The sequence below is a fragment of the Pseudoxanthomonas putridarboris genome (genome assembly GCF_038321125.1).
Lineage (GTDB): Bacteria > Pseudomonadota > Gammaproteobacteria > Xanthomonadales > Xanthomonadaceae > Pseudoxanthomonas_A > Pseudoxanthomonas_A putridarboris.
Map to the genome: position 1 here is coordinate 112,395 of NZ_JBBWWT010000003.1, position 56,684 is coordinate 169,078.

Below are 56,684 nucleotides of genomic sequence, written 5' to 3' on the forward strand. Positions count from 1 at the left end.
CTTCGGCCACGCGGATGATCGACAGCGACAGCGATTCCACGCTGCGCATGCGGCCGTGGCCTTCGCAGCGCGGGCAGACGATCTGGCTGGATTCGCCCAGCGACGGACGCAGGCGCTGGCGGCTCATTTCCAGCAGGCCGAAGCGCGAGATGCGGCCGATCTGCACGCGCGCGCGGTCGTACTTCAGCGCGTTCTGCAGCTTGTTCTCGACTTCGCGCTGGTGCTTGTTGCTGGACATGTCGATGAAGTCGATCACCACCAGGCCGCCCAGGTCGCGCAGGCGCAGCTGGCGGGCGACTTCCTCGGCCGCTTCCAGGTTGGTGTGGAACGCGGTTTCCTCGATGTCGCCGCCCTTGGTGGCGCGCGCCGAGTTGACGTCGATGGCGGTCAGCGCCTCGGTCTGGTCGACCACGATGGAGCCGCCGGAGGGCAGGCGGACGTTGCGTTCGTAGGCGCCCTCGATCTGCGATTCGATCTGGAAGCGGTTGAACAGCGGGATGTCGTCCTTGTACGCCTTCAGCTTGCGCAGGTTGTGCGGCATCACCTGCTGCATGAACTCGCGGGCGGTCTCGTACAGTTCGTCGGTGTCGACCAGGATCTCGCCCACGTCGCTGCGCAGGTAGTCGCGCAGGGCGCGCACGATCAGGCGGCTTTCCTGGTAGATCAGGAACGGCGCCGGCTTGGTCAGCGCGGCCTCGGCGATGGCCTTCCACACGCTGAGCAGGTAATCCAGGTCCCACTGCAGCTCTTCGGCATCGCGGCCGACGCCGGCGGTGCGGATGATCACGCCCATGTCGTCGGGGATGGCCAGCGCGTCCATCGCCTTCTTCAGCTCGGCGCGGTCGTCGCCCTCGATGCGGCGCGACACGCCGCCGGCGGTGGGCGAGTTGGGCATCAGCACCATGTAGCGGCCGGCCAGCGAGATGAACGTGGTCAGGGCGGCGCCCTTGTTGCCGCGTTCGTCCTTGTCCACCTGGACGACGACTTCCTGGCCTTCCTTCAGCAGTTCGCGGATGCCGGCCTTGTTGTGGTCGACGCCGGCCTGGAAGTAGTCGCGGGAGATTTCCTTCAGCGGCAGGAAGCCGTGGCGGTCGGCGCCGTAATCGACGAAGGCGGCTTCCAGGGAGGGCTCGAGCCGGGTGATGCGGCCCTTGTAGATGTTGGACTTCTTCTGTTCCTTCGACGGTTGTTCGATATCGATGTCGTACAGGGTCTGACCGTCGACGATGGCCACGCGCAGTTCTTCGGCCTGCGTGGCGTTGATCAACATGCGTTTCATTGTGCGTTCCTCGCGCGCTGCTACCGCGCGGAACGCCATGGCGTTTCGCCTCTGGAACGGTGCTCCGCCCCTTGCGCAGGCGCAGCGGGGCAGGTCGGGTTTCCAGCGCTACGACACCACGGCAGGCCGCGGGAGCGCTTTTTACTAATGTGTGTTGCGGGCCGGCGGCGACTCCCCGGAAGGGGCGCGCCGCGCGGGACATGTTCAGCCACAGGTGCCGTCACGCACCTGGCGGTATCCGGGCCTGCCGATGAGCCGCTAACATGGCCGCCCCTGGGGCGGTGGCCGCGCACTTGCCGGAATCGCGGGGAGCCGGGCTTCTGGCCCATGCAACACTCCCTGCGAAATCAAACCCTTATCTCGCCCGCCGAGTGTAACAGAATGAATGGTATGAACCCCAGCCCCCCGTCCGACAAGCCGGCGCCGGCCGCCAAGAGCGCCGTCCGTACCGTCAAGGTGCCGGAGGACCGGGGCGGCCAGCGGCTGGACAACTTCCTGCTGGGCCAGTTGAAGGGCGCCCCACGCAGCTTGGTCTACAAGCTGGTGCGCAGCGGCCAAGTGCGGGTGAACGGCGGCCGGGCCAAGGCCGAGCGCAAGCTGGAGAGCGGGGACGAGGTGCGTATCCCGCCGGTCAGTCTCGCCGAGGCGGGAGACAAGGTGGCGCCGCCGGCCGGGTTCCTGAAGCGGATGGAAGCGGCCATCGTGTTCGAGGACACCCGCCTGCTGGTCATCAACAAGCCGTCCGGCGTGGCCAGCCACGGCGGCAGCGGGATCAGCCACGGCGCCATCGAGACCATGCGAGCGTTGCGCCCCAACCAGACGCTGGAACTGGTCCACCGGCTGGACCGTGACACCTCCGGCCTGCTGGTCATGGCCAAGAAGCGCTCGGCGCTGTCCGAATTGCAGGCCCTGCTGCGCGAGGACAGTGAGAATGGCGCGCGCGGCATCGAGAAGCGCTACCTGACCCTGCTGGTCGGCCGCATGCCCGACGGCGTGATGAGCGTGGACGCGCCGCTGCACGTGGGCCTGCGCCAGGGCGGCGAGCGCCACGTGCAGGTCAACGCCAACGGCAAGGCATCGCTGAGCCATTTCCGCGTGCTGGAACGCCGCGGCGGGCATTCCTATTGCGAAGTGCGCATCGAGACCGGCCGCACCCACCAGATCCGCGTGCATGCTCAGCACATCGGCCACCCGGTGGCGGGCGACGACAAGTATGGCGACGAAGCCGCCAACAAGCGCCTGCGCGAGCAGGTCGGCCTGAAGCGGTTGTTCCTGCACGCGGCGTCGTTGCAATTCTCGCTGGACGGCGGCAAGACGCCTTACCTGCTCAATGCGCCGCTGGCCGAGGAACTCGCGGACGTGCTGGACAGGCTGGGGTAACGGGTCCGCCGCGCCGGCAGCGCAGGATCAACGGTTGACTGTCGATGATGCTGCGCGATGGACATTTTGCAGGGTGGCGCGGGCAAGCATGTGCCGAGTCAGCGCGGCGCGCCCTGCGCGAAGCAGCGCACCGGCTTCTCCTGCACGGGCGGGAAGGTCACCGGCACGGTGATCGTATGGCTGACCGGTTGTCCGTTGCGGGTGGCGGCCCGGAATTTCCAGGTGCGCACCGCTTCCAGCGCGGCCTGGTCGAGGGCCGGGTGGCCGCTGCTCTGCGCCTGCGCCACGTTGGAGGGCACGCCATCCTGGTGGATGGTCACGCGCAGCACGACGGTGCCGCCGTCGCTGTCGCACTCGGCTTCGCGCGGATAGGCGGGCGGTGGCGTGTCGATCGCGGCCAGTTCGGTCGGCGGTACGGCTGGCGCGGCGGGCGGCTCGCTGCCGCCGCAGCCGGCCAGCAACGCGATGGCGAGGGGCAGGGCGAGGAAACGGATGTCGAGCGTGCGCATCAGGCTTCTCCCAGCAATGCGCTGGCCTTGGCCGCACAGATGAAGTCGTTCTCGCTCAGGCCGCCGACGTCGTGGGTGGAGTAGCGCACGACGGCGCGGTTGTAGTGCACGCCCAGGTCGGGGTGGTGGTCCTCGGCATGCGCCATGAACGCCAGCGCGTTCACGAAGGCCATGGTTTCGTAGTAGTTGGCGAAGGGGAACGTGCGCACGAGCGCATGGCCTTCCTCCACCAGTTCCCAGCCGGGCACCTGCGGCAGCAGTTCGGCGATGCGGGCGGGCGGCAGGCGGTGCTCGCTGCCGCGCAACGGCACGCAATGGGCCTGGGCGAGCGGGATCAGGTCGGACATGGCGGATTCTCCGGCGTGCGGGCTGGCTGAACGCCGGCCGACAACGGGCTGAGGGGGGTGAGCGCCTTGCGGGCAGGGGGCTAGAATACCCGCATGATCCAGATTTCCGACAGCGCGCAGGCGCATTTCCGCAAGCTCATCGAACGCGAAGCCCTGCCGGGCCTGGGCGTGCGCCTGAGCGCCGTCCATGCCGGCACCGCGCAGGCCGATGCGCGGCTGGAATTCGCCGAGCCGCGCGATCTGGCCGGCGACGAATGGGCCGTGGATTGCGACGGCTTCACCCTGTACGTCGATGCCGGCAGCGTGCACTGGCTGGACGGCGCCGACATCGATTACGTGATGAAGGGCGCCAGCGCCCAGCTGACCATCAAGGCGCCGCGCATCAAAGGCGAAGCGCCGGCCGAATCCGCTTCGCTGGTGGAGCGCGTGCGCTGGGTGGTGGACAACGAGGTCAACCCGCAGCTGGCCCAGCACAAGGGCCGGGTGGCGGTGGAAGAAGTCAGCGGCGAAGGCGTGGTCTGGCTGCGCTTCGGCGGCGGCTGCCACGGGTGCGGCATGGCCGATGTCACCCTGAAGCAGGGCATCGAGAAGACGCTGATGGCGCGCGTGCCTGGCGTCACCGCGGTGCGCGACGTCACCGACCACGACACCGGTGACGCGCCCTATATCCCCCGCGACAACGCGGCCTGAAGGCCCCGGGCGCCGGTGACGAAAGCCGCCGACCTCATCGCCGCGCTGCTGCCGCGCAAGGCGGCGCCCATGCTGGAACGCCATACCGGCCTGCCCTACGGCTGGGGCCTGTGGATGCGTGCGTTGCCGGCGCGGTTGGGCACGATCACGCGCGATAAGGCCGATGCGCTGGTCCTGCTGCTGGCGCAGCGGCCGATACGCCCGCCGGACCCGGTGGCGCCGGTGTTGAACCGCTACCAGGCCTGGCGCTCGCTGTTCTACCAGGGCTGGGAGCCGCCGCTGCGGGAGGAGCGCGGGCTGCGCTGGTTCGCGGGATTCACCAGCGCCTTCGTGCACGTGCTGTTCTTCCTGTTCCTGCTGTGGGTGGCGCTGGTGCAGTTGCCGCCTCCCGCGCCGGACGCGGGCGACAGCAGCCGTGTCCGGCTGGAAATGGTCGGCGATGGCACGCCCGAGGAAACCGGCGGCGGTCCGCCGGCGGCCGAGCCCTCGCCGGAGACTGCGCAGACCGCCCCGCGGCAGGACGCCGGTGGCGCGACGCCGGTGCCTTCCGCGCCACAACCCGCTATCGCCGCGCCCACGCTCACGGCCGAGGTGCCCGAGCTGGCGCCTCGCGACGTGCCGGAACCGACCATCGCCTCGCAACCGCTGCAGGTCACCGAAGTGCTGGAACCCACCCGCGCCTTCGTGCTGCCTTCGCCGACGCCGAGGATGCCGGACGTGGTGGCTCCCGAAATGCGAGAGGCCGGCGTGCCCACCCGCGAGGTTCCCATGCCGGTGCAGGCGCCGCCGGTGCGCCGCGAACTGCCGCAGCGTGCGGTGGACATACCGCAGATCGCCACGCGCGAGGCGCAGATCCGCGAGCGCGAAGTGCTTTCGCCGGCGCCGCAGGTGCGCGAGGTGCAGGTGCCGCGCCGTGAAATCGTACCGGACACGCTCAGCGCGCCCGAAGCCACGGTCCGCCAGGCCGAAGTACGCGCGCCGGCGCCGCGACCGGCTGCGCCTTCCCCCGCACCGGCGCCGACGAGCCCCGGTGCGACGGCCAGCACGCCATCGCGCTCGCCTTCTCCCGCCGCCGGCACGCCGGCCGCCGCGCGCGGAACCCAACCCGGCGCCACCGCCTCTGGTCCTGCCGCCGCGCCGGGCGGCTGGGCGACGCCGCAGCGCGGGGACGACTGGGGCGCTTCGAACCGCAACGTCGCGGGCGACAGCGGCGCCGATGGCGGCGACGCGCCGGGCCTGTACAACGCGGACGGCAGCCTGCGCGTGCCGGATGGCGCCGGCGATTCGATCGCCGATCGTGGCGCGCCCGGTGGCGAGAACGACGTCTGGACCCGCGAGCGGCTGGAGCAGGCGGGCACCTGGCTGCAGCGCCCGCCGTACGACTACGAGCCGACCAGCTTCGACAAGTATTGGGTGCCCAGCGAGTCGTTGCTGGCCGAATGGGTGCGGCGCAACGTGCGCGAGATGGAGATCTCGATCCCGGGCACCAATCTGAAGCTCAAGTGCAGGATTTCCGTGCTGCAACTGGGCGGCGGGTGCGGGTTGGGCAGCCTGTTCGCGGATCCGCCCGTGGCGCGTCCGCCCCCGGAAATCCCGGTCAAGCGCAATCCCATCCCAACGGACAGCTGATCTTGCCCCGGTAGGGTGCGCCCTGGCGCACCACTCGGGCGGACGATGGCATGGCGGTGTGGGTGGCAAGGGTGCGCCAGGGCGCACCCTACGCGGAGCGGTTTCGTCTGCCCGGGCGTACGAAAAGAAACGGAGCCTCGCGGCTCCGTTTCTTCATTCCTTGCGATCCGTGTCGCGGCGTATCAATGCACGCCGTGCAGGTCGCGCAACTGCAAGGGGCGCGAGCCGAAGTAGGCGGACAGGTCGGAGATGTCCTGGTCGCTCAGGCTGGCGGCCTGCGGGGTCATCAGCGCGTGCTGGCGATCGCCGGCACGGTAGGCCTGCAGCGCGTGCGCCAGGTAGTCGGCGTACTGGCCGCCCAGTTTCGGGTAGGCGTCGTCGATCGGCGCATTGCCTTCGGCGCCATGGCAGTCCACGCAGCTCTGGCCGGTGGCCTTGCCCTTGGCCTTGGCCAGTTCCTCGCCCTTGGCGATGTGGCCCTTGGGCAGGCCGGCGGACGAACTGGAACCGTGTTCACCGCTGGCGTGGCCGGGGCTCTCGGCCGCGGCCTCGGGGGTCTCCACCTTGGAACATGCCACCAGGGCGAGGGCAGCGAACAGGGCGATGGCTAGACGCTGGGCGTGCTTGGCGTTGGGCATGGTGGGATTACTTGACGGTGGAAAGGAAAGCGGCGATGTCGGCGATGTCCTGGTCGGAGAAGCTCTGCGACTGGGCCTGCATCGTGGGGTGCTTGCGGTTGCCGTTGCGGTATTCGGTCAGTGCGTTGGCCAGGTAATCGGCCGACTGCCCGCCGATGCGCGGCACGTGGAAGCTGGGGTAGGCGTTCTTGTAGCCGACGATGCCGTGGCAGCCCTGGCAGGTGTAGGTCAGCGTGCGGCCGGTGTCGGCGTTGCCCACCGGCGGCTTGGCCGGGGCCGCGACGGTTTCGGTCGGGGCGGGCGCGGCGGCCGGGGTTTCCTGTTGGGCGGTCAGGGCGGCCAGCGGTAGGGCGGCCAAGGCAAGGCAAGCGGCGAGCGGCAGCGGTCGCATCATGTCGTAATCCGGGACTCTCATAGTTGCGCGCGCCACGTACCACCGCGGCGCTTGGCTTCAGCAAGTATAGCGTGCCACTCACGAAGGCCGCCATCCGCCGGACGGCGATCCGCCCGGCGCGGCAGGGCGCAAGCTTGCGGCAGTGGCGCCTGGCGTTCTCTTCCTGCCTCTGGCGGGGGCGTTTCATGCCGCGTCCGCGTCGCGCGAGCGCATCTGCGCGAAGCGCAGGCGCCGTCATGCGCTGTGTCTTCGCCCGACGCCCGCCGCGAAGGGAATGCAACCGTCCGACACCGTGCCGCATCCAAGCCATCGGTCCCGCCTGTCCGACGCTCGTCACCATGACCTTCGGCGCATGGAAGTCGTTCAGGGGTGATATACCTTCATACAACACCTAAACAACACCACCACGGTCCCGCCCCCATGTCCCGACCTCTCCAACATCCCGGCCGTCCCTACCAGCGCATGGCGCTGGTGCCCGTCCTGTGCGGTTTCCTGGCCCTGGCCGCCTGCAAGGGCGGCGGCCCGGCGGCCGAGGCCCAGGCCAAGAACGGGGACGCCCCCAAGCAGTCCGATGCGGTGCCGGTCGAGGTCGCCAGGGCCAGCAAGCGGCCGATCGCCGCCAATTACGCCAATACGGCCACGCTGGAACCCCGCGCCGAATCGCAGGTGGTGGCCAAGACCTCCGGCGTGGCGCTGGCGGTGCTGGTCGAGGAGGGCCAGCAGGTGAAGGCCGGCCAGGCGCTGGTGAAGCTGGACGACGATCGCGCGCGCCTGGCCGTGCTCCAGGCCGAGGCGCAGATGAACAAGCTGGAGAACAACTACGTCCGCGCGCAGCAACTGGTGACGCAGCAGATGATCAGCGCCAACGACCTGGACGAGATCAAGTACAACCTGGCCAATGCGCGTGCGCAGTACAGGGCGGCCGCGCTGGAGCTGTCGTACACGACCGTGGTCGCGCCGATCTCCGGCCTGGTCGCTTCGCGCGACATCAAGCCGGGCAACTTCGTGCAGATCAATTCGCCCATCATCCGCATCGTCGACAGCAGCCGGCTCGAGGCGACGCTCAACGTGCCGGAACGCGAGATCGCCAAACTCAAGCCGGGCCAGGAGGTGGGGCTGAGCGCGGACGCGCTGCCGGGCAAGCGGTTCACCGGTACCGTGGACCGCGTGTCGCCGGTGGTCGATACCGGCACCGGCACCTTCCGCGTGGTCGCCACGTTCTCGGGCGAGGGCGAACTGCAGCCGGGCATGTTCGGGCGCCTGAGCATCAACTACGACCAGCGTGCCGACGCGCTGGTGGTGCCGCGCAGCGCGCTGCTGGAGGACGGCGGCGAGCCGGCGGTGTACGTGATCCGCGACGGCAAGGCGCTGCGCACCGGCCTGAAGCTGGGCTACGACGATTCCGGCTGGATCGAGGTGCGCGAAGGGTTGAAGGAAGGCGATGCGGTCGTCGTCGCCGGCAAGGCCGCCTTGCGCGAAGGCAGCGCCGTGCAGGTGCTGGGCGACGACAAGCCTGACGAATCGAAGGCGGCCGCGCCGGTCGCGCAGGCGGCCAAGTAATGAGCCCGCAGGACATGCAGGGCGCCGGCGGCGGATTCGATCTGATCGAGTTCGCCACCCGGCGCCGCGTCACCATCGCGATGATGACGCTCACCCTGGTGCTGTTCGGCCTCATCTCCCTGTCCGGCCTCAAGGTGGAGCTGCTGCCGGACCTGAGTTACCCCACGTTGACGGTGCGCACCGACTATGAAGGCGCCGCGCCGGCCGAAGTGGAGACGCTGATCTCGCAGCCGGCGGAAGAGGCGCTGGGCATCGTCAAGGGATTGCGCAAGTTGAAGTCGATCTCGCGAACCGGGCAGAGCGACGTGGTGCTCGAGTTCGTCTGGGGCACCGACATGGAACAGGCCGGCCTGGACGTGCGCGACAAGATGGAAACGCTGCAACTGCCGCTGGAGGCCAAGCCGCCGGTGCTGTTGCGCTTCAATCCCTCCACCCAGCCGATCATGCGCCTGGCGCTGTCGTCCAGGCAGGAAGGCGGCAGCCAGGTCGATGCGATCCGGCGGCTGATGGAACTGCGCCGCTACGCCGACGACGACCTCAAGCGCAAGCTCGAGCCCGTCAGCGGCGTGGCCGCGGTGAAGGTCGGCGGCGGCCTGGAGGACGAGATCCAGGTCGATATCGACCAGCGCAAGCTGGCCCAGTTGGGCCTGTCGCTGGACAACGTGATCCAGCGCCTGCAGCAGGAAAACGTCAACCTCTCGGGCGGCCGCCTGGAAGAGGGCTCGCAACGCTACCTGGTGCGCACCGTCAACCAGTTCGCCACGGTCGAGCAGATACGCGAGATGCTGCTGACCACGGCCAGCGGCAGCGGCGCCGCCTCTTCGACGGGCGACAACCGCCAGTTGATGACGGCGATCCTGGGCAGCCGCGACCCGAACGTGCTGGCGGCGCTGCGCGGCAATGGCAGCAGCGGCGGCACATCGCCGGTGCGCCTGAAGGACGTGGCCGAGGTGCGCCAGGGCTACAAGGAGCGCGAGGCGGTGATCCGCACCGCCGGCCGCGAGGCGGTCGAACTGGCCATCTACAAGGAAGGCGACGCCAATACGGTGTCCACCGCCGACGCGCTGGAGGCGCGGCTGGAGACGATCCGCGGGCAGATGCCGGCGGACATCGAGATGACCGTGGTCGAGGACCAGTCGGTATTCATCCGCCACGCCATCAGCGACGTCAAGGTGGATGCGGTGATCGGCGGCCTGCTGTCGGTCCTGATCATCTTCCTGTTCCTGCGCGACGGCTGGAGCACGTTCGTCATCTCGCTGTCGCTGCCGATCTCGATCATCACCACCTTCTTCTTCATGGGCCAGCTGGGCCTGAGCCTGAACGTGATGTCGCTGGGCGGCCTGGCGCTGGCGACGGGCCTGGTGGTCGACGACTCGATCGTGGTGCTCGAGTCCATCGCGAAGGCCCGCGAGCGCGGGCTCGGAATCCTGGAGGCGGCGATCAGCGGCACCCGCGAGGTGTTCATGGCGGTGGTGGCATCCACCCTGACCACGATCGCGGTGTTCCTGCCGCTGGTGTTCGTCGAGGGCATCGCGGGCCAGCTGTTCCGCGACCAGGCCCTGACCGTGTCCATCGCCATCGCGGTCTCGCTGGTGGTGTCCATGACGCTGATCCCCATGCTGAGCGCATTGAAGGGTCGGCCGCCGCTGGAGTTTCCGCAGGAAGAGCCGCGCCAGCCGTGGCGGCCGGAAAAGACCTGGCAGAAGCCCGCGGCATTCGCCGGTCGCGGCATCGCGGCGATGTTCCGCTACGGTTTCTTCGCCGCCGCCTGGACGATGGTGCGGATCTTCCGCGGCATCGTGGCGTTGATCGGCCCGGTGATGCGCAAGGCCAGCGACATGGCGATGGCGCCCTATGGCCGCGCGGAGGCCGGCTACCTGCGGATGCTGCCCGCCGCGCTGGCCAGGCCATGGCCGGTGCTGGGCGGCGCGGCACTGGCGTTCGCGCTGACCCTGGCGGTGCTGCCGTTCCTCGGCGTGGACCTGATTCCGCAGCTGGCGCAGGATCGCTTCGAAATGACCGCCAAGCTGCCGCCAGGCACGCCGCTGGCGCAGACCGACGCGCTGATCCGCGACGTCCAGCAGAAACATGCCAAGGAGGACGGCGTGCGCCTGCTGTACGGCGTGTCCGGCACCGGCACGCGCCTGGACGCCAGCCCGACCGAAAGCGGCGAGAACATCGGCAAGCTGTCGGTGGTGATGGACGACACTTCGCGCGAACCGGCATTGACCGAGAAGCTGCGCGAGACGATGAAGGCCTATCCGTCCGCGCAGGTCGACTTCGCCCGCCCCGAGCTGTTCTCGCTGTCGCCGCCGCTGGAAATCGAGATCGAGGGCAACAACCTCGAGGCGATCCGCGTCGCCGGTACCCGCCTCGCCGGCATGCTGCGCGACAATCCGCACTATGCCGACGTGAAGTCGACGGTGGAGCAGGGCTTTCCGGAGATCCAGGTGGTGTTCGACCAGGACCGTGCCGCGGCGCTGGGCCTGACCACGCGCCAGATCGCCGATGCGGTGGTCAACAAGGTGCGCGGCAATGTCGCCACCCGTTACAGCTTCCGCGACCGCAAGATCGACGTGCTGGTGCGCGTGCAGGAATCCGAGCGTTCCTCGGTCGACGACATCAGGCGCCTGATCGTCAACCCGAACGGCAGCGCGCCGGTCGAGCTGGCCTCGGTCGCGGACGTGGTCTCCACCACCGGGCCGAGCGAGATCCACCGCGCCGACCAGCGCCGCGTGGCGATCGTGTCGGCGAACCTGCGCGATATCGACCTGGGCACGGCGATCGCCGAAGTGCAGAAAATGGTGGCCGAGAATCCACTGGGCACCGATATCGGCATGCGCATCGGCGGCCAGGGCCAGGAACTGGGCGAGTCGATCCGTTCGCTGCTGTTCGCGTTCGGGCTGGCGATATTCCTGGTCTACCTGGTGATGGCCTCGCAGTTCGAATCGCTGCTGCATCCCTTCGTCATCCTGTTCACCATTCCGCTGGCGCTGGTCGGTGCGGTCGGCGCGCTGTTGCTGTCGCGTTCGCCGATTTCGGTGGTGGTGTTCATCGGCCTGATCCTGCTGGTGGGCCTGGTGGTGAAGAACGCGATCATCCTGATCGACAAGGTCAACCAGTTGCGCGAAGAGGGCGTGGCCAAGCGTCAGGCGCTGGTCGAGGGCGCGCGCTCGCGCCTGCGCCCGATCATGATGACCACGCTGTGCGCGGTGTTCGGCTTCCTGCCGCTGGCGCTGGCCTTCGGCGAAGGTGCCGAGGTGCGCTCGCCGATGGCGATCACCGTGATCGGCGGCCTGCTGGTGTCGACCCTGCTGACCCTGCTGGTGATCCCGATCGTCTATGATCTGCTCGACCGCAAGCCGGACGCGTTCTACGCCGAGCGCGGGCGACGTGCGCGCAGCGATGCGGTGCAGGTGGCCGAGGTGCTGGCGCACGAGCAGGACGCACTGGGCGGCGCGGGCGTGAAGGACTGACCGGATGAACATCACCGAACTGTCCATCCGCCGCCCGGTCACCACGATCATGCTGTTCGTGTCGATGGTGGCCATCGGCCTGATCGCGTCCTTCCGCCTGCCGCTGGAAGCCGAGCCGGAAGCCACCATCCCGTTCTTCTTCATCTCGTTGCCGTACGCGGGATCGACGCCGGAGGAGGTCGAGCGGAACATCCTGCGCCCGGTGGAGGAAGCCATCGCGACGATGTCCGGCATCAAGTCGATGAACGCGCGCGCCAACGCCGAAGGCGCTTCCATGCAGGTGGAATTCAGCGACTGGGGCAAGGACATAGCCGTGGCCGCCTCCGAGGCGCGCGAACGCATCGATGCGATCCGCGACCAGTTGCCGGACGACTTCCGCCGCTACTACGTGCAGCGCTGGAGCACCACCGACCGCGAAGCGATGAGCCTGCGCCTGACCAGCGACATGGATCTGACCACGCGCGCCGAACTGATCGAACGCAGCATCAAGCAGCGCCTGGAGCGGTTGCCCGGCGTGGCGCGCGTCGAGGTGGAGGGCGTGGCCAAGCAGGAAGTGCTGGTGGCCCTGGACAAGGATCGCCTGAGCGCGCACGGCGTGGCGCTCAACGAACTGGTGGAGAAGCTGCAGGCGGCGAACTTCTCGGTGTCCGCCGGGCAAATCACCGAGGCGGGAAGGCGCCTGCGCATCCAGCCCAAGGGCGAACTGCAGGAACTGCAGGCGCTGCGCGACCTGCGCCTGGACAGCCGCGGCACGCGCCTGTCCGACATCGCCCAGGTCAGCCTGCAACCGCAGCGCATGGGCTATGTGCGGCAGATGGAAGGCAAGCCCAGCGTGGCCGTGGATATCTACAAGGAACGCTCGGCCAATCTGGTCGACCTCTCCCGCGCCGTGCGCGCGGAAATCAAGGTGCTGGAAAACGACCCGTCCATGCGCGGAGTCGGCATCGAGATCACCGACGACCAGGGGCAGGCGGTGACCAGTTCGCTGCTGGCGCTGGCCGAGGCCGGCGCGATCGGCCTGGTGCTGTCGGTGATCGTGCTGTACGCGTTCCTGCGCCACTGGCCATCGACCCTGATGGTGACCCTGGCCATCCCGATTTGCTTCATCATGACCCTGGGCTTCATGTACTTCGCCGGCATCTCGCTCAACATCATCTCGATGATGGGCCTGCTGCTGGCGGTGGGCATGCTGGTGGACAACGCGGTGGTGGTGGTCGAGAGCATCTACCAGGAGCGCGAGAAATACCCGACCAGGCCCTCGCTGGCCTCGATCATCGGCACCCGCCACGTCGCCATCGCCCTGTCGGCGGGTACCCTGTGCCACTGCGTCGTGTTCCTGCCGATGATGTTCGGCGAGAAGAACATCATCACCATCTACCTGTCCCAGCTGGCGGTGACGATCTCGGTATCGCTGCTGGCCTCGTGGCTGGTCGCGGTCAGCCTGATCCCGATGCTGTCGGCACGCATGCGGACCCCGCCGGCGGTGAAATCGCCGCTGATAACCCGGCTGCAGGACCGTTACTCGCGCGTGCTCCGCTGGACCCTGGAGCATCGCGGCTGGAGCGTGGCCGGCATCCTGGCCATATCGCTGGTCAGCGTCTACCCGATGACGCATACCCAGGGCGGCGGCGACGACAGCGACCCCAGCCAGATCAACATCTTCTACCAATGGCGCGGCGCCTATTCGAAGGAGGAAATGGGCAAGGAAGTGGCCCGGGTGGAGGCGTTCGCCAACGCCAACCGCGAGAAATTCCACATCGAGCGCGTGTACAGCCGCTACAGCGAGCAGGGCTGGGCCTCGACCCGCCTGTTCCTGACCGTGAAGGACCGCGACCAGAGCAAGCAGATCGAGGAGGAGGTGCGAAAGGGGTTGCCGCAATCCGCCCGCGCCAAGATCGGCATCGGCTGGCCGGGGAGCATGGGCAGCGACGGGCAGGGCATCCGCTTCAGCCTGGTCGGCGATTCGACCCAGACGCTGAAGGAACTGGCCGACGACATCGTGCCCATGTTGTCGCGAAACCCGAAGCTGCGCGACGTGCGAGTGGATACCGGCGATGCGAACACGGAACTGTCCGTGCAGGTGGACCGCGAGCGGGCGGCGGCATACGGCTTCAGCGCGCAGCAGGTGGCGCAGTTCGTCGGCATGGCCCTGCGCGGCTCGTCGTTGCGCGATTTCCACCGCGACGACGTGGAGATACCCGTCAACGTGCGCTTCGCAGGCTCCGAGAGCTACGGCATCGAGGATCTTTCCACCTTCATGGTGCGGGCGCCCAACGGCACCGAAGTGCCCCTGCTGGCGATGGTGGACGTCAACGTCAATCCGGCGGCGACGTCGATCCAGCGCCTGAACCGGCAGACCATGCTGCGCGTGGAGGCCGGACTGGCCAAGGACGTGCCGGTGGACGAGGCGCGCAAGTCGATCGAGACCGCGCTCGACGGCGTGCAGTTCCCCCCTGGCTACGGCTACACCTTCGCCGGGGGCAGCTTCAACATCAACTTCGACGGCATGGACCAGATGAAGAACGCCATTCTCATCGCCCTGGTCCTGATGCTGGTCATCATGGCGGCGGTGTTCGAGTCGCTGCTGTTCCCCGCGGCGATCATGTCCTGCGTGCTGTTCTCGATCTTCGGCGTCTACTGGCTGTTCTGGCTGACCGGCACGGAGATGAACATCATGGCGGTGATCGGCATCCTGGTGCTGATGGGCGTGGTGGTGAACAACGGCATCGTGATGATCGAGCACATCAACAACCTGCGTCGGCGCGGCCTGCCGCGTACCGATGCGCTGGTCGAAGGCAGCCGCGAACGGTTGCGGCCGATCATGATGACGATGGGAACCGCGATCCTGGCGATGATCCCGATCGCGCTGAACACCGAAACCGCGGACGGCATGCCGCCGTACTACCCGATGGCCCGCGCCATCGCAGGCGGCCTGGCGTTCTCCACCGTGGTCAGCCTGCTGTTCCTGCCGACCATCTACGCCATCCTCGACGATCTGCGCAGCGGTACCGCCAGGCTGGTCAAGCGGGCCCGGCTGCGCCGGGGCGAGCAGCCCGCCGCGGCGTCGGCAAGCATGACGGCGCTGCACGTGGACTGATCCGTGCGCGGGCAGGGGGAAAAAGGAAAGCCGGGCGATGCCCGGCTTTCTCCTGTTTGTGGCATCCGACGGCGGGAACTCAACCGAAGAACTTGCCCAGCATGCGCAGTCCGCCCGTCCATACGCCGATCGCGGTACCCAGGCTGGTCAGGAAGAAGTTCAGCAGGATGCGCGCCACCCGGTTCTTCCACCAGCCGCGCACGGTCTGCACGTCGTCGCGCAGCGCCATGAAGTCGGCGTAGGTGGGCTTGCGCAGGGTGGCCTCGACGAAGGCGCTGACCGTGCCGGAAGCCAGCGCGGGATGCAGCGGCGTCAGCGGCGACGAGACGAATGCCGCCAGGATGCTCAGCGGATGCCCGCCGGCGATGGCGCAGCCGATGGCGCCCAGCACGCCGGTGGCCAGCACCCATTGCAGGATCAGGTCCGAGCCCACGTCCACGCCGCCCTGCCAGAAGCCCCAGGCGAAACCGCCGACCAGGAACACGCCCAGCAGGATCGTGAACCACGGGATGTCGCTTTTCTGCGCAACGGTTTCCAGCCGGGCCAGCACTTCGGTGGGCTCGTCGGTGTCTTCGCGAAGATGGCGGGCCAGGCCCTGCAAGTGGCCTGCGCCGACCACCGCCAGCACGTCGTAGGTTCCGCCATCGGCGGACGAAGGCTTGGCCGCCGCGACCTGCCGCAACCGCGTCGCCATGTACTGGTCGCGCTCGGCGATGATGCTCTGGTACAGCGCGGGGCTTTCGGCGGCGAACTCGCCGAAGCTGGATTCCAGCATGTCGCCCTGCTTGAGCTTCTCGATCTCGGCGTCGCCGACTTCCTCGTCGGCGAACATGCCGGCCAGGATGCCGGCGCCGACCTTGCTGCGGCCCCACCAGCCCAGCGAATGCAGCGCGCGCTTGAAGGTCAGGCCCACTTCGCGGTCGATCAGGTGAAGCGGCAGGCCGCGTTCGCGCGCATCCAGCGCGCCGGCCTTCAGTTCGGCGCCGGGTTCGACGTCGAGCTGCTCCGCCAACCGGCGCTGGTAGGCCGCCAGCGCCAGGTTGGCGGCGAACAGGTGCGTCTTGCCGTCGCGGATCACCTTGACCAGGTCCATCCGCGCCAGGGCGTCCGGGTCGGTCAGCGATTGCAGGCGGCCGGCATCCAGTTCGATCGCCACGCTGTCGAACTGGCCGCTGGCGATCGCGGCGCGCACGGCGTCCACGCTGCTCTTCGAGACGTGCGCGGTGCCCAGCAGGGTGAAGCGCACGCCATCGCGCTCGACGACATGGTGCGGCTGGCCGGCCAGCGCGGCGGCGGCCGACGAAAGGGAAGTGGTGTCGTTCATCGTCTCATTCGTCATGGGGCGCGTCGGCGTTGCCGGCGCTCAGGGTGCGTTGCATCTGCACGGTGTCCAGCCAGCGGCCGTGCTTCCAGGCGATGCCGCGGAAAACGCCGACCAGCCGGAAGCCGAACTTCTCGTGCAGTCTGATCGACGCGGTGTTGTTGGGTTCGCCGATCACCGCGACCATCTGCCGGTAGCCGCGTCGTTCGCATTCGGCGATCAGGCGTTCCAGCAAAGCGGCGCCGATGCCGTGGCCCTGCTGTCCGGCGACGACGTACACCGAGTTCTCCACGGTGAAGCGGTAGCCGATGCGCGCGCGGTAGCTGTTGGCGTAGGCGTAGCCGACCAGTCGCCCTTCATGCTCGGCCGCCAGGTAGGGATAGCCCGCGTCCAGCACGCCGCGCACGCGCCGCGACATCCCGGCTTCGTCCGGCACGTCGTATTCGTAGGTGTTGACGTGGTCGCGGACTTCCGCCGCGTAAATGGCGGTGATGGCCGGCACGTCGGCCGACGCGACGTCGCGTATCGTCAGTTCCACGCGGGGCGTCTCAGTCGATGTAGCGCTTGAGCAGGTCGCCGTAGGCGTCGATGCGGCGATCGCGCAGGAACGGCCAGATGCGGCGGACGTGCTCGCTGCGCTGCAAGTCCACCTCGACGGTCAGGATGTCGGCGTCGACGCCGGCTTCGGCCAGGAACTCGCCCTGCGGCCCCAGCACATGGCTGTTGCCCCAGAACCGGATGCCGGAGGTGCCGAGCGGCGAGGGTTCGTGCCCGACGCGGTTGCAGCTGAGCACCGGCAGCCCGTTGGCGACGGCATGGCCGCGGTGGCTGAGTATCCACGCGTCGCGCTGGCGGTTCTTTTCCGCCTGTTCGTCGTCCGGGTCCCAGCCGATGGCGGTGGGGTAGAGCAGCAGGTCGGCGCCGGTCAACGCCATCAGGCGCGCCGCTTCCGGATACCACTGGTCCCAGCAGACCAGCACGCCCAGCCGGCCCACCGAGGTGTCGATGGGCGTGAAGCCGATGTCGCCGGGCGTGAAGTAGAACTTCTCGTAGAAGCCGGGGTCGTCCGGGATGTGCATCTTGCGGTACTTGCCCGCGATGCTGCCGTCCTTCTCGAAGACCACGGCGGTGTTGTGGTACAGGCCGGCGGCGCGGCGTTCGAACAGGGACGACACCAGCACCACGCCATGCCGTTTCGCCAGTCGGCCCAGGCGTTCGGTGCTGGGGCCGGGGATCGGTTCGGCCAGGTCGAATTCGTTCACCGACTCGTGCTGGCAGAAATAGGCGCCGTTGTGCAGTTCCTGCAGCAGCACCAGCTTCGCGCCGCGCTTGGCCGCCTCGGCCACGCGGTCCTCGATCACCGACAGGTTGGCGTCGGCGTCGCCGTGGTTGTTTTCCTGGATCAGGGCAACGGGCAGGGTGGTGCGGGTCATCGTGCGTGAGTCGGATGGGGCATGCGCCGTGGGGAACGCATGGTACCGCGTCGGCCACGGCGGCAGGCGGACGCGGCGTGAACGGGTCGCTCAGGCGGACGCATCGGGGGCGGTTTCCCGCCGCTGCTGCTGGCGGCCCAGCGCATGCCCGGTGAATGCCCAGGCCAGCGCGATGGCGGCGCCGATGAACATGGCCATCGACGGGTGCTCGGCCAGCACGTCCAGCGCCCGCTTGACCCATCCGCTCAGCGCATCGCCGCCGCGATAGACCACGGTGTCGATGAAGTTCTTGGCCTTGTACTTCTGTTCGGCCGGGACCACGGTGTAGAGCATCTCGCGGCCGGGCCGCACGAAAGCGTATTCGCCCGCGCGCCGCACCACCATCACCACCACGAACACGGCGAAGACCGGCGCCAGCGCCAGCCACAGGAAGCCGGCGGCCACCACCAGCGGCACCGCCACCAGCAGTATCCCCACGCCCAGCCGTTGCGCGATGCGGCCGGTGATGAACAACTGGCTGAGGATGGCCAGCGTCTGCACCACCGTGTCGATCAGGCCGAACACCTGGGTCTGCCGCGTCCGGTCGGGGAAGTATTCCTCCACCAGCCGCGCCTGCTCGAAATAGAGGAAGGTGGTGACGCTGCTCAGCAGCAGCACGAACAGCGCGATGCCCAGCAGGTAGGGCGAGCGGAATACCGCCGTCGCGCCCGCGAAGGGATTTCCGCCCAGCGGCTGCCGTCGCTGTTCGCTGGTGCTGGCACCCGCGGGCAATGGATGGCGGTCGCGCCAGCGATGCAACCAGGTGGCGGTGCCCGCGCTGGCCGCGATCAGCACGGCCGACAGCAGCATCAGCCCGCCGTGGCCCAGCGGTTCCACCAGGGCCGTGGTCAGCAGCGGTCCGACCAGTCCGCCCAGGCTGGCGCCGCCTGCGATCAGCGCGAACAGCCGCTTCGCCTCGCTGCTGGCCATCACGTCGGCCAATACGCTCCAGGCCAGCGAGATCATCAGCAGGTTGATCACCGACACCCAGATGTAGAACCCGCGCGCGATCCACACGTTCTCGGGCTGCACCAGCATGGCCACGCCGAACGCCAGCAGGCTGGCGACGACGAAGCCGAACACCCACGGCACGATCCGCCGCCGCGACACCTTCGACGCCAGCCAGCCGAACAGCGGCAGCACCGCCAGCGTGGCGAGGAAGGTGCCGGTGAACAGCCATTGCAGGTTGTCCACGCCACCGGCCACGCCCATCGTTTCGCGGATCGGCCGCAGCATGAAGTAGCCGGTGAACAACAGGAAGAACATCGCCAGCCCGGCGCCCACCGCCGGCGCTTCGTGCGGTTCCACGTTGAAGACGCGGGCGATGAAGCGCAGCGGTGGCGGGGTTCCGGCGGCCGGGTCGTTCATCGCGGCGGGTCAGGCCAGCGCGGCGATCAGCGCCTGGCGCTGCGTCTCGGTCAGGTCGGGGCCAAGGCCGGCCTGCAGGTTGTCGCTCTGGCGGTCGGGCTTGCCGGTCGCCGGGATCACCGCGGTGACCGCCTGGTGGCTCAGCGCGAACTTGAGGAAGGCCTGTGCCCACGAGGACACGCCGGTCTCGGCGACCGCCGCCGGCAGCGGCTTGTCCTTCACCTGCGCGAACAGCTTGCCGTCCTCGAACGCCCGGTTGATCAGCACGGCCACGCCCAGGTCCTGCGCCAGCGGCAGCACCCGCTTCTCCGCGCCCCGGCTGACCACGGAATAGTTGATCTGCAGGAAGTCGGGCTTCTCCGCCTGCACGACGTCGGCCAGTTCGTCCTGCGCGCTTTCCACGTAATGAGTGACGCCCACGTAGCGTACCTTGCCCTGTTCCTTCAGTTCCCGCGCGACGGCCAGCTGGGTCTTCAGGTCGCGCAGGTTGTGCACCTGCAACAGCGCCACCTTGTCGGTCTTGAGGCGACGCAGTGAGTCGTCGAACTGCGCCAGGCCGGCCTCGCGGCCGCTGACACCCGACAGCTTGGTGGCCAGCCAGGCCTTCGCCGTCAGGTCCTGCTCGGCGAGCAGGGCCCCCATCACGTCCTCGGCGACGCTGTAGGTGGGGGCGGTGTCGATCAGGGTGGCGCCGGCGGCGAAGAAGCGCTTCAGCACCTCGCGCAACGGGTCCAGTTCGGCGGCCGACTGGCCGACCTCGAAACTGCCGGAGGTGCCCATGCCGATCACCGGGATCCTTTCGCCGGTGGCGGGAATCGCCCGGGTGTTCAACGGGCCCGACAGGACGGGCGCGCTGGCGGCCTGCGCGGCGGAGGCGGCGGAAGGCGTGGCGCCATTGGCCTGCGCCGCATCCCGGCAGGCCGCCAGGCCGATGCCGGCGGCCGCGATGGCGGACGTGGTCAGGAACTTGCGTCGTGTGTACACGGCGGACTCCTCATGCGTAAGGAACCACCGGTTATCGATGATCGGCGGGCACGGTGTGTAAACGAAACGTTCAACCCGCCCCGACGTACGCCACGGATGCGGCGAACCGTGACGGAAACACGATCAGCCGAGCAGGCCCGCCGGCAGTTGCATGGTGATGCAGTGCAGGCTGCCGTTCTGCCAGATCAGCGGACGGCAGGGCACCTGCACGATCTCGCGGTCCGGATAGGCCTGCGCCAGCACGACGGCGGCGCGGTCGTCGGCCGCATCGCCATAGGCCGGCATCAGGACGGCGCCGTTGACGATCAGGTAGTTGGCATAGGACGCCGCCAGGCGGCGGCCGTCGTCGATCACCGGCCGCGCCCATGGCAGCGGGAACGGGCGGTAGGGCTTGCCGTCGCGCGTGCGCAAGGCCGCGATGTCGGCCGCCATCGCCTGCAGTTCGGCATGGTGCGAATCGGCGGGGTCGTCGCAGGCCTGGAATACGATGGCATCGCCCGGCGCGAAGCGGGCCAGGGTGTCGATGTGGGCGTCGGTGTCGTCGCCTTCCAGGTAGCCATGGTCCAGCCACAGCACGCGGTCCTGCTTCAGCCAGCCGGCCAGCTTGGCCGTCAGTTCCTCGCGCGAGGCGTCCGGGTGGCGTTCGTGCAGGCATTGCCAGGTGGTCAGCAGAGTACCATCGCCATCGGTCTCGATGGCGCCGCCCTCCAAAGCAAAATCAATGCTTTGGACGAAATAGTTATGAAACAACTCCATGCCCGAGAGCTCGCCCACCAACTGGTCGTCGCGGCTGGCTTCGTACTTGCCGCCCCAGCCGGTGAAGCGGAAATCGAGCAGCTTGAAGTGGGCATTGTCGCGGTCGCGCAGGGTGATGGGGCCGGAATCGCGCAACCAGGTGTCGTCGTATTCGGCCAAGACGAAGCGCACGCGCCGCATGTCCACCCGCGCCGAGCGCAGGCGCGCCTCGGCATAGGTCTGCAGGTCGTCGTCGGCCACGCAGACCACCACGTCCTGGAAACGGGCGATGGCCGCGACCAGGGCGACGTAGGTGTCCTCGACCGCGGCCAGGCGCTCGGCCCAGTCGGTCTCGGCGTGCGGCCACGCGATCAGGACCGCGGATTGGGGCTCCCACTCCGCGGGGAAACGGAAAGCATCGGTCATCGGCTTGCGCTGGAGGTTGCGTGGAAAGGCGGGGTCAACGGATCGGCGGCTTCGGGCCGATTTCCTCGGCGCTGGCCTTGTTGAGCACCACGTCGATGACGCGGTTCTTCTCGAAATACACCGTGAAGTCCGGATAGACCCAGCGGTTGATCACCGGCCATTGGCGCTTCTGTCCGCCGCGCGGTTCGAGCTTCTGTTGCGGGGCGCCGAAACGGGCTTCCACCTGGGCGGCGGTCTGTCCACGGACGGGCGCGGCTTCCGCCGGCTTTTCCCGGGCGCGTTCGACCAGTAGGGTGTCGGCGGCGGCGTGGCCGGCGAGGCCGAGCAGGGCGATCAACGGGAGTGCGAGGGCGCGACGGTTCATGAGTGGGTTCCCCTGGGTGACCCGCCATTTATAACAAAAGGCCGCCAACAAAAAACCGCCGCGCCGCAAGTAATGCGCGGCGATGGATGGATCGGCGCGTCGCCGCGCGCCCGAGCAATGAATGGGCTGAAACAAAAAGCCGCCTTGCGGCGGCTTTTTGCTTTGCGCCACGCGGACGGGAACTGGCTGCCGCCCGTCGGGGTGTCCCGCAGCCTCAGCGCTGGCGCGCCTTGAAACGCGGGTTGGACTTGCAGATCACGAAGACCTTTCCGCGGCGGCGGACCACCTTGCAGTCGCGGTGACGGGCCTTCGCCGACTTCAGGGAGGACAGGACCTTCATGAGATAAACCTCGGCGTAAAAGAGTGTGGGCGAAACTAAGCCCGCTATTCTAACGGCAATTCCATTGGCATATCAAGCGGTTGCGGTCGCTCCGGGAACGGCCGGCGGCGTCCGGGCAGGCGAGGGCGGGCGAGGGGGCGGCATAATGGCGGAAAACCACAAGGATCCGCCATGCCCGACACCGCCCCCGTACTGACCATCGATGGCCCCTCCGGCGCCGGAAAGGGCACGGTCAGCCGGATCGCCGCCCGTCGGCTGGGCTGGCATTACCTGGATTCCGGGGCGCTCTACCGGGCGGTGGGGGTGGCGGCCAGCTGGGCCGACCTGGACATTTCCGACCCGGCGGCACTGGTCCGCTGCGCCTTCGACACCACCATCCGCTTCCGCGAGGCCGACGATGGGCTGCGGGTGATCGTGGACGACCTTGACGCCACCGACGAGCTGCGCCTGGAAACCACCGGCGCCCTGGCCTCGGCCATCGCGGCGATCCCTGAGGTGCGGTCCGCCCTGAAGGAGCGCCAGCGGGCCTTCCGGCAGCCGCCGGGGCTGGTCGCCGATGGCCGGGACATGGGCACGGTGATCTTCCCGGATGCCCCCTACAAGGTGTTCCTGACCGCCAGCGCCGAGGAACGGGCGGAAAGACGGTATAAGCAGTTGAAAGACAAAGGGGTTTCGGTCACAATCGACGGTCTGCTACGCGAGATCCTCGCCCGCGACGCCCGTGATGCGCAGCGCACGGTGGCGCCGTTGCGGCCGGCCGAAGACGCCGTCCTCATCGACACCACCGGCCTGGACATCGATCAGGTGGTCGAGCGCGTGCTGTCGCTGGTGAAGCCGTAACCCGGATTCATCGCGTCCGCACGCAGCGCGGATCCACGTGCGGCAGAGACAGTCCCGTCCCGCGGCAATGGTGCCATGGCGGCGGTTTTTCCACTCCAACACACGGCACTTCCGTGCCGAAAGGGTGGACAGGGGGGCTCGCCGCATCCGGCGAACACCTGTCCGTGTGTCCAACTGAGTAATCAACAATGACCGAATCATTTGCCGAACTGTTTGAACAGAGCCAGACCCAACTGGCCAAGCTGAAGCCGGGCGCCATCGTCACCGGCGTCGTCGTGGAAGTCCGCAACGACGTGGTGGTGATCAACGCCGGCCTGAAGTCCGAAGGCATCGTGCCGATCGAACAGTTCCGGAACGACGCCGGCGAGATCGACGTGGGCGTGGGCGACGAAGTGAAGGTCGCGCTCGACTCCATCGAGAACGGCTTCGGCGAAACCGTCCTCTCGCGCGAGAAGGCCAAGCGCGCCATGGTGTGGGACGAGCTGGAAGAAGCGCTGGAGAAGAACGAAACCATCACCGGCCGCATCAGCGGCAAGGTCAAGGGCGGCTTCACCGTCGACATCAAGGACGTCCGCGCGTTCCTGCCGGGCTCGCTGGTCGACGTGCGCCCCGTGCGCGACCCGGGCTACCTGGAAGGCAAGGAGCTGGAATTCAAGCTCATCAAGCTGGACCGCAAGCGCAACAATGTGGTCGTCTCCCGCCGTGCGGTGGTCGAGAGCGAGCATTCGGAAGAGCGCGAGCAATTGATGGACAAGCTGCAGGAAGGCGTGGTGCTGAAGGGTGTGGTCAAGAACCTCACCGACTACGGCGCGTTCGTCGACCTGGGCGGCATCGACGGCCTGCTGCACATCACCGACATGGCCTGGAAGCGCGTGCGCCATCCGTCCGAAGTCGTGGAAGTCGGCCAGGAGCTGGACGTCCGCGTGCTGAAGTACGACCGTGAGCGCAACCGCGTCTCGCTGGGCCTGAAGCAACTGGGCGAGGATCCGTGGGACAACATCGCCCGCCGCTACCCGGCCAACAGCCGCGTGTTCGGCAAGGTCTCCAACGTCACCGATTACGGTGCGTTCGTCGAGATCGAGCCGGGCGTCGAAGGCCTGGTGCACGTGTCCGAGATGGACTGGACCAACAAGAACGTCAATCCGTCCAAGGTCGTGCAGGTCGGCGACGAGGTCGAAGTGATGGTGCTGGACGTGGACGAAGAGCGTCGCCGCATCTCGCTGGGCATGAAGCAGGTCGCCGCCAATCCGTGGGAGACCTTCGCGGCCACCCACAAGAAGAACGACAAGGTGTCCGGCCAGATCAAGTCGATCACCGATTTCGGCATCTTCATCGGCCTGGACGGCGGCATCGACGGCCTGATCCACCTGTCCGACATCAGCTGGAACACCACCGGCGAAGACGTCGTGCGCAACTTCAAGAAGGGCGACACGCTGGAAGCCGTGGTGCTGGCCGTCGATCCGGAGCGCGAGCGCATCAGCCTGGGCGTGAAGCAGCTCGAGCAGGATCCGTTCGGCCAGTACATGGCCGCCCATCCGAAGGGCTCGAAGGTCGAGGGCGTGGTCAAGGAAGTGGACGCCAAGGGCGCCACCATCGAACTGGCCGACGGCATCGAAGGCTACGTGTCGGCCCGCGACATCAGCCACGACCGCGTGGACGACGCCAGCCAGCACCTGAAGGTCGGCGACAAGGTCGAAGCCAAGTTCATCGGCATGGACCGCAAGGGCCGCACCCTGCAGTTGTCGATCAAGGCCAAGGACGAAGCGGAAACCGCCGAAGCGCTGGCCGAGTACAACAAGTCCGCCAGCGAAGCCGCCGCCGGCACCACCAGCTTGGGCGCGCTGCTGCGCGCGCAACTGGATGGCGGCAAGTCCGAGTAAGCCCGGGCGACAGACGCTCAAAGCAAGTCCGTTCCCAGCCGGCCCGGGGTCACCCGGGCCGGTTCGGGTACACCCGCCCGAACCCGCATGCGATGACCAAATCCGAACTCATCGAAATCCTGACCCGCCGCCAGCCGCACCTCAAGGCAGAGGACGTGGACCTGGCCGTGAAGGCGTTGCTGGAGATGATGGGCGGCGCATTGGCGCAGGGCGACCGCATCGAGATCCGCGGTTTCGGCAGTTTCTCGCTGCACTACCGTCCGCCCCGCCTGGGGCGCAATCCCAAGACCGGCGAATCGGTGGCGCTGCCCGCCAAGCACGTGCCGCACTTCAAGCCCGGCAAGGAACTGCGTGAGCGCGTCAGCGACGTCACGCCGATCGAGGAAGCCGGCGAGTAGCCCTTCCGTTCCGCGGCGCCGTGTCGATGCGCGCCGTCTCCGTTAAGCTAGGCGCTATCCCGCAAGGAGCCGCCTGATGAACATGTTCCGCCTGGTCGTTGCCCTGGTCTTCCTGATCCTGGGGCTGGTGATCGGCTTCCTCAACGACAGCCCGGCCATCACCCTGGACCTGATCTTCTTCCAGTGGTCCACCACGCCCGGCAACGCCATCATCCTGTCCTTGTTGACGGGGGTCGTGATCGGCGGATCGATCGTATTGGCCACGCTTGTACTGCCGCTGTACGCCAAGTTGCGCAAGGCAGGCAAGGCGCAGGCTTCCAGTGCCTCCGGCGACTCCGTTTCCACCGGCAACGGCGTCTGACCCATGGCCTTCCTGACCGAGTGGTTCTGGTTCTTCCTGTTCCTGCCGCTGGCCGCGCTGAGCGGCTGGATCATCGGCCGCAGGGGCGGGCAGCGACATGGCGACACCCAGGTCAGCCGGCTGTCCACCACGTATTTCCGCGGCCTGAACTACCTGTTGAACGAACAGCCGGACAAGGCCATCGAGCTGTTCCTGCACATCGCCGAACTGGACAAGGAAACCTTCGAGACCCAGGTCGCGCTGGGGCACCTGTTCCGGCGCCGTGGCGAGGTGGACCGCGCCATCCGCCTGCACCAGGGGCTGGTGCAGCGCCCCGACCTGAACGATGCGCAGAAGGTCCAGGCGCTGCTGGCGCTGGGCGAGGACTACATGCGTTCCGGCCTGCTGGACCGTGCCGAAACCGTGTTCAGCGACCTTGCCCGCATCGACCAGCGCGCCCCGCAGGCGCTCAAGCACCTGATCGGCATCTACCAGTCCGAACGCGACTGGGAAAAGGCCATCGAAAACGCGATGCGCTACGAAGAAGCCACCGGCGAAGCGATGGGCAAGCTGGTGGCGCAGTTCGAGTGCGAACTGGCCGAGCGCCAGCGCACCGCCAACAACGTGGAAGCGGCCCGCGCCGCCGTCGCGCGGGCCTACCAGGCCGATGCGGGCAGCGTGCGGGCCGGCATCATCGAAGGCCGCATCGAAACCGATGCCGGCCACCACGAGGCCGCCATCCGCGCCTTCGAGCGGGCGGCACGCCATGATCCGGACTACCTGCCGGAAGTGCTGCCCAGCCTGCTGGCCAGCTATGAACAGGTGGGCGACCTGTCGGGGGCGCGGGCCTTCCTGTCGGAGATGTGCGAGCACTACCGCGGCATCGCGCCGGTGCTGGCACTCACCAAGCTGGTGGAACGCCAGGACGGCGTGGCGGCGGCGCGGGCCTATCTGGCGCGCCAGCTGAAGGACCGTCCTTCCGTGCGCGGCGAAGCGGCGCTGATCGACCTGACGCTGGCCGAGGGCGCGGACCCGTCCGCGACCCTGCACGACCTGAAGCACATCACCGATCAATTGCTGGTGCGCAATCCCAGCTACCGCTGCACCCGTTGCGGCTTCGGCGCTCGTACCCATCATTGGCAATGCCCCAGTTGCAAGGAATGGGGCACCATCAAGCCGCTGCTCAATTACGCGGTGGTGTAGTGCCGGCCATGACGTACTGGCTGTTGCTGCACTTCGGCATCGCAGTGGCAGGGGCCTGGATGGCACGGCATTACGCCCTGCGCGGCAACCTGATGGACCACCCGGGCGAGCGGCGCAGCCACACGGTGGCCACCCCGCGTGGCGGCGGCATCGCCATCGTGGCGGCCCTGCTGTGCGCTGGCGGATGGCTGCTCTGGAACGGCCCGGATCAGGGGCAGGGAACCCTGCTGCCCGCCTTCCTGGTCGGCCTGGTGCTGGTGGCCGGCATCGGCTGGTGGGACGATCATCGCCCCCTTTCCCCCGCGTCCCGGTTGGTCGTGCAGGCGGTCGCCGCCGGATTGCTCGCCATGGCCGCGGGCCGGGACAGTGGAGATCCCCTGGCCGCCATGATCGCCTTTGCGGCCGCGCTGGTATTGGTCAACGTCTGGAATTTCATGGACGGGATCAATGGGCTGGCCGCAAGCCAGGCGGCGATCGCCGCGTGCGGGTTCGCTTTCTCGCTGCAGGGCGACTGGGCCTGGCTGGCGGCCGGATTGCTGGCGGCCTGCCTGGGGTTCCTGCCCTTCAATTTCCCGCGGGCCCGCATCTTCCTGGGGGACGTGGGCAGCGGAGCGCTGGGTTTTTCCCTGGCGGCCCTGCTGGCGGCTGGATGGACCCGCTCGACAGCCCCGTGGCCATTGCTGTGCTTGCCGCTATGCGCCTTCCTTGTCGACGCGGGCTTCACATTGCTGAGGCGCATGCTGATAGGAGAACGGTGGTGGACGCCCCATGTGACGCATCTTTACCAGTCCGCCGCCCGGCGTTTCGGTCATACGGCGGTAACCGTGATTTACGCAGCATTCGGTGGCGTTACTTTACTGTTAACCTATCTCCTGTCCCAGGAGGATGCCCGGACAGCGCTTGCCGCGACGGTCTGCGTGTATATGGGAGCGTCGGCGATGTGGGGAATTTTGCGAAGGAGAGTGCGTGGCTAGTTCAAGGAGAGGGACGCAATGAATTCCTGGCGAGATCGCGTAAGCAGCACACTGCCCCGTTTCCTGGTGGCCCTGCATGACCTGGCGATGGTGTGGCTGTGCTGGCAGGTGTTGCACCGCCTGCGCTATGCCATGGTGGCGCAGCCGCCGGAATTTCCCTTCTGGTCGAACGAAGTCGCCATCGTCCTGTTGGGGCAGGGCCTTGTCTTCTGGTGGATGGGCCTCTACCGGGGCCTCTGGCGCTTTGCCAGCTTGCCGGACCTGTGGAACATCGTGAAGGCCAGCGCGCTGGGATTCCTGGCGGTGGTGACCGGCCTGTTCTTCTACAATCGATTCGGCTCGACGCCGCGCGCCGTGCTGGGCTTCTATCCGTTCGCCCTGGTGGGCTTCCTTGGCCTGCCTCGCCTGGTCTATCGGGCCTGGAAGGACAGCCAGGCCCAGCGCTCGCAGGAGACGGCCTCGCGCGTCCTGATCCTGGGAGCGGGCAGGGCGGGCGAGGCGCTGGTGCGCGAACTGCGCCGTACCGGCGTCTACTATCCGGTGGCTTTCCTCGACGATGCCCCCAGGCTGCACGGATCCAAGCTGCAGGGCGTTCCGGTGCTGGGTGGCCTGGAGAGCGCGGCCGCGGTGGCCCGCGAGACGGCTGCCCGCATGCTGGTCATCGCGATGCCGTCGCTGGATGCGCCGGCCATGCAGCGCGTCGTGGCGATCTGCGAAAGCACCGGCCTGCCATTCCGGATGGTGCCGCGGCTGGTCAACGTGCTGGAAGGCCAGTCGATGCCGGGCGACCTGAAGGAGGTCGCCATCGAGGACCTGCTGGGCCGCAAGTCCGTCACGCCGGACTGGAAGCTGATCCGGGGCTGGCTGGGCGGGCGCACGGTCATGGTCACCGGCGCCGGCGGCTCCATCGGTTCGGAACTTTGCCGACAGTGCGCGCGGCACGGGGCGCAACGCATCGCGTTGCTGGAAATCGACGAACTGGCGCTGATCACCATACAGGGCGACCTGCAGCGCGCGTTCCCCGACCTGGAAATCCTGCCGGTGCTGGGCAATTGCGGCGACCCGGCGGTGATCGCGCATGCCCTGCGTCTCGCAGAGCCCGATGCGGTCTTCCATGCGGCGGCCTACAAGCAGGTGCCGCTGCTCGAACAGCACCTGCGCGAAGCCATCGGCAACAACGTGTTGGCCACGGAGACGGTGGCGCGTGCCTGCCGGGAGGTGGGGGTATCGACCTTCGTGCTGATCTCCACCGACAAAGCGGTGGATCCGGCCAACGTGCTGGGCGCGACCAAACGCCTGGCGGAAATGGCGTGCCAGGCACTGGACGACAGCCATTCCCGCACGCGCTACGTGACCGTGCGGTTCGGCAACGTGCTGGATTCCGCCGGCAGCGTTGTCCCGCTGTTCCGCGAGCAGATCCGCAAGGGCGGGCCGGTGACGGTGACCGATCCGGACGTATCCCGCTATTTCATGACCATTCCGGAGGCCTGCCAGTTGATCCTGCAGGCGGCGTCGGGAGCGGCCCACGCATCGATCTATACGCTGGACATGGGCGAACCGGTACCGATCCGCTTGCTGGCCGAACAGATGATCCGCCTGGCCGGCAAGCAGCCCGGACGCGACATCGCCATCGTCTACACCGGCCTGCGGCCGGGCGAGAAGCTGCACGAAACCCTGTTCCACGCGGACGAGCGTTATCGTCCCACCTCGCATTCCAAGATCATGCAGGCGGTGGCGCGCGAGGTCTCGCCCGAGTTCATCGAGCTGGCGCTGCAGCGCCTGCGCGCCGCGTATGGCCGTTACGACTCGGAAGAACTCCAGGAAGTGCTGCGGGTCGCCGTGCCGGAATTCACGCCGATGTCGAATCAGGAAGAGGCCGCATCGGCTAACATCGTGGCCTTCCCAGGCCGCGAAGCCCGCAGGATCCGATGAACCAGCGCATCCGCAAAGCCGTGTTTCCCGTTGCGGGACTCGGCACCCGTTTCCTTCCCGCCACCAAGACCGTTCCCAAGGAAATGCTGCCGATCATCGATCGGCCGCTGATCCAGTACGCCGTCGACGAAGCCGTCGAGGCGGGATGCGACACCCTGGTGTTCGTGACCAACCGCTACAAGCACGCGGTGGCGGATTACTTCGACAAGGCTTACGAACTGGAACAGAAGCTGGAACAGTCCGGCAAGCACGAGCAGTTGGAGCTGATCCGCAACGTATTGCCTCGGCATGTGCGCGCGGTGTTCGTGACCCAGGCCGAGGCGCTGGGCCTGGGCCATGCGGTGCTGTGCGCGAAACCCATCGTGGGCGATGAGCCATTCGCGGTGCTGCTGCCCGACGACCTGATCTGGAACCGGGGTCCCGGCGCCCTGAAGCAGATGGCCGACGCCGCCGAAATTTCCGGTGCCAGCATGATCGCCGTGCAGGACGTGCCGCACGAGCAGACCGGCAGTTACGGCATCGTGGCCACCGGCAACTTCTCCGGGCGCGAGGGCCGCATCGATGCCATCGTCGAGAAACCCAAGCCTGAAGTGGCGCCCAGCAACCTGGCGGTAGTGGGGCGGTATGTACTCGATTCGCGCATCTTCGGCTTGCTGGAGAGCACGCAGCCTGGCGCGGGCGGCGAGATCCAGCTGACCGATGCCATCGCCGCACTGCTGACGGAGAAACCCGTCCATGCCTATCGCTTCCAGGGCACCCGTTTCGATTGCGGCACCCATATCGGCTTGATCGAGGCGACCATCCGTTACGCGCTGGACCACGAAACGCTGAGCGATGCCGCGCGCGACATGATGCAGAGTGCGCTGAACGAACTGGGCGTGCAGGAGCTGAAATAGCCCGCCTCGAGCGGCTATGGTAGTGGGGACGGTTCAGTCCATTACTTCTACGTCGCCCATCCATGCTTGCTTCGCACCCGGCACCGGCTGCCAATTACTACCTCGATACAGCGGGGATTCCACCGTCGTTGCCCGCACTCCAGCAGCGCCTGGAGATGTCGGTATGCGTGATCGGTGGCGGGTTTGCCGGTCTCAACACGGCGTTGGGATTGGCCGAACGAGGCGTCCGGGATGTCGTCGTGCTCGAGGCCCGGATGCCGGGCTACGGCGCGTCGGGTCGCAACGGCGGCTTCGTGTTCGGCGGTTTCTCGCGTGGCGAGGGCGCGTTGCTGCGCGAACTCGGGCCGTCGCGAGCCCGGGCGCTCTACGCCGGCACGACCGATGCGGTCGAACTGATCCGGCAGCGCATCATCCGCCATGCCATCGCCTGCGACGACACGCGGGCGGGGGTGATCTGGGCCAACTGGTTCCGGGACCAGGACGTGCTGCGCGTCCGGCAACGCCTGCTTGCCGAGCATTACGCCCAGGATTGGCAATGGATGCCGCGCGAGGACGTGCGTGAGCGCATCCGGACCCATCGCTACCACGATGCGTTGTTCGAGCCACAGGCGTTCCATTTCCATCCATTGAAGTACGCCTACGGCATCGCGCGGATAGCGCTCGCACAGGGCGTCTCGGTGTTCGCCCACTCGCCTGCGATCGCGCTGCGGCGCGAAGGAGCGGGCTGGTGCGTGGAGACTCCGCAGGGCCAGGTAAGCGCCAGGAACGTCGTGCTGGCCTGTGGGGGATACCTGGCCGGGCTTCACCGCCGCGTGGATGCGGGCGTCCTTCCCATCGCCACCTACGCCATGGTCACCGAGCCCCTGCATTCGCGAATGGACGACGCGCTGAGGACCCGTGCCGCCATCTACGACACCCGCTTCGCCTTCGACTACTACCGTCCGCTGCCGGACACGCGCCTGCTGTGGGGCGGGCGGATTTCCGTGCGGGATCGCGCACCGGCGGCGGTGAAGCGATTGCTCTACCGCGACCTGATGAAAGTCTTCCCGCAACTGGAAGGCGTCGGCATCGACTACGCCTGGTCGGGCCTGATGAGCTATGCGCGCCATGAGATGCCGCAGATCGGCAAGGTGGACGAAGGATTGTGGCTGGCGCAGGCGTTCGGCGGGCATGGCGTGGCACCCACCACGTTCGCCGGCGAAATCATCGCCGCGGCGATCGCCGAGGGCGATGGGCGCTGGCGCGAATTCTCCGACTACGGCCTCGTCTCGGCCCTGAAGCCGGCGGGATTCGTGGGGGCGCAGCTCGGTTACTGGTGGGCCCAGTTCAAGGACGCCTGGAAGGACAGGATGGAAAGAGGAAAGAGGCCATGAACGACCTGGACACCATCGAGTGGACCGATTTCCAGCGCGTCCTGTTGTGCGCGGGCACCGTGCTGAAAGTGGAGGAATTCCCGCAGGCGCGCAAGCCAGCCTGGAAGCTGTGGGTCGACTTCGGTCCGTACGGGGTGAAGAAAACCAGTGCGCAGGTCAAGGCGCTTTATGCCGCGGAGGATCTCGTTGGCAGGCAGATCGTGGGTGTCATCAACTTTCCGCCGAAACAGGTGGGGCCGTTCCTGTCCGAATTCCTGTTGACAGGCTTCCATACCGACGAAGGCGTGGTCGTCGCCACGGTGGAAAGGCCGGTGCCGGACGGAACCCGAATGGCCTGAGCCCTCGTGTCCGGCCGGTGGAAAAAGAATGGCGCCTTTCGGCGCCATTCGTGATCGGAGTTTCCGGAAAGTCGGCTTCGATCAGAGCGACTCGAAGATGCCCGCCGCGCCCATGCCGGTGCCGATGCACATGGTCACCATGCCGTACTTCTGCTGGCGGCGACGCATGCCGTGCACGATGGTGGCGGTGCGGATCGCACCGGTCGCGCCCAGCGGATGGCCCAGCGCGATGGCGCCACCGAGCGGATTGACCTTCGATGCGTCCAGTTCGCTGTCGCGGATCACGGCCAGCGCCTGCGCGGCGAAGGCTTCGTTGAGTTCGATCCAGTCCAGTTGGTCCTTGGTCAGGCCGGCCTGCTTCAAGGCCTTCGGGATCGCCGCGATCGGGCCGATGCCCATCACTTCCGGGCGCACGCCGGCGACGGAAAAGCTGACGAAGCGCGCCAGCGGGGTGAGGCCGTAATCCTTGATCGCCTGTTCCGAGGCCAGCAGCACGCCGGCCGCGCCGTCGCTCATCTGCGACGAGGTGCCGGCGGTGACGGTGCCGCCGAACTGCGGGTTGCGGAACACGGTGCGCAGCTTGGCCAGGCCTTCCAGCGAGGTGTCGGCGCGCGGGCCTTCGTCCTGTTCGACCAGCAGCTTCTTCAGCCGCACGAGGTTGCCCGCCAGATCGGGTTGGCGGGAGACGACTTCGTACGGGCTGATCTCGTCCTTGAATTCGCCGGCGGCCTGTGCGGCCAGCGCCTTCTGGTGCGATGCCAGGGCGAACGCGTCCTGCTCTTCGCGGCTGACCTTCCATTCCTCGGCGACCTTCTCGGCGGTGATGCCCATGCCGTAGGCGATGGCGACATGGTCGTTGTCGAACACGCTGGGTGCCATCGCGATCTTGTTGCCCATCATCGGCACCATCGACATCGACTCGGTGCCGCCGGCCAGCATCAGGTCGGCATTGCCCAGGCGGATCTGGTCCGCGGCCATCGCCACCGCCTGCAGGCCGGAGGAGCAGAAGCGGTTGATGGTTTGCGCGGCGATGGTGTTGGGCAGGCCGGCCAGCAGCACGCCGATGCGCGCCACGTTCATGCCTTGCTCGCCCTCGGGCATGGCGCAGCCGATGATGGCGTCGTCGATGCGATCGACGTCGATGCCGGGCGCCTGCGCAATCACGGATTTCAGCACGTGCGCCAGCATGTCGTCCGGGCGGGTGTTGCGGAATACGCCTTTCGGCGCCTTGCCGACCGGGGTGCGGGTGGCGGCGACGATGTAGGCTTCTTGGATCTGTTTCATGGCTTTCTCCGAAAGCCGGGATTGGGGATTCGGGAATCGGGATTCGCAAAAGCGAATCCTGTTTCTCCGAACGACTCTTGCACCCGGCGGAATTTTGGAAGGTTGGAAGGAATCGGAGTCCGCTGTTACGAATCTCCAATCCCGAATCCCGAATCTCAGTTCCTCAGCGGCTTGCCCGTCTTCAGCATGTGCGCGATGCGGGCCTGGGTCTTTTCCTGCTGGGCCAGTTCGACGAAGTGCTTGCGCTCCAGTTTCAGCAGCCAGTCCTCGTCCACCAGCGCGCCGCGATCGATCTCGCCGCCGCACAGCACGGTGGCGATGCGCACGGCGATCTCGTAGTCGTAGTCGCTGATGAAGCGGCCTTCCAGCATGTTGACCAGCATCATCTTGAAGGTGGCGATGCCGACGTCGCCGGCCACCTGGATGCGGCGGGCGGGCAGGGGCGGGCGGTAGCCGCTTTCGGCCAGCGCCAGTACCTGCTGCCTGGCCACATACAACTGCTCGTAGGCGTTGAAGACCACGTGGTCGGTCGGGCGCAGCAAGCCCAGTTCCTTGGCCTCCACGGCGGAGGCGGACACCTTGGCCATCGCCACGGTCTCGAAGGTCTTCTTCAGTTCGGCGAACACATCGCCGCCCGGACCCGCCGCCGCGGAAGCGCGCACGGCGAGTTCCTTGAGGCCGCCGCCGGCCGGCAGCAGGCCCACGCCGGCCTCGACCAGGCCGATGTAGCTTTCCAGCGACGCCACCGCCTTGGCGCTGTGCATCTGGAACTCGCAACCGCCGCCCAGGGCCAGGCCGCGCACGGCCGCGACGACCGGCACCAGCGCGTACTTGATGCGCTGGCTGGTGGCCTGGAAGTTGGCGACCATCGCTTCGAACTCGGCGATCTTGCCGGCCTGCAACGCGCCCAGCGCACCGGCCAGGTCGGCGCCGGCGGAGAACGGTTCCTTCGGCTGCCAGATCACCAGGCCCTTGAACTTCTGCTCGGCGATGGCGACCGCTTCCTGCAAGCCATCCAGCACCGCATCGGACACGGTGTTCATCTTGGTCTTGAAGCTGACCACGCCGATGCCGTCGCCGTCGGTCCACAGCCGCACGCCGTCGTTTTCGTAGATCGTCTCGCCCTGCGGGAACACTTCGCCCAGCAGCGGGTCCGGGAAACGCTGGCGCTGGTAGACGGGCAGGGCCGAGCGCGGCAGCTTGGCGTTGCGGGCGGGGCTGTAGCTGCCTTCGGCGGCATGCACGCCCTCGCGTCCGTCGAACACCCAGTTCGGCAGCGGCGCGCTGCTCATGGCCTTGCCGGCGACGATGTCGTCGGCGATCCACTGCGCCACCTGCTTCCAGCCTGCCGCCTGCCAGGTCTCGAACGGGCCCAGCGACCAGCCGTAGCCCCAGCGGATGGCCAGGTCCACGTCGCGCGCGGTGTCGGCGATGTCGGACAGGTGGAAGGCGCTGTAGTGGAACAGGTCGCGGAACACCGCCCACAGGAACTGCGCCTGCGGATGCTCGCTTTCGCGCAGTTTGGCGAACTTCTCGGCCGGGTTCCTGATCTTCAGTATCTCGACCACGTCCGGCGCGGCGGCGCGGTCGGCGGGGCGGTAGTCCTGCTTGGCCAGGTCCAGCACCACGATGTCCTTGCCGACCTTGCGGAAGATGCCCGCGCCGGTCTTCTGGCCCAGCGCGCCCTTGGCGATCAACGCCTCCAGCCACTTCGGCGCGGCGAAGTGCTTGTGCCACGGATCGTCGGGCAGGGTGTCGCCCATGGTCTTGATGACGTGGGCCATGGTGTCCAGGCCGACCACATCGGAGGTGCGGTAGGTGGCCGACTTGGGCCGGCCGATCAGCGGACCGGTGATGGCGTCCACTTCGTCGAAGCCCAGCTTGAACTCCGCCGTGTGGTGGGCGGTGGCCAGGATCGAGAACACGCCGATCCGGTTGCCGATGAAGTTCGGGGTGTCCTTGGCGTAGACCACGCCCTTGCCCAGCGTGGTGGTCAGGAAGGTTTCCAACCCTTCCAGCACCGCGGCGTCGGTGGTCTTGGCCGGGATCAGCTCGGCCAGATGCATGTAGCGCGGCGGGTTGAAGAAGTGCACGCCGCAGAAGCGGTGGCGAAGTTCTTCGGGAAGAACTTCTGCCAACTTGTTGATTCCCAATCCGGACGTGTTGCTGGCCAGTACGGCATGGCCAGCCACGAACGGCGCGATCTTCTTGTACAGGTCCTGCTTCCAGTCCATCCGCTCGGCGATGGCCTCGATGATCAGGTCGCAGCCCTTCAGGTGTTCGAGCCCGGTTTCGTAGTTGGCCGGAGTGATCGCCTCGGCCAGCGACTTGCCGGCCAGCGGGGCAGGGCTCAGCTTGGCCAGGTTGGCGATCGCCTTCAGCACGATGCCGTCGGGATGACCGTCCTTGGCGGGCAGGTCGAACAGCACCGTATCGACGCCGGCGTTGGTCAGGTGCGCGGCGATCTGTGCGCCCATGACACCGGCGCCGAGCACGGCCGCCTTGCGTACAAGTAGTTTCTGAGACATATTCATCAACCTATTGTAATTTAAAGAAAATTTAGCCACGTATCATGCGGGCGAACACGAATACAGCCCCTTACGAAGAGCCTGCTGCCTTATCCGTGCTCATCCGCATCATCCGTGGCGGCTCAGCTTTTCAATCCGGCCGCGGCGAAGCGGATCAGTTCCTGTGCAGCCCGCTGACGATGCGCCACCTCGGTGACATTGGCGGGACGCTTGATCAGGCCGAAGTCGGCCATGGCGTAGGTCAGCGCACCGGAAAAGAAGTCCAGGCGCCAGTACAACTCTTCCTTGCTCAGCGCCGGGACGCAGGCGGCGATGGCCTTGCCGAACTCGCGCAGCACGTGGCCGTAGTGGTCGGACAGGAACTGGCGCAGGCCGTCGTTCTTCTCGGCGTAGGCGCGGGCGATCACCCGGACGAAGGCGCCGCCGCCGTGACGGTCCTGGGCCAGCGCCAGCGCGGGCTCGACGAAGGCGGCAAGGATGGGTTCCAGTTCGCCCGGCCGCTCGGCCAGGGCCTTCTGCAGCTGGGACAGGCGGGCCGCGGTCATGTCGTCCATCCTGCGGCGGAAGACCTCGTTGACCAGGTTCTCCTTGCTGCCGAAGTGGTAGTTGACCGCGGCGATGTTGACGTCGGCCCGGCTGGTGACCTGGCGCAGCGAGGTGCCGGCGAAGCCGTGCTGGGCGAACAGTTCTTCGGCGGCCCCCAGGATCCGTTCCTTGGTGGAAAAGTGCGTGGCGTTGCCCAATGGAGTCTCCGGCTTAATCAAACGCTTGTTTGATTCATTGTCCGCCTGTCGTCCGCGACTGTCATGCTGCTAAGCAGCAATCCGGTCGAAAGGACCCGCTGCATCCTGCGCCGGGATACGTTAGAATCTCGCTACGCTTTCTGGTCTAAGCCCGCGTTTCGACGCGGGTTTTTTATGTTAACCTTGGGCCCTTTAGTGGCCCGCCCAACGGAGAAAATCCCCATGGCGCTGGAGCGCACCCTGTCGATCGTCAAGCCCGATGCCGTTGCCAAGAACGTCATCGGCGAAATCTATGCACGTTTCGAAAAGGCCGGCCTGAAGATCGTGGCCAGCAAGATGAAGCACCTGTCGCGTCGTGAAGCCGAAGGTTTCTACGCCGTGCACCGCGAGCGCCCGTTCTTCAACGCGCTGGTCGAGTTCATGATCTCCGGCCCGGTCGTCGTGCAAGTGCTGGAAGGCGAGAACGCGGTCCTCAAGCATCGCGAAATCCTCGGCGCCACCAATCCGAAGGAAGCCGCGCCGGGCACGATCCGCGCCGACTTCGCCGACTCCATCGACGCCAATGCCGCGCACGGTTCGGATTCGGTCGAGAACGCGAACATCGAGATCGCCTATTTCTTCGCCGCCACCGAAGTGTTCTCGCGCTAAGCAGCAGGCGATGAGCAGCCACGAACTAGCGCCGATCGAATTGAAGCTGGCCACGGATGCGCAATCCGTGGCCGTCGGCGCGGTCGTGTCCGCGAAACAGAACCTGCTGGACCTGGACCGGGAAGGCATGGAGCGTTTCTTCGTCGAGCGACTCGGCGAACAGAAGTTCCGCGCCCACCAGGTGATGAAGTGGATCCATCACCGCTACGTCACCGAGTTCGAACAGATGACCGACCTCGGCAAGAACCTGCGAGCCAAGCTGCAGGAACATGCCGAGGTCGTCGTCCCCGGCATCGTGTTCGACAAGCCCTCCGCCGACGGCACCCACAAGTGGCTGCTGGGCATGGGCGTGGACGGCAAGAACGCGGTGGAAACCGTCTACATCCCCGACAAGAACCGCGGCACGCTGTGCGTGTCGTCGCAGGTGGGTTGCGGGCTGAACTGCACGTTCTGCTCCACCGCCACCCAGGGCTTCAACCGCAACCTGACCACCGCCGAGATCATCGGGCAGGTGTGGATCACCGCGCGCCACCTGGGCAACGTGCCCGCGCAGAACCGCCGTCTCACCAACGTGGTGATGATGGGCATGGGCGAGCCGCTGCTGAACTTCGACAACGTGGTGCGCGCCATGAACATCATGCGCGACGACCTGGGCTACGGCCTCGCCAGCAAGCGGGTGACGCTGTCCACGTCCGGCCTGGTGCCGATGATCGACAGGCTTTCGACCGAGACCGACGTGTCGCTGGCGGTGTCGTTGCACGCCCCGAACGACGCGCTGCGCGAACAGTTGGTGCCGCTCAACAGGAAGTATCCGATCGCCGAGCTGATGGCGTCCTGCGCCCGCTACCTGCGCGCCAACAAGAAGCGCGAATCGGTGACCTTCGAATACACGCTGATGAAGGGCGTCAACGACCAGCCCGAACACGCGCGCCAGCTTGCGCAGCTGATGCGCAAGTTCGGCAATGCGGTGCAGTCGAAGGATGCGGGCAAGGTCAACCTGATCCCTTTCAATCCGTTCCCCGGCACCCGCTACGAACGCGCGCCGGAAGAGGACATCCGCGCCTTCCAGAAACTGCTGCTCGATGCCCACGTGCTGACCATGGTCCGGCGCACGCGCGGCGACGACATCGACGCGGCCTGCGGACAGCTCAAGGGGCAGGTGATGGACCGCACCCGCCGGCAGGCCGAATTCCGCCGCCACCTGCAGGAACAGGGCATCGACGATGCGGCATAAGGGGTTCTGGCTGTTGCTCGTCCCCATACTGCTGGCCACCGGCTGCAGCCGCCTGACCTTCGTCAAACCGAAGATGGAGCGCAAGGACGGCGAGCAGATCGCCGAGGACTACCACGTCAAGGACAGTCCCGAGGTCAAGCGCCGCCAGGCCATCCAGGGCATGCTGTCGCGTTCGGTGCAGCGCCTGCAGACCGGCGAACTGGATGCCGCGGCCCGCGAGGCGCAGGCCGCGCTGAAGCTGGATCCGAATTCGGTCGACGCGACCACCATGATGGCGGTCGTCGAGGATCGCCGCGGCCGCTCCAAGCAGGCGGGCGAACTGTACAAGCGCGCCGCGGAACTGGCCCCGCAGCAGGGCATGGTGCAGAACAACTACGGCACCTGGCTGTGCGCGAACGGCTTCGCGCCCGAATCCCTGGTGTGGTTCGACCGCGCCTTGCGCGCGCCGGACTACCCGACGCCGGCGATGGCGCTGGCCAATGCCGGCAATTGCGCGCTGTCGTCCGGCCAGATCGAACGGGCCGAGCGCGACCTGCGGCAGGCGCTTTCCCTCGACCCGTCCAACGCCACCGCACTGGGTGCGCTGGCGGAAGTCGAATTCCGGCATCAGCGCTACTTGCCGGCGCGCGCGTTCGTGGAGCGTCGCCTGGCGGCTGCACCAGCCAACGCCAGCGTGTTGAAACTCGCATCACAGATTGAAGAAAGACTCGGCGACAAGGCCGCTGCCAGCCGATATGTTCAGCGACTTCGGGCGGAGTTCCCCGACGCGGTGGACGTCACAACTGGGGGAAAAGCAGGGCCATGACGGATTTCGATGTGGGATCGCAGCACCCGCAGGGCTGCGGGGAATCGCTGCGGGCGGCGCGCGAACGCGCCGGAATGTCGCTTCAGGATGTCAGCCAGCGATTGAAGATGCCAAGCCGGGTGCTGCAGGCCCTGGAGGCCGGGCAGTGGGAGCAGCTGGGGGGAGCCGTGTTCGTGCGCGGCCAGTTGCGCAGCTACGCCCGGCTGGTGGGGATCGACGTGGAGCCGTTCCTTCAGCAGGCCGCGATCGGCCCGGTGCAGCCGGCCGAACTGGTCAGCCACAGCTATACGCCGCGCTTCCAGCATTTCTTCGAGAGCGCCAAGCGCCGCGCCGTGTACGTGGTGCTGACCGTGGTCATCGTCACCCCGGTGTGGATGGGCCTTCGCCCGCAACTGGGCAAGAGTCCCGCGAACACGACCGCGTCGCTGGACGTGGTCCCGGCCGAGACCGCCGGCCCGGCGCAGACCCACGGAAGGCCAGCGGCCACGCGGTCGCAGGCGACGCCGTACGTGGCCTCGATGGCGCCGATTCCGCGCGCTGCCGCGCCCTGGTTGTCGTTGCGTTTCAAGGGCGACAGCTGGGTGGAGGTCAACGCGCCCGACGGACGCAAGGTCGAGCACGCATTGATCAAGTCGGGCGAGGAGCGTCGCTACGCGCGGGGCGAGGTGGGCCGCGTCAAACTGGGCGATGCCACAGCGGTCGAGGTTCAGCATGCGGGTAGTACGGTGGATCTGGCGCCGTACCAGCGAGCGAACGTCGCACGCTTTGCGGTATCCTCTGAGGGTTCCCTAGCGCCGGTCGGTGACTGACCCGCGCGCGGGTTTGTCCAACCAAGACCAAGACCCCGCCTCGACGGGGCAAGAGAGCGCATGGCGATTGATGATCTGCTCGACGAGCACGAACAAAGCGAACGTGTCCGCAGCTGGCTGAGGAACAATGGCGCCGGCCTGATCGGCGGCGTGGCCCTCGGCCTTGCGGTCATCCTGGGCTGGCAATGGTGGCAGAAGGACCAGGCCCGGAAGAACGAGCAGGCCCACCAGGATTACCAGGCCGCCCTGGAGGGGGCCGCCGGCAACGACCTCAAGCAGGCCCAGGCCGTCGTCGCCAAGCTCTCCGCCGAAGACGAGATCTATGCCGATCTGGCCGGGCTGCAACTGGCCAAGGCCCAGGTGCAGGCAGGGGAACGCGACGCGGCCATCGCCACGCTGCGTGCACTGACTCCCGATGCTTCGCTTCGCCCCATCGTCAACCTGCGCCTGGCGCGCCTGTTGAACGACGCCGGCAAGCACGACGAAGCCCTGAAGCTGCTGGCACAGGCGGACGATGCGTCCAGCCTGGAAGCGCGCGGCGACGCCCTGCTCGCCGCCGGCAAGGCCAAGGAAGCGCAGGAGGCCTATACCAAGGCCCTGACCACGCTGGACGTGGCCTCGCCGCAGCGCCGCCTGGTCGAATTGAAGCTGGCCGGCGCCGGCGGCACGCCGCCGAAGACGGGAGACAACGCCTGATGCGTGCTTCCTCTTCCGTGTTATCGCGGTTGCTGATCGCCGCGACCCTGCTGGTCGCCTTGGCGGGCTGCAGCACCATCAAGGGCTGGTTCGGCAGCAAAGAAAAGGAAGGCGAGAAGCCGACCGAGCCGGCCAAGCTCACCGACTTCGCCGCCAGCACGAACGTTTCCAAGCTCTGGAGCGCCAACGCCGGCAAGGGCGAGGGCCGCGTCGGCGTGCAGCAGACGCCGTCGATCAACGACGGTCGCGTGTATGCCGCGGCGGTGGAAGGCGGCGTGCGCGCCTTCGACCTGCAGACCGGCAGGTCCGTCTGGCAGTACAAGTCCAAGCTGCGCCTCTCCGGCGGTCCCGGTTCGGGCGATGGCCTGGTGGCGGTCGGTACGCTGGACGGCCAGGTGATCGTGCTTGACGCCTCCACCGGCGCCGAGAAGTGGCAGGCCAAGGTGCCCAATGAAGTCATCGCCGCGCCCGCCATCGGGCAGGGCATGGTCTTCGTCCGCACCAACGATGGCCGCGTCTCCGCGTTCGATGCCGCCAGCGGCGAGCGCCGCTGGTTCTGGAACAACGAGTTGCCCAGCCTGACCGTGCGCGGCAATGCGCCGGTGGTACTGGGGCCCGGCGTGCTGTTCATCGGCAACGACGATGGCACGGTGACCGCGCTGGCCGCCAACGACGGCCGCCCGCTGTGGACGCAGGCGGTCGGGATTCCCGAAGGCCGCACCGAACTGGAGCGCATGGCCGACGTGGACGGTGCCCCGGTGCTGGAAGGCACCACGCTGTTCGCCACCAGCTACAAGAAGGAAACCGTCGCCATCGAGGGCCCGTCGGGCCGCCCGTTGTGGACGCGCGAGAACGGTGGCGCCGGCGGCCTCGGCGTCACCAGCAGCGCGGTGCTGGTGTCCGACCCGGCCGGCACGGTGTGGGCGCTGGACAAGTACAGCGGCGCTGCGTTGTGGTCGAACACCACGCTGGCCCGCCGTTCGCTGACCGCGCCGACCATCCATGGCGACTACGCCGTGGTCGGCGACTTCGACGGCTACCTGCACTGGTTGAAGCTGGACAACGGCGAGCAGGCCGCGCGCGCGCGCGTCGGCGGCAAGACGCTGCGCGGCAAGCCGGTCGAAGCCGGCGGCGTCCTGGTCGTGCAGGACGTGGAGGGCGGCCTGACCGCGTTCGGCTTCAGGTGATCCAGCGGGCCGGGGCGCATCCGGCCCCGGCGATCCTGCCGACACTGCGTTGTGGAAGGGCCGCCTCGCGGCCCTTCTTCGCGACGGAGCGCGCATTTCCCGATACCATGACGGCCCGTTCCGTACCGGAACGGCCGCCTCGCGCGTGCCGCGCCGCCGTTCCGGCATTCCTTCATCCCTTCCTGGTTGTGTCCCGATGCTTCCCCTCGTTGCCCTGGTCGGTCGCCCCAATGTCGGCAAGTCGACGCTGTTCAATGCGCTGACACGCAGCCGCGACGCGCTGGTGCACGACCAGCCGGGCGTGACCCGCGACCGCCATTACGGCGTCTGCCGGCTGGATGCGGACGAGCCCTTCCTGGTCGTGGATACCGGCGGCATCGCCGGCGAAGAGGAAGGCTTGGCCGGCGCCACCGCGCGGCAGGCCCGCGCCGCCGCCGAGGAAGCCGATCTGGTGCTGTTCATCGTCGATGGCCGCGAAGGCCCATCGGCGCTGGACGACGACATCCTGGCCTGGCTGCGCAAGGCCGCGCGGCCCACGCTGCTGGTCATCAACAAGATCGATGGCATCAACGAATCCACCGCGCTGGCCGATTTCGCCCGCTACGGCTTCGCCGACGTCACCACCATCTCGGCGTCGCATCGCCAGGGTATCGACGACCTGCTGGAGGAAGTGCATGCGCGCCTGCCGGAAGAAGGCACGGGCGAAGCGCTGGACCAGGATCCCTCGCGCATGCGCGTCGCCTTCGTCGGCCGTCCCAACGTGGGCAAGTCCACGCTGGTGAACCGCCTGCTGGGCGAGGAACGCATGATCGCGTCCGAGGTCCCTGGCACCACCCGCGATTCCATCGCCGTGGACATGGAGCGCGACGGTCGCCAGTACCGCCTGATCGACACCGCCGGCCTGCGCCGCAAGGGCAAGGTGGAAGAGGCGGTGGAGAAGTTCAGCGTGGTCAAGACGCTGCAAGCCATCGAGCAATGCCAGGTGGCCGTGCTGCTGCTGGACGCCACCGAAGGCGTCACCGACCAGGATGCCAGCGTGCTCGGCGCCGTCCTGGACGCCGGCCGCGCGCTGGTGGTGGCGATCAACAAGTGGGATGGCCTGACCAGCTACCAGCGCGAGCAGGCCGAGGCGCTGCTGTCGCGCAAGCTCGGCTTCGTCGAATGGGCCGAGGCGGTGCGCATCTCGGCCATGCACGGCTCGGGCCTGCGCGAGCTGTTCCGCGCCATCCACCGCGCGCACGCGTCGGCGACGAAGGAATTCGGCACCAGCGAAGTCAACAAGGCGCTGGAAATCGCCTACGAGACCAACCCGCCGCCGAGCATCCGCGGCCACGTCTCCAAGCTGCGCTACGTGCATCCGGGCGGCGCCAATCCGCCGACCTTCATCGTGCACGGCACGCGCCTCAAGGTGTTGCCGGAATCCTACAAGCGCTACCTGGAGAACTTCTTCCGCAAGCGCTTCAAGCTGGTCGGCACGCCGGTGCGCTTCGTCTTCCGCGAGGGCGCCAACCCGTACGAGGGCAAGAAGAACGTGCTGACCGAGAAGCAGGTCGCCAAGAAGCGGCGGATGATCCGGCACGTTAAGCGCGGCAAGTGAGCGAATACCCGGCCCGCGTGAGTTTCGCCGTGGCCCTCAACCTCATCAGCGAGGTGGCCGAGGGATGGATGACCGACACCGAACAGGTCGCCGTGAACCGGGCCGGCGGACGCGTGCTGGCCGAGGACATCGCGGCGCCGATCCCGTTGCCGCCGTTCGACAACAGCCGCATGGACGGCTTCGCCTTCGCCCATGCCAGCCTGGTGCCCGGCAGGGAGACTGCGTTGCGCCTGGTCGGCGAACAGTTCGCCGGCCGCCTGCGCGACCTGACGGTCGGGCCGGGCGAATGCGTGCGCATCACCACCGGCGCACCGTTGCCCGCCGGCACGGACACCATTGCGATCAAGGAGGGCGCCAGCGAACGCGAGGGCGTCGTCCGCATCCCCGCCGGCGTGGCGCAAGGCGCCGACATCCGCCGCACGGGCGAGGACGTGCCGCTTGGTGCGCGGGTGCTGACCGCGGGCCAGCCGCTCACGCCTGCGCGCGTGGCGTTGGCGGCGGCGCTGGGCATCGCTTCGCTGCGGGTCGCGCGGCGGCCCACGGTGGCGGTGTTCACCGCCGGCGACGAACTGGTCGAGCCCGGCCTGCCACTGGCGCCGGGGCAGATCTACAACGGCAATCGCGAACTGCTGATGGGCCTGCTGCGCGCCGAAGGCCTGGAGCCGACCGCATGGCCCACGTTGCCCGACGACCTCGCGCGCATGACCACCGCGCTGACCGATGCCGCGTCGGCCTTCGATGTCGTCGTCACCTGCGGCGGCGTGTCGGCCGGAGAGAAGGACCATCTCCCAGCGCTGCTGGCCGCGCACGGACGCATCCATTTCTGGAAGGTGCGGATGAAGCCCGGCATGCCGGTGCTGTTCGGCCAGATGGACCGCGCGTTGTTCCTGTGCCTGCCCGGCAACCCGGTCTCAACGCTGGCCACGTTCCTGACGCTGGGGCGGGCGCTGCTGGATGGCCTGCAAGGGCGCCGCGAACCGCGCCCGCAATGGAAGGCCCGGCTGAAGGCAGCCTGGCGCAAGAGCCACGACCGGTTGGAGTTCCTGCGCGGCCGGCTGGACGGTGGGCAGGACGGTCGACTGCACGTCGTGCCGAACGGCGCCGATGCTTCGCACCAGTTGCGGGCGGCGGCGGACAGCAACGCACTGATCGTGTTGCCCGAAGGCGCGCGCGACTATGCGTCGGGCGACGTGGTCGACGTGATCGGCTACTGACGCGGACAGCGTGTTCCATGCGCCGTGCGCACCGGCGGTAGCGGCTTCGGGGATAATGCCGCCATGGCGATCCGCGAAATCACGCCGGCCGAGGTGGCCGCACTGCTGGCGCAAGGCAGCGTCTTCGTCGATGTGCGCGAGGACCACGAACGCGCCGGCGGCCAGGCCGAAGGTGCGCGCGGCATTCCCAGGGCGCGGCTGGAAGCCGACCCCGTGGCGCACCTGCCGGACCGCGGCGCCAGCATCGTGCTGATCTGCCAGGCGGGCGGACGCTCGATGGCCGCGGCGCGCGCGCTGGAAGCCGCCGGTTACACGCGGCTGGCCTCGGTCGCCGGCGGCACCACGCGCTGGATCGAGGAACAGCGGCCCGTCGTCAGGCCGGCGCTGTCCGCCGACGCGCGGGATTTCAACGAGCGCTATTCGCGCCACCTGCTGTTGCCGGAAGTCGGCGTGGCCGGCCAGCAGCGCCTGCAGGAGTCGCGCGTGCTGATGATCGGCGCGGGCGGACTGGGTTCGCCGGCCGCGTTCTATCTGGCCGCGGCCGGAGTGGGCCGCCTGCGCATCGCCGACGACGACGTGGTGGACCGCAGCAACCTGCAGCGGCAGATACTGCATACCGAATCCAGCGTCGGCACGCCCAAGGTCGCCTCGGCGCAGGCGACGCTGACGGCGCTCAACCCGCGTACGCAGGTGGAAGCGGTGGCCGAACGGGTCACGGCCGCCAACGTCGAACGGCTGCTGGACGGCGTGGACGTGGTGGTCGACGGCGCCGACAACTTCCCCGCGCGCTACCTGCTCAACGATGCCTGCGTGAAGCTGGGCAAACCGCTGGTGTACGGCGCGGTGCAACGCTTCGAAGGGCAGGTGAGTGTGTTCGACGCGGGCCGGCATCGCGGGGAGCAGCCGTGCTACCGCTGCCTGTTCCCGGAACCGCCGCCGCCCGAGTTCGCGCCCAATTGCGCCGAGGCCGGCGTGCTGGGCGTGCTGCCCGGTGTGATCGGCCTGCTGCAGGCCACCGAGGCGATCAAGCTGCTGCTGCGTGTTGGCGAGCCGTTGACCGGCCGGCTGCTGCATTTCGATGCATTGGCGATGCGCTTCCGCGAGACGCGGTTGCGCCACGATCCGGATTGCGCGGTATGCGCGGCCGGCCGGGCCTTCCCGGGCTACATAGACTATGCGGCCTTCTGCCGCGCGTCGCCCTGACCGAACTTGAGCGCAGGGGTTGTTGAGGCTAGTCTGCGGTGGCCTGCCTTGCCGGCATCGCGCCACCGAGGAGAGAGCGTATGCGTACCCTGACCTTCATCGTGGCGGGCCTGCTGATCGTCGGCTTCGCCATCTGGCTGGCCAAGCCGGCCAAGCGCCGGACGGTGGCCGGCGTGTTCACCCTGGGCTGGCTGCTGGTGGTGCTGTGGAATCTGCGCACGGGGCTGTCGCACGGCTACTCGTTGCAGGAAGAAGCGCCCATCCAGTTGCTGATCTTCGCGCTGCCGGTGGCGGCGGGCTGGTGGCTGGCGTGGAAGGCGCGCGGTCGCCGCTAGATCGTCGCCCGCATCCGTTAGACTTCCCCGCATGAGTGCAGAAGCTGGTGCCAGTGACCTGGTGAAAGTCGTCGCCCTGCTGGGCGCCGCAGTCGTGGCCGTGCCGATCTTCCGCCGCCTGGGCCTGGGCTCCGTGCTCGGCTATCTGGCGGCGGGCCTGGTGATCGGGCCGTTCGGGCTGGGGTGGTTCTCCGACCCGCAGTCGATCCTCCACGTGGCCGAACTGGGCGTGGTGATGTTCCTGTTCGTCATCGGCCTGGAGATGCGGCCCAGCCACCTGTGGAGCCTGCGCCGGCAGATCTTCGGGCTGGGCGCGTTGCAGATCGGCCTGTGCACGCTGGCGCTGACGGGCGTGGGGCTGGCGTTCGGCTACCCGCTGCCGGTGTCGTTCATCGGCGCCATGGGCTTCGTGCTGACCTCCACCGCGGTGGTCATGCAGCTGCTGTCCGAGCGCGGCGACGTGGCGTTGCCGCAGGGGCAGAAGGTGGTGTCGATCCTGCTGTTCGAGGACCTGCTGATCGTGCCGCTGCTGGTGCTGGTGGCCTTCATGTCGCCGCAGGTGGTGCAGCCGGAGGAGGGCTCGCGCTGGATGGCGATCGGCATCGGCGTGGCGTCGCTGGCGGGGCTGATCGCGGCGGGCATCTGGCTGCTGAACCCGCTGTTCCGCATCCTCGCCGCCGCCAAGGCGCGCGAGGTGATGACCGCCGCCGCGCTGCTGGTCGTGCTGGGCGCCGCGCTGCTGATGCAGCTGGGCGGGCTGTCGATGGCGATGGGCGCCTTCCTGGCCGGCGTGCTGCTGTCCGAATCCACCTTCCGCCACCAGATCGAAGCGGACATCGAACCCTTCCGCGGCATCCTGCTGGGCCTGTTCTTCCTGGGCGTGGGCATGGCGCTGGACCTGGGCGTGGTGGGCCGCAACTGGCCGCTGATCGTCAGCGCGGTGCTGGCGATGATGCTGGTGAAGGCGCTGTGCATCTACGCGGTGGCGCGCTTCACCCGCAGCCCGCACGCCGAGGCGCTGGACCGCGCCGTGCTGATGGCGCAGGGCGGCGAGTTCGCCTTCGTGCTGTTCGCCGCGGCCGCCGGCGCCGGCATCATCGACGCCACCGTCAACGCCAACCTGACCGCCATCGTGGTGCTGTCGATGGCGCTGACGCCGCTGTTCGTGCTGCTGTTCCGCAGGTTCTCGCCGGTCGCCAAGCAGTCGATGGAGGGGATCGAGGAAGCCAAGGGGCTGACCGGCAGCGTGCTGATCATCGGCTTCGGCCGCTTCGGCCAGGTGATGAGCCAGTCGCTGCTGGCCCGCGACGTGGACGTGACCATCATCGATACCGACATCGAGATGATCCGCAGCGCCGAAGAGTTCGGCTTCAAGATCTACTACGGCGACGGCACCCGGCTGGACGTGCTGCGCGCGTGCGGCGCGCAGACCGCGCAGGCCATCGCGATCTGCGTGGACAACAGGGGCGCGGCCAACCGCATGGTCGAACTGGTCAAGCACGAATTCCCGCAGGCGCAGGTACTGGTGCGTTCGTACGACCGCGAGCACTCGCTGGCGCTGATCAGCGCCGGGGTGGACTTTCAGATCCGCGAGACCTTCGAGTCGGCGGTGGAGTTCGGCAAGGCCGCGCTGGTGAGCGTGGGCGTGTCCGAGGAAGACGCCGAGACCATCGCCGGGGAGATCCGCAGGCGCGATGCCGAGCGGTTCGAACTGGAAATGGCGGGCGGCAGCGTGATGGCCGGCGCCGCGATGATCTACGGCAAGAGGCCCGCCAAACCCACGCCCACGCCTTTGACCAAGCCCAAGCGCGAGGCCCGCGCGTTGAACGAGGAAGCCGCCGAGATCATCGGCGAAGAGGAAGAAGAGGAGTGACGGCGCAGAGCGGGAAGTCGTGCGCTTCGCACACTGCAAGCCAGCGGCTTCGCCGCCTGTAAAGGGTAAGAAGAAGCGCGGTTGCTCTTGACTTACAGGCCGCGCAGCGGCCGACTTGCCTCTTTACAGGCGGCGCGGCCGCCGGCTTTCCGTGCACGAGGCTGAATGTCGATTCGCATCTAGCGTATCGCCTGTTCCTTCAGGCCGGTTCCGTCGGCGGGCTGCAGGAAATCCCGCAGCGAGGACCAGTACCGTGCCTGGTTGGACAGGCTGTTGTGATCGTCGTCGGGGAAATCGACCACCTGCGCCGGGCGCGGGAACGCCGCGATCAGGCGATCGGTGTTGCGGGCCGGGATCACTTCGTCGCGGCCCGCGCGCAGCACCAATAGTTCGCCATGGTGGCGGGGCAGGTAGCGGAACGACTCGTAGCGATCGCGCAGCAGCCACCGCACCGGGAAGACCGGGTAGTGCGCCTGCGCCACCCGGGCCAGGCTGTCGAACGGAGTGACCAGCGCGAGCCGGACGATCCTGCGCTGCGAGGCCACGTAGCTGGCCACGCCGCTGCCCAGGCTGCGGCCGATCACGCCGACGCGCCCGCCGGAATGCCGCGTGGCGACTTCGTCGAACACGGCCAGTGCGTCGCCGAGCAATGCGGTCTCGCTGGGTTCGCCATCGCTGGCGCCGTAGCCGCGGTAGGCGACCAGGTAAACTGTGGTGCCCGGGAACCATTCGCGGTAGGCATCGCGGTACGACTCGATGCTTTCGCCGTTGCCGCCGTAGTACACGATGGCATCGGTGCGGCCGGGATTCACCACCCAGCCGCGCAGCACGGCATCGGGCCGTGCGATGGCGATGTTGGTCCGCGCCGCATCGGCGCGCGTGGCCTGGGGGAAATAGATCAACGACCGCTGCTGCGAATGGAGCAGGGCGCACAGGCCCAGGTAGGCCAGCGCCAGCAGGATCGCGACGACCAGCAGGATCTTGCCCAGCACGCTAGGGCCTGTCCCAATAGCGTCAACAGGCCTAGCCGTGCCGCTGCTGCGCGGCCTGGAAGGCGGCCAGTTGCTCGGGCGTGGCATCGCGCTGGTGCCGTGCCTTCCATTCGGCGAAGGGCATGCCGTAGACGTGTTCGCGGGCCTGTTCCTTGTCCATCGCGACGCCGGCCTCTTCGGCGGCCTCGCGGTACCAGTCGGCCAGGCAGTTGCGGCAGAAACCGGCCAGGATCATCAGGTCGATGTTCTGCACGTCGGTGCGTTCCTGGTTGAGATGCCTGAGCAGGCGACGGAAGGCGGCGGCTTCGAGTGCGGTGGTGTCGGTCATGGTCGGAGTCCGTAGGAGCGCCCCATGGGCGCGATGCTCTTCGTCCCGCTGTGGCAAAAGCATCGCGCCCATGGGGCGCTCCTACAACATGCGGGTGGAATCGGGGACAATACGCGCGACTTTACACCCGAATCTTCCCATGACTGCCCGAATCCTGGACGGCCGCCGCATCGCCGAGAACCTGCTGGACGAACTGAAAGTCCGGGTCGACGTGCGCGTGGCGGCGGGGCTGCCGAGGCCGGGCCTGGCGGTGGTGCTGGTGGGCGGTGATCCCGCCTCGACGGTGTATGTGCGCAACAAGCGCCGCGCCGCGGAAAAGGTGGGCATTGCGGCCTACGACTACGACATGCCCGAAGGCACCACCGAAGCGCAGTTGCTGACGTTGATAGACCAGTTGAACGCCGATCCGAAGATCCACGGCATCCTGGTGCAGCTGCCGCTGCCCGGCATCCCTGACGCCAGCCGCTTGATCCACCGGATCGATCCGCGCAAGGACGTGGACGGCTTCCATCCCGAGAACGTTGGCCACCTGGCGCTGCGCCAGTTCGGCCTGCGCCCGTGCACGCCGCGCGGCATCACCACGCTGCTGGCCTATACCGACCGCCCCGTGCGCGGGCAGAACGCCACCATCGTGGGCGTCAGCAACCACGTGGGCCGGCCGATGGCGCTGGAACTGCTGATCGCCGGCTGCACGGTGACCAGTTGCCACAAGTTCACGCCCCCGGACGTACTGAAGGCCCGCGTGGGCGATGCCGACATCCTGGTGGTCGCCGCGGGCAAGCCGGGCCTGGTCCCGGGCGAATGGGTCAAACCCGGCGCGGTGGTGATCGACGTGGGCATCAACCGGCTGGAGGACGGCCGGCTGGTCGGCGACGTGGGCTTCGATGCCGCCGCCGTGCGCGCCAGTTGGATCACCCCGGTCCCCGGCGGGGTGGGGCCGATGACCGTGGCCACGCTGATGCAGAACACGCTGGAAGCCGCCGAGGCTGCCAGCGCGCCTTGATGCGCCCCCTCGTGGGAGCGACGTAAGTCGCGACGAGACGCCGCGGAAGGCCGTTCGCGACTTACGTCGCTCCCACGGCAGGAAGAGCCTTCCGGGGAAAACAGCGTTCCGGACATGGCCGGCGGCGGAAGCCCCGCGGATCAGGGTATAATGTCGCGCTTCCCCAACTATCCGGGCCCGCCGATGCTGCGCATCCAGGCTGAAGCACTGACGTACGACGACGTCTCCCTCGTCCCCGCCCATTCCATCGTCCTGCCCAAGGATGTCAGCCTGGAAACGCGCCTGACGCGCGACCTGCGGCTGAAGCTGCCGATCGTCTCGGCCGCCATGGACACCGTCACCGAAGCCCGACTGGCCATCGCCATGGCGCAGTTGGGCGGCATCGGCATCGTCCACAAGAACCTGACCGTCGAGCAGCAGGCCGCCGAAGTGGCCAAGGTCAAGAAGTTCGAGGCCGGCGTCATCAAGGAACCCTTCACGGTCGGCCCCGAGACCACCATCGCCGAAGTGCTCAAGCTCACCCGCGCGCGCAACATCTCCGGCGTGCCCGTGGTGGACGGCGGCCAGCTGGTCGGCATCGTCACCAGCCGCGACATGCGCTTCGAGAAGAAACTCGACGATCCGGTCCGCCACATCATGACCAAGAAGGATCGCCTGGTCACGGTGAAGGAAGGCGCCAGCGACGAGGAAGTGCTGGACCTGCTGCACAAGAACCGCATCGAGAAGGTGCTGGTGGTCAACGATGGCTTCGAGCTGCGCGGCCTGATCACCGTCAAGGACATCCAGAAGAAGACCGACAACCCCAACGCCGCCAAGGACAGCGCCACGCGCCTGCTGGTGGGCGCCGCGGTGGGCGTGGGCGGCGATACCGACCAGCGTGTCGAGGCGTTGGCCGCCGCTGGCGTGGACGTGGTCATCGTGGACACCGCGCATGGCCATTCGCAGGGCGTGCTGGAGCGCGTGGCGTGGGTGAAGAAGCGCTTCCCGCAGTTGCAGGTGATCGGCGGCAACATCGTCACCGGCGACGCCGCGCTGGCGCTGATGGACTCCGGCGCCGATGCGGTGAAGGTCGGCGTGGGTCCGGGTTCCATCTGCACCACCCGCATGGTGGCCGGCGTCGGCGTGCCGCAGGTCACGGCGGTCGACATGGTGGCCGAGGCGCTGCAGGACCGCATCCCGCTGATCGCCGACGGCGGCATCCGCTATTCCGGCGACATCGGCAAGGCGTTGGCCGCGGGCGCGTCCACGGTGATGATCGGCGGCCTGTTCGCCGGCACCGAGGAAGCGCCGGGCGAGGTCGAACTGTTCCAGGGCCGCAGCTACAAGAGCTATCGCGGCATGGGCAGCCTGGGCGCGATGGAGAAGGGTTCGAAGGACCGCTATTTCCAGGACGCGAGCGACGCGGACAAGCTGGTGCCGGAAGGCATCGAGGGCCGCGTGCCTTACCGCGGCTCCGTCGGCGGCATCATCCACCAGCTCGTCGGCGGCCTGCGCGCCACGATGGGCTACGTGGGCTGCGCGACCATCGAGGACATGCGCAGCAAGCCGAAGTTCGTCGTGATCACCGGCGCCGGCCAGCGCGAAAGCCACGTGCACGACGTGCAGATCACCAAGGAACCGCCGAATTACCGGATGGGCTGAGGCCCATCCGCAGGATGGGTGATTGGGGATTCGAGATTCGATAAGACAAGAGCAGAGCGAAAACGATATGTCGGTTGCATTCCAATCCCGAATCCCGAATCCCGAATCCCGGCTCCACGACGACAAGATCCTCATCCTCGACTTCGGCGCGCAGTACACGCAGTTGATCGCCCGCCGCATTCGCGAGATCGGCGTCTATTGCGAAATCTGGGCCTGGGACCACGATCCGGAAGAGATCGCGAAGTTTGGCGCCAAGGGCATCATCCTGTCGGGAGGGCCGGAATCCACCACGCAGCATGGCGCGCCGAAGGCGCCACAGCAGGTGTTCGACAGCGGCCTGCCGATCCTGGGCATCTGCTACGGCATGCAGACGCTGGCCGCGCAGCTGGGCGGCGCCACCGAGGCCGCCGACGCGCGCGAATTCGGCCATGCCGAAGTGGAACTGATCGCGCACGACGCATTGCTCGGCGGCCTGACCGACCACGCCGGCCGCGCCAGCATCGACGTGTGGATGAGCCACGGCGACCATGTCGCCAAGGCGCCGCCGGGCTGGACCGTCACCGCCGTCACCGACCGCATCCCGGTCGCGGCGATGGCGCTGGAAGAGAAGCGCTGGTACGGCGTGCAGTTCCATCCCGAGGTCACCCACACCAAGCAGGGCCACACCCTGCTGCGCCGCTTCGTCGCCGAGATCTGCGGCTGCAAGACGTTGTGGACGGCGGCCAACATCATCGACGACCAGATCGCCCGCGTGCGCGAGCAGGTCGACTCGGACGAGGTGATCCTGGGCCTGTCCGGCGGCGTCGATTCGTCCGTCGTCGCCGCGCTGCTGCACAAGGCCATCGGCGAGCAGCTTACCTGCGTGTTCGTCGACACCGGCCTGCTGCGCTGGCAGGAAGGCGACCAGGTGATGGCGATGTTCGCCGAGCACATGGGCGTGAAGGTCGTCCGCGTCGATGCCGCCGACCGCTACTTCGCCGCGCTGGAGGGCGTGTCGGACCCGGAGGCCAAGCGCAAGATCATCGGCAACCTGTTCGTCGAGATCTTCGACGAGGAAGCCGGCAAGCTGAAGAACGCCAAGTGGCTGGCGCAGGGCACGATCTATCCGGACGTCATCGAATCGGCCGGCAGCAAGACCGGCAAGGCCCACGTCATCAAGAGCCACCACAACGTCGGCGGCCTGCCCGAGCACATGAAACTGGGCCTGGTCGAGCCGCTGCGCGAGCTGTTCAAGGACGAAGTGCGCCGCCTGGGCGTGGAACTCGGCCTGCCGCGCAGCATGGTCTACCGCCATCCGTTCCCGGGCCCCGGCCTGGGCGTGCGCATCCTGGGCGAAGTGAAGCCCGAGTACGCCGAACTGCTGGCCAAGGCCGATGCCATCTTCATCGAGGAATTGCGCAAGGCCGACTGGTACGACAAGACCAGCCAGGCCTTCGCCGTGTTCCTGCCGGTCAAGTCGGTCGGCGTGGTCGGCGACGCCCGCGCCTACGAATGGGTGATCGCGCTGCGCGCGGTGGAGACCATCGACTTCATGACCGCGCACTGGGCGCACCTGCCGTACGACCTGCTGGGCACCGTGTCCAACCGCATCATCAACGAACTGCGCGGCGTCTCCCGCGTGGTCTACGACATCAGCGGCAAGCCGCCGGCGACGATCGAGTGGGAGTGACCCAACCGTGACGGCTGCGATGGCGCAGGGCCATTGATCCGGTCCGACCCGGTCGACTGATCCATCAGGGAGAACAGATGCGTTCCAGAACCTTCGGCCGTACCGGCCGTTCCGTCGGCGAAATCGGCTTCGGCGCGTGGGCCATCGGGGCCGCTTGGGGTCAGGTCGACGACGACGAGGCCGTCGCTGCGCTGCATGCGGCGCTGGAAGCCGGCGTCGATTTCCTCGACACCGCCGACGTGTACGGCGACGGCCATTCCGAGCGCCTGATCGCGCGGGTATTGAAGGAGCGCGGCGGCGAGCGCCCGTTCGTCGCGACCAAGGCCGGCCGCCGCCTGCCGCAGCAGACCGTCGAAGGCTACAGCGCCGGGAACCTGGATGCGTGGATTGAACGCAGCCTGCGCAACCTCGAGGTCGATACGCTCGACCTGGTGCAATTGCATTGCCCGCCCACCGACGCTTACTACCATCCGGAAATCTTCGAGCGGATGGATCGCCTGGTGGAGCAGGGCAAGATCCGGCACTACGGCGTCAGCGTCGAGCGGGTGGAAGAGGCGCTGAAGGCGATCGAGTACCCCGGCGTGGCCAGCGTGCAGATCGTCTTCAACATGTTCCGGCTGCGCCCGTCCGAACTGTTCTTCCAGCAGGCGCGGCAGAAGAACGTGGCGATCATCGCCCGCGTGCCGCTGGCCAGCGGTCTGCTCAGCGGCAAGTTCACCCGCGACACGACGTTCGAAAGCGACGACCACCGCCAGTTCAACCGCCATGGCGAAGCCTTCGACGTCGGCGAAACCTTCTCCGGCGTGCCCTACGAAGTCGGCCTTGCCGCGGTGGAACGCATCCGTCCCCTGGTTTCCGGCGATGCGACCCTGGCGCAACTGGCGCTGCGCTGGATCCTGATGTTCGACGCCGTCACCGTGGTCATCCCCGGCGCCCGCAACCCGCGGCAGGCGCTGGGCAATGCGGCGGCAGCGGACCTGCCGGCGCTGTCGGACGCCACCATGGACGCCATCGCCCGCATCTACGCCGAGGACATCAAGCCCTACGTCCACCAGCGCTGGTAAGCTCGGAACGCATTGCACGATTGGGTATCACGGGGAGCATTCACGATGACGGAAAAGAACTGGGACAGGGTACCGATCGACGCGCAAAGCATCGACGCGCCTCTTTCGCAAGCAGCCGTCTTCCTCGTGGTCACCGTCGCCGGCGACCGGGCCGCTCTCGCCAACGTATGCGTGACGCTCGACGGTCTCGACGATCTCGTCAAGACCGTCGGGTTTCGCGATCTTTCCGCACGGCTGTCATGCATCGTCGGGATAGGCCGCGACCTGTGGGATCGCCTCGATGCCGGCAAGCGGCCACGGGAACTGAAGCCGTTCTCGCCGATCCAGGGCGGGGTCCACGCGGCACCGGCGACACCCGGCGATCTTCTTTTCCATATCCGGTCCGAACGCCCCGATTTTTGCTTCGAATTCGAGCGCATCCTGCTCGACGGTCTTGGCGTCAGCGTGACCGTCGTCGATGAAGTGTCGGGATTCCGATATTTCGATGCGCGCGACCTGCTGGGCTTCGTCGACGGCACCGCCAACCCGACCGGCCTGGATCTGCCCGCTTCGGCGCTGGTCGGCGACGAGGATGCGGACTTCGCGGGAGGCAGCTATGTCGTCGTCCAGAAGTACCTGCACGATCTCGGCGCGTGGGCGCAGGTCCCGACGCCTCTCCAGGAGGAGATCATCGGTCGCACGAAGATCGACAACATCGAGATCGACGACGACGATGCGCCACGCAAATCCCACAAGTCGCTTGCCACGATCGTGGATGCCGAGGGCAACGAGCACGACATCCTGCGCGACAACATGCCGTTCGGCCGGCCCGGGCAGCGGGAATTCGGCACCTATTTCATCGGCTATTCGCGCTATCTTTGGGTCATCGAGAAGATGCTGCAGCGGATGTATGTCGGCGACCCGCCGGGCGCGTACGACCGGTTGCTGGATTTCTCGACGCCGCATACCGGCACCACGTTCTTCGCTCCGGCGCGCCCGATGTTGCAGGCACTTGCCCAGGCGGCGCAGGAGAAGCTTCCGACCGCCCGATAGGCGGGCATGGCATCGCATTGAGCGGGCAACAAAGTAGCTGCTCTTTCATCGATCCGGCCTGCGCATGAGGCGGCGGTGCAGCGCACTCCACGCCTTCCGCCAGCCGGTTCCGTTTCCGTGGCGATAGGCGATGGAGGCGGGGACGAACAGTTCGACCGTCGTGCCACGTTCCGGATCGCTGCGGATATCGAGGGTGGCGCCGAGCTTGTCGGCGCGCTCGCGCATGCCGGTCAGGCCCCAGTGTCCGGGCTTGCCGCCGGCCTGCCGCACCGCCGGCGGGATGCCGCGGCCATCGTCGCCGACCCGCAGGCGCAGGCCCGACGCTTCGTAGGCGATGCGGCTTTCAACGCGCGACGCATCGGCATGCTGGAAAGCGTTCGACAGCGCCTCGCGCGCGATCCGGTATGCCTCGTCCTGCACCAGGGGATGCAGCGGCCGGCTCCTGCCGCTCAATTGGATGCTGAAGTCGGCGGGGTGGTCCCGTTCGAGTTCGCGGCCGACGCTCCGCAACGCGTCCTGCAGGTCGATCACCTCCGACGAGGACGCTCGCAGATCCTTGACCCGGCGGCGCGCTTCGGCAAGCACGTCATCGGCCGTGTTCAACGCCTGGTCCATC

At 67.6% G+C, this 56,684-nt stretch carries 51 protein-coding genes (2 of these 51 cut by a window edge); 32 read left to right on the forward strand and 19 right to left on the reverse strand.

Features of this window, described 5'->3' with window-relative positions:
• A protein-coding gene (gene rne / locus AAD027_RS08010; RefSeq protein ID WP_341725503.1) for a ribonuclease E crosses the window boundary here: on the reverse strand, positions 1 to 1,279 show its 5' end (the start). 1,982 nt of this gene lie to the left of the window's left edge; 1,279 of the gene's 3,261 nt are visible here — the first part of the coding sequence; the start codon lies at positions 1,277 to 1,279; its stop codon lies beyond the left edge, outside the window.
• 390 nt (positions 1,280 to 1,669) lie between these two features.
• On the opposite strand from rne, the gene AAD027_RS08015 reads away from it, so the two are divergent.
• Positions 1,670 to 2,659 (forward strand): RluA family pseudouridine synthase, encoded by a 990-nt coding sequence (locus AAD027_RS08015; RefSeq protein WP_425605418.1) that lies wholly within the window; start codon positions 1,670 to 1,672, stop codon positions 2,657 to 2,659.
• Positions 2,660 to 2,757: 98 nt separating this feature from the next.
• Here AAD027_RS08015 and AAD027_RS08020 read toward each other — a convergent pair whose 3' ends face one another.
• Together AAD027_RS08020 and AAD027_RS08025 are read right to left on the reverse strand one after the other, a co-directional pair.
• Complete coding sequence (locus AAD027_RS08020; protein ID WP_341725505.1) at positions 2,758 to 3,168, reverse strand: energy transducer TonB; 411 nt, start codon at positions 3,166 to 3,168, stop codon at positions 2,758 to 2,760.
• Positions 3,168 to 3,515, reverse strand: a complete 348-nt coding sequence (locus AAD027_RS08025) for a 4a-hydroxytetrahydrobiopterin dehydratase (protein WP_341725506.1) — start codon at positions 3,513 to 3,515, stop codon at positions 3,168 to 3,170. Before AAD027_RS08025 ends, AAD027_RS08020 begins: the two co-directional genes overlap by 1 nt.
• 93 nt (positions 3,516 to 3,608) lie before the next feature.
• Here AAD027_RS08025 and AAD027_RS08030 point away from each other — a divergent pair, with 93 nt between their 5' ends.
• Together AAD027_RS08030 and AAD027_RS08035 are read left to right on the forward strand one after the other, a co-directional pair.
• Entirely contained in the window at positions 3,609 to 4,205 is a 597-nt protein-coding gene (locus AAD027_RS08030; protein WP_341725507.1) for an NfuA family Fe-S biogenesis protein, read from the forward strand.
• A 15-nt stretch (positions 4,206 to 4,220) separates the two neighbouring features.
• Positions 4,221 to 5,834 (forward strand): hypothetical protein, encoded by a 1,614-nt coding sequence (locus AAD027_RS08035; RefSeq protein ID WP_341725508.1) that lies wholly within the window; start codon positions 4,221 to 4,223, stop codon positions 5,832 to 5,834.
• Between the two features lie 182 nt (positions 5,835 to 6,016).
• On the opposite strand, the gene AAD027_RS08040 is transcribed toward AAD027_RS08035, so the two are convergent.
• Complete coding sequence (locus tag AAD027_RS08040) at positions 6,017 to 6,472, reverse strand: c-type cytochrome (RefSeq protein WP_341725509.1); 456 nt, start codon at positions 6,470 to 6,472, stop codon at positions 6,017 to 6,019.
• A 7-nt stretch (positions 6,473 to 6,479) separates the two neighbouring features.
• Positions 6,480 to 6,863: a c-type cytochrome gene (locus tag AAD027_RS08045; RefSeq protein ID WP_341725862.1), complete on the reverse strand. Its 384-nt coding sequence runs from the start codon at positions 6,861 to 6,863 to the stop codon at positions 6,480 to 6,482.
• 465 nt (positions 6,864 to 7,328) lie between these two features.
• Between AAD027_RS08045 and AAD027_RS08050 the strand changes: the two genes are divergently transcribed.
• From AAD027_RS08050 to AAD027_RS08060, 3 genes are read left to right on the forward strand one after another with little or no spacing between them, the layout of a single operon-like run.
• On the forward strand, positions 7,329 to 8,426 hold the full coding sequence (locus AAD027_RS08050) for an efflux RND transporter periplasmic adaptor subunit (RefSeq protein WP_341725863.1): 1,098 nt from the start codon (positions 7,329 to 7,331) through the stop codon (positions 8,424 to 8,426).
• Positions 8,426 to 11,902, forward strand: coding sequence for an efflux RND transporter permease subunit (locus AAD027_RS08055; RefSeq protein WP_341725510.1), 3,477 nt, complete (start codon positions 8,426 to 8,428; stop codon positions 11,900 to 11,902). Before AAD027_RS08050 ends, AAD027_RS08055 begins: the two co-directional genes overlap by 1 nt.
• Before the next feature lie 4 nt (positions 11,903 to 11,906).
• Positions 11,907 to 14,999, forward strand: coding sequence for an efflux RND transporter permease subunit (locus tag AAD027_RS08060; RefSeq protein WP_341725511.1), 3,093 nt, complete (start codon positions 11,907 to 11,909; stop codon positions 14,997 to 14,999).
• 79 nt (positions 15,000 to 15,078) lie between these two features.
• On the opposite strand, the gene AAD027_RS08065 is transcribed toward AAD027_RS08060, so the two are convergent.
• From AAD027_RS08065 to ykgO, 8 genes are all read right to left on the reverse strand, one after another.
• Complete coding sequence (locus AAD027_RS08065) at positions 15,079 to 16,323, reverse strand: TraB/GumN family protein (RefSeq protein ID WP_341725512.1); 1,245 nt, start codon at positions 16,321 to 16,323, stop codon at positions 15,079 to 15,081.
• Between the two features lie 4 nt (positions 16,324 to 16,327).
• Positions 16,328 to 16,858 (reverse strand): GNAT family N-acetyltransferase, encoded by a 531-nt coding sequence (locus AAD027_RS08070; RefSeq protein WP_341725513.1) that lies wholly within the window; start codon positions 16,856 to 16,858, stop codon positions 16,328 to 16,330.
• A gap of 10 nt (positions 16,859 to 16,868) precedes the next feature.
• Positions 16,869 to 17,753, reverse strand: a complete 885-nt coding sequence (locus AAD027_RS08075; RefSeq protein ID WP_341725514.1) for a carbon-nitrogen hydrolase — start codon at positions 17,751 to 17,753, stop codon at positions 16,869 to 16,871.
• Positions 17,754 to 17,843: 90 nt separating this feature from the next.
• Positions 17,844 to 19,160: an NTP/NDP exchange transporter gene (locus tag AAD027_RS08080; protein ID WP_341725515.1), complete on the reverse strand. Its 1,317-nt coding sequence runs from the start codon at positions 19,158 to 19,160 to the stop codon at positions 17,844 to 17,846.
• Between the two features lie 9 nt (positions 19,161 to 19,169).
• Entirely contained in the window at positions 19,170 to 20,144 is a 975-nt protein-coding gene (locus tag AAD027_RS08085) for an aldo/keto reductase (RefSeq protein ID WP_341725516.1), read from the reverse strand.
• A 123-nt stretch (positions 20,145 to 20,267) separates the two neighbouring features.
• Entirely contained in the window at positions 20,268 to 21,305 is a 1,038-nt protein-coding gene (locus AAD027_RS08090) for an agmatine deiminase family protein (RefSeq protein WP_341725517.1), read from the reverse strand.
• A gap of 34 nt (positions 21,306 to 21,339) precedes the next feature.
• Complete coding sequence (locus AAD027_RS08095; protein WP_341725864.1) at positions 21,340 to 21,669, reverse strand: hypothetical protein; 330 nt, start codon at positions 21,667 to 21,669, stop codon at positions 21,340 to 21,342.
• 214 nt (positions 21,670 to 21,883) lie between these two features.
• Positions 21,884 to 22,009: a type B 50S ribosomal protein L36 gene (gene ykgO / locus AAD027_RS08100; RefSeq protein WP_010342887.1), complete on the reverse strand. Its 126-nt coding sequence runs from the start codon at positions 22,007 to 22,009 to the stop codon at positions 21,884 to 21,886.
• 171 nt (positions 22,010 to 22,180) lie between these two features.
• On the opposite strand from ykgO, the gene cmk reads away from it, so the two are divergent.
• From cmk to AAD027_RS08150, 10 genes are all read left to right on the forward strand, one after another.
• Positions 22,181 to 22,849 (forward strand): (d)CMP kinase, encoded by a 669-nt coding sequence (gene cmk / locus AAD027_RS08105; RefSeq protein ID WP_341725518.1) that lies wholly within the window; start codon positions 22,181 to 22,183, stop codon positions 22,847 to 22,849.
• A gap of 188 nt (positions 22,850 to 23,037) precedes the next feature.
• Positions 23,038 to 24,729: a 30S ribosomal protein S1 gene (gene rpsA, locus AAD027_RS08110; RefSeq protein ID WP_341725519.1), complete on the forward strand. Its 1,692-nt coding sequence runs from the start codon at positions 23,038 to 23,040 to the stop codon at positions 24,727 to 24,729.
• A 92-nt stretch (positions 24,730 to 24,821) separates the two neighbouring features.
• Entirely contained in the window at positions 24,822 to 25,127 is a 306-nt protein-coding gene (locus tag AAD027_RS08115) for an integration host factor subunit beta (protein WP_341725520.1), read from the forward strand.
• Positions 25,128 to 25,203: 76 nt separating this feature from the next.
• The gene (locus AAD027_RS08120) at positions 25,204 to 25,488 is read left to right on the forward strand and encodes a hypothetical protein (RefSeq protein ID WP_341725521.1); all 285 of its coding nucleotides are present in this window, start codon (positions 25,204 to 25,206) and stop codon (positions 25,486 to 25,488) included.
• A 3-nt stretch (positions 25,489 to 25,491) separates the two neighbouring features.
• On the forward strand, positions 25,492 to 26,670 hold the full coding sequence (gene lapB, locus AAD027_RS08125; protein ID WP_341725522.1) for a lipopolysaccharide assembly protein LapB: 1,179 nt from the start codon (positions 25,492 to 25,494) through the stop codon (positions 26,668 to 26,670).
• An 8-nt stretch (positions 26,671 to 26,678) separates the two neighbouring features.
• Positions 26,679 to 27,644, forward strand: coding sequence for an MraY family glycosyltransferase (locus tag AAD027_RS08130; protein WP_341725523.1), 966 nt, complete (start codon positions 26,679 to 26,681; stop codon positions 27,642 to 27,644).
• 18 nt (positions 27,645 to 27,662) lie between these two features.
• Positions 27,663 to 29,576, forward strand: a complete 1,914-nt coding sequence (locus tag AAD027_RS08135) for a polysaccharide biosynthesis protein (RefSeq protein ID WP_341725524.1) — start codon at positions 27,663 to 27,665, stop codon at positions 29,574 to 29,576.
• Positions 29,573 to 30,472, forward strand: coding sequence for a UTP--glucose-1-phosphate uridylyltransferase GalU (gene galU, locus AAD027_RS08140; RefSeq protein WP_341725525.1), 900 nt, complete (start codon positions 29,573 to 29,575; stop codon positions 30,470 to 30,472). The genes AAD027_RS08135 and galU overlap by 4 nt, the downstream gene beginning before the upstream one ends.
• A gap of 128 nt (positions 30,473 to 30,600) precedes the next feature.
• Positions 30,601 to 31,845 (forward strand): NAD(P)/FAD-dependent oxidoreductase, encoded by a 1,245-nt coding sequence (locus AAD027_RS08145; RefSeq protein WP_341725526.1) that lies wholly within the window; start codon positions 30,601 to 30,603, stop codon positions 31,843 to 31,845.
• Entirely contained in the window at positions 31,842 to 32,183 is a 342-nt protein-coding gene (locus AAD027_RS08150) for a tRNA-binding protein (protein WP_345786437.1), read from the forward strand. Before AAD027_RS08145 ends, AAD027_RS08150 begins: the two co-directional genes overlap by 4 nt.
• Positions 32,184 to 32,264: 81 nt before the next feature.
• Here the strand turns inward: AAD027_RS08150 and AAD027_RS08155 are convergent, their stop codons facing one another.
• The 3 genes from AAD027_RS08155 to AAD027_RS08165 all read right to left on the reverse strand — a co-directional run bounded on the left by AAD027_RS08155 (position 32,265) and on the right by AAD027_RS08165 (position 36,738).
• Positions 32,265 to 33,467 (reverse strand): acetyl-CoA C-acyltransferase, encoded by a 1,203-nt coding sequence (locus tag AAD027_RS08155; protein ID WP_341725527.1) that lies wholly within the window; start codon positions 33,465 to 33,467, stop codon positions 32,265 to 32,267.
• Between the two features lie 155 nt (positions 33,468 to 33,622).
• The gene (locus AAD027_RS08160) at positions 33,623 to 35,995 is read right to left on the reverse strand and encodes a 3-hydroxyacyl-CoA dehydrogenase/enoyl-CoA hydratase family protein (protein WP_341725866.1); all 2,373 of its coding nucleotides are present in this window, start codon (positions 35,993 to 35,995) and stop codon (positions 33,623 to 33,625) included.
• 122 nt (positions 35,996 to 36,117) lie between these two features.
• Entirely contained in the window at positions 36,118 to 36,738 is a 621-nt protein-coding gene (locus AAD027_RS08165; protein WP_341725528.1) for a TetR/AcrR family transcriptional regulator, read from the reverse strand.
• Between the two features lie 222 nt (positions 36,739 to 36,960).
• Here AAD027_RS08165 and ndk point away from each other — a divergent pair, with 222 nt between their 5' ends.
• The 11 genes from ndk (at position 36,961) to AAD027_RS08220 (ending at position 48,339) form a co-directional block, all read left to right on the forward strand.
• Positions 36,961 to 37,386, forward strand: coding sequence for a nucleoside-diphosphate kinase (gene ndk / locus AAD027_RS08170; protein WP_341725529.1), 426 nt, complete (start codon positions 36,961 to 36,963; stop codon positions 37,384 to 37,386).
• Positions 37,387 to 37,396: 10 nt separating this feature from the next.
• Entirely contained in the window at positions 37,397 to 38,620 is a 1,224-nt protein-coding gene (gene rlmN, locus AAD027_RS08175; protein WP_341725530.1) for a dual-specificity RNA methyltransferase RlmN, read from the forward strand.
• Entirely contained in the window at positions 38,610 to 39,425 is an 816-nt protein-coding gene (pilW, locus tag AAD027_RS08180) for a type IV pilus biogenesis/stability protein PilW (protein ID WP_425605419.1), read from the forward strand. Before rlmN ends, pilW begins: the two co-directional genes overlap by 11 nt.
• Positions 39,422 to 40,234 carry a helix-turn-helix domain-containing protein gene (locus AAD027_RS08185; RefSeq protein ID WP_341725531.1) on the forward strand — a complete coding sequence of 271 codons (813 nt, stop codon included), beginning with the start codon at positions 39,422 to 39,424 and terminating at the stop codon, positions 40,232 to 40,234. Before pilW ends, AAD027_RS08185 begins: the two co-directional genes overlap by 4 nt.
• A gap of 60 nt (positions 40,235 to 40,294) precedes the next feature.
• On the forward strand, positions 40,295 to 40,930 hold the full coding sequence (locus AAD027_RS08190; RefSeq protein ID WP_341725532.1) for a YfgM family protein: 636 nt from the start codon (positions 40,295 to 40,297) through the stop codon (positions 40,928 to 40,930).
• Positions 40,930 to 42,117, forward strand: a complete 1,188-nt coding sequence (gene bamB, locus AAD027_RS08195) for an outer membrane protein assembly factor BamB (protein WP_341725533.1) — start codon at positions 40,930 to 40,932, stop codon at positions 42,115 to 42,117. The genes AAD027_RS08190 and bamB overlap by 1 nt, the downstream gene beginning before the upstream one ends.
• 196 nt (positions 42,118 to 42,313) lie before the next feature.
• Complete coding sequence (gene der, locus AAD027_RS08200) at positions 42,314 to 43,714, forward strand: ribosome biogenesis GTPase Der (RefSeq protein ID WP_341725534.1); 1,401 nt, start codon at positions 42,314 to 42,316, stop codon at positions 43,712 to 43,714.
• Entirely contained in the window at positions 43,711 to 44,928 is a 1,218-nt protein-coding gene (locus AAD027_RS08205; protein ID WP_341725535.1) for a molybdopterin molybdotransferase MoeA, read from the forward strand. The genes der and AAD027_RS08205 overlap by 4 nt, the downstream gene beginning before the upstream one ends.
• Before the next feature lie 63 nt (positions 44,929 to 44,991).
• Positions 44,992 to 46,131, forward strand: coding sequence for a molybdopterin-synthase adenylyltransferase MoeB (gene moeB / locus AAD027_RS08210; protein WP_341725536.1), 1,140 nt, complete (start codon positions 44,992 to 44,994; stop codon positions 46,129 to 46,131).
• A gap of 80 nt (positions 46,132 to 46,211) precedes the next feature.
• Positions 46,212 to 46,466 (forward strand): hypothetical protein, encoded by a 255-nt coding sequence (locus tag AAD027_RS08215; RefSeq protein ID WP_341725537.1) that lies wholly within the window; start codon positions 46,212 to 46,214, stop codon positions 46,464 to 46,466.
• A gap of 31 nt (positions 46,467 to 46,497) precedes the next feature.
• Positions 46,498 to 48,339: a monovalent cation:proton antiporter-2 (CPA2) family protein gene (locus AAD027_RS08220; RefSeq protein WP_341725538.1), complete on the forward strand. Its 1,842-nt coding sequence runs from the start codon at positions 46,498 to 46,500 to the stop codon at positions 48,337 to 48,339.
• Positions 48,340 to 48,518: 179 nt separating this feature from the next.
• Here AAD027_RS08220 and AAD027_RS08225 read toward each other — a convergent pair whose 3' ends face one another.
• Together AAD027_RS08225 and AAD027_RS08230 are read right to left on the reverse strand one after the other, a co-directional pair.
• Complete coding sequence (locus AAD027_RS08225) at positions 48,519 to 49,331, reverse strand: alpha/beta hydrolase (RefSeq protein WP_341725539.1); 813 nt, start codon at positions 49,329 to 49,331, stop codon at positions 48,519 to 48,521.
• 31 nt (positions 49,332 to 49,362) lie between these two features.
• Positions 49,363 to 49,659, reverse strand: a complete 297-nt coding sequence (locus AAD027_RS08230; protein ID WP_341725540.1) for a DUF1244 domain-containing protein — start codon at positions 49,657 to 49,659, stop codon at positions 49,363 to 49,365.
• 139 nt (positions 49,660 to 49,798) lie between these two features.
• Here AAD027_RS08230 and folD point away from each other — a divergent pair, with 139 nt between their 5' ends.
• From folD to AAD027_RS08255, 5 genes are all read left to right on the forward strand, one after another.
• On the forward strand, positions 49,799 to 50,662 hold the full coding sequence (gene folD, locus AAD027_RS08235; protein WP_341725541.1) for a bifunctional methylenetetrahydrofolate dehydrogenase/methenyltetrahydrofolate cyclohydrolase FolD: 864 nt from the start codon (positions 49,799 to 49,801) through the stop codon (positions 50,660 to 50,662).
• Positions 50,663 to 50,845: 183 nt separating this feature from the next.
• A complete protein-coding gene (guaB, locus tag AAD027_RS08240) occupies positions 50,846 to 52,303 on the forward strand; it encodes an IMP dehydrogenase (protein WP_341725868.1) in 1,458 nt (485 codons plus the stop codon).
• A gap of 67 nt (positions 52,304 to 52,370) precedes the next feature.
• Entirely contained in the window at positions 52,371 to 53,972 is a 1,602-nt protein-coding gene (guaA, locus tag AAD027_RS08245; RefSeq protein WP_341725542.1) for a glutamine-hydrolyzing GMP synthase, read from the forward strand.
• Positions 53,973 to 54,049: 77 nt separating this feature from the next.
• Positions 54,050 to 55,036: an aldo/keto reductase gene (locus tag AAD027_RS08250; RefSeq protein WP_341725543.1), complete on the forward strand. Its 987-nt coding sequence runs from the start codon at positions 54,050 to 54,052 to the stop codon at positions 55,034 to 55,036.
• A 45-nt stretch (positions 55,037 to 55,081) separates the two neighbouring features.
• Positions 55,082 to 56,068, forward strand: coding sequence for a Dyp-type peroxidase (locus AAD027_RS08255; protein WP_341725544.1), 987 nt, complete (start codon positions 55,082 to 55,084; stop codon positions 56,066 to 56,068).
• A 45-nt stretch (positions 56,069 to 56,113) separates the two neighbouring features.
• Here the strand turns inward: AAD027_RS08255 and AAD027_RS08260 are convergent, their stop codons facing one another.
• Positions 56,114 to 56,684, reverse strand: partial view of a sensor histidine kinase gene (locus AAD027_RS08260; RefSeq protein ID WP_341725545.1) — the 3' portion only. Its footprint extends 2,495 nt past the window's final position; only the last 571 of its 3,066 coding nucleotides appear in the window; its start codon lies beyond the right edge, outside the window — the gene reads right to left on this strand; the stop codon is at positions 56,114 to 56,116.

Excerpts from the sequence above, each read along its gene's own strand:
- AAD027_RS08230 (WP_341725540.1), bottom strand. The coding sequence starts at position 49,659 with ATGACCGACACCACCGCACTCGAAGCCGCCGCCTTCCGTCGCCTGCTC.
- AAD027_RS08155 (WP_341725527.1), bottom strand. The coding sequence starts at position 33,467 with ATGAAACAGATCCAAGAAGCCTACATCGTCGCCGCCACCCGCACCCCG.
- rpsA (WP_341725519.1), top strand. The coding sequence starts at position 23,038 with ATGACCGAATCATTTGCCGAACTGTTTGAACAGAGCCAGACCCAACTG.
- lapB (WP_341725522.1), top strand. The coding sequence starts at position 25,492 with ATGGCCTTCCTGACCGAGTGGTTCTGGTTCTTCCTGTTCCTGCCGCTG.
- galU (WP_341725525.1), top strand. The coding sequence starts at position 29,573 with ATGAACCAGCGCATCCGCAAAGCCGTGTTTCCCGTTGCGGGACTCGGC.
- AAD027_RS08075 (WP_341725514.1), bottom strand. The coding sequence starts at position 17,753 with ATGACCCGCACCACCCTGCCCGTTGCCCTGATCCAGGAAAACAACCAC.
- ndk (WP_341725529.1), top strand. The coding sequence starts at position 36,961 with ATGGCGCTGGAGCGCACCCTGTCGATCGTCAAGCCCGATGCCGTTGCC.
- rlmN (WP_341725530.1), top strand. The coding sequence starts at position 37,397 with ATGAGCAGCCACGAACTAGCGCCGATCGAATTGAAGCTGGCCACGGAT.
- AAD027_RS08080 (WP_341725515.1), bottom strand. The coding sequence starts at position 19,160 with ATGAACGACCCGGCCGCCGGAACCCCGCCACCGCTGCGCTTCATCGCC.
- AAD027_RS08115 (WP_341725520.1), top strand. The coding sequence starts at position 24,822 with ATGACCAAATCCGAACTCATCGAAATCCTGACCCGCCGCCAGCCGCAC.
- AAD027_RS08025 (WP_341725506.1), bottom strand. The coding sequence starts at position 3,515 with ATGTCCGACCTGATCCCGCTCGCCCAGGCCCATTGCGTGCCGTTGCGC.
- AAD027_RS08015 (WP_425605418.1), top strand. The coding sequence starts at position 1,670 with ATGAACCCCAGCCCCCCGTCCGACAAGCCGGCGCCGGCCGCCAAGAGC.
- AAD027_RS08020 (WP_341725505.1), bottom strand. The coding sequence starts at position 3,168 with ATGCGCACGCTCGACATCCGTTTCCTCGCCCTGCCCCTCGCCATCGCG.
- AAD027_RS08120 (WP_341725521.1), top strand. The coding sequence starts at position 25,204 with ATGAACATGTTCCGCCTGGTCGTTGCCCTGGTCTTCCTGATCCTGGGG.
- AAD027_RS08090 (WP_341725517.1), bottom strand. The coding sequence starts at position 21,305 with ATGACCGATGCTTTCCGTTTCCCCGCGGAGTGGGAGCCCCAATCCGCG.
- cmk (WP_341725518.1), top strand. The coding sequence starts at position 22,181 with ATGCCCGACACCGCCCCCGTACTGACCATCGATGGCCCCTCCGGCGCC.
- AAD027_RS08045 (WP_341725862.1), bottom strand. The coding sequence starts at position 6,863 with ATGCGACCGCTGCCGCTCGCCGCTTGCCTTGCCTTGGCCGCCCTACCG.
- guaB (WP_341725868.1), top strand. The coding sequence starts at position 50,846 with ATGCTGCGCATCCAGGCTGAAGCACTGACGTACGACGACGTCTCCCTC.
- AAD027_RS08030 (WP_341725507.1), top strand. The coding sequence starts at position 3,609 with ATGATCCAGATTTCCGACAGCGCGCAGGCGCATTTCCGCAAGCTCATC.
- AAD027_RS08220 (WP_341725538.1), top strand. The coding sequence starts at position 46,498 with ATGAGTGCAGAAGCTGGTGCCAGTGACCTGGTGAAAGTCGTCGCCCTG.
- bamB (WP_341725533.1), top strand. The coding sequence starts at position 40,930 with ATGCGTGCTTCCTCTTCCGTGTTATCGCGGTTGCTGATCGCCGCGACC.
- AAD027_RS08185 (WP_341725531.1), top strand. The coding sequence starts at position 39,422 with ATGACGGATTTCGATGTGGGATCGCAGCACCCGCAGGGCTGCGGGGAA.
- AAD027_RS08050 (WP_341725863.1), top strand. The coding sequence starts at position 7,329 with ATGGCGCTGGTGCCCGTCCTGTGCGGTTTCCTGGCCCTGGCCGCCTGC.
- AAD027_RS08055 (WP_341725510.1), top strand. The coding sequence starts at position 8,426 with ATGAGCCCGCAGGACATGCAGGGCGCCGGCGGCGGATTCGATCTGATC.
- AAD027_RS08135 (WP_341725524.1), top strand. The coding sequence starts at position 27,663 with ATGAATTCCTGGCGAGATCGCGTAAGCAGCACACTGCCCCGTTTCCTG.
- AAD027_RS08250 (WP_341725543.1), top strand. The coding sequence starts at position 54,050 with ATGCGTTCCAGAACCTTCGGCCGTACCGGCCGTTCCGTCGGCGAAATC.
- guaA (WP_341725542.1), top strand. The coding sequence starts at position 52,371 with ATGTCGGTTGCATTCCAATCCCGAATCCCGAATCCCGAATCCCGGCTC.
- AAD027_RS08065 (WP_341725512.1), bottom strand. The coding sequence starts at position 16,323 with ATGAACGACACCACTTCCCTTTCGTCGGCCGCCGCCGCGCTGGCCGGC.
- AAD027_RS08215 (WP_341725537.1), top strand. The coding sequence starts at position 46,212 with ATGCGTACCCTGACCTTCATCGTGGCGGGCCTGCTGATCGTCGGCTTC.
- moeB (WP_341725536.1), top strand. The coding sequence starts at position 44,992 with ATGGCGATCCGCGAAATCACGCCGGCCGAGGTGGCCGCACTGCTGGCG.
- AAD027_RS08040 (WP_341725509.1), bottom strand. The coding sequence starts at position 6,472 with ATGCCCAACGCCAAGCACGCCCAGCGTCTAGCCATCGCCCTGTTCGCT.
- AAD027_RS08255 (WP_341725544.1), top strand. The coding sequence starts at position 55,082 with ATGACGGAAAAGAACTGGGACAGGGTACCGATCGACGCGCAAAGCATC.
- pilW (WP_425605419.1), top strand. The coding sequence starts at position 38,610 with ATGCGGCATAAGGGGTTCTGGCTGTTGCTCGTCCCCATACTGCTGGCC.
- folD (WP_341725541.1), top strand. The coding sequence starts at position 49,799 with ATGACTGCCCGAATCCTGGACGGCCGCCGCATCGCCGAGAACCTGCTG.
- AAD027_RS08160 (WP_341725866.1), bottom strand. The coding sequence starts at position 35,995 with ATGTCTCAGAAACTACTTGTACGCAAGGCGGCCGTGCTCGGCGCCGGT.
- AAD027_RS08130 (WP_341725523.1), top strand. The coding sequence starts at position 26,679 with ATGACGTACTGGCTGTTGCTGCACTTCGGCATCGCAGTGGCAGGGGCC.
- der (WP_341725534.1), top strand. The coding sequence starts at position 42,314 with ATGCTTCCCCTCGTTGCCCTGGTCGGTCGCCCCAATGTCGGCAAGTCG.
- AAD027_RS08095 (WP_341725864.1), bottom strand. The coding sequence starts at position 21,669 with ATGAACCGTCGCGCCCTCGCACTCCCGTTGATCGCCCTGCTCGGCCTC.
- AAD027_RS08150 (WP_345786437.1), top strand. The coding sequence starts at position 31,842 with ATGAACGACCTGGACACCATCGAGTGGACCGATTTCCAGCGCGTCCTG.
- ykgO (WP_010342887.1), bottom strand. The coding sequence starts at position 22,009 with ATGAAGGTCCTGTCCTCCCTGAAGTCGGCGAAGGCCCGTCACCGCGAC.
- AAD027_RS08190 (WP_341725532.1), top strand. The coding sequence starts at position 40,295 with ATGGCGATTGATGATCTGCTCGACGAGCACGAACAAAGCGAACGTGTC.
- AAD027_RS08060 (WP_341725511.1), top strand. The coding sequence starts at position 11,907 with ATGAACATCACCGAACTGTCCATCCGCCGCCCGGTCACCACGATCATG.